We start from the raw sequence: 57,671 nt of genomic DNA, 5'->3' as shown, positions 1-57,671 counted from the left end.
TCTCGTTTTTGGCCAATGTATTTTTGATACCGTATACCAACCGCCTTAAAAACACCTTCGAAAATACCTATTTTAATGACGTTGACCCCACCCGCAGCGAAACCCATATTCAGTTAGATAAGCACACTTTTGTTTACCTGCAATCGTACGATGAAACTACCCACATGGGTTATAATTTTATTTTGGAACGTTTTGATGGGGATACCTTACGGCAAAAGCTAACAGCGCCGCAAATCAGGTACGATTCGATAAAACATATCTGGTCGATGCCTAATTATACGGTAAGATATGTAAACGGACTGAATGAGAAACTGATTAGTTTAACCAATAAAGATACCGTGTTAGATATGCGCCCAACCGATTTTGTGGTGCGCAATAATGTATACATGGCTATCTCCACTAAAGAACTGCATAAAGATATTATTAAAGAAAAATTACGCGGGACGGGCGTTTTAATTGATATGCAATTTGAGGAATACAAGCGTTTTGTATACCCGCTCTCTACCTACGTGCTTACGATGATAGGCGTGGCTATCTCATCCCGCAAGGTGCGCGGGGGGATAGGACTGCCCCTGGGTATCGGCATATTTTTGTGTTTCGCTTATATTGTGGTTGATAAATTTGCCTTTGTATTTTCTATAAAAGGGGGCATGCCGCCTATTATTACTGTACTTATCCCCAATGTATTATTTGGCATATTGGGCTACTATTTACTTGTAAAAGCGCCCAAATAATGCCTGCTGCCCCAAAACCGGACGGACTAAACAAGAACCTCATTATCCTGCATTTTACGGTTTTTATATGGGGATTTACCAGTATTTTAGGTCAGCTAATTTCTATTTCGGCGGTATCTTTGGTTTGGTACAGGGTACTTATCGCGGCCGTAAGCCTGTTCCTATACTTTAAATTCAGCCGCACTGATATTAAGATCAGCAAGGAAACTTTTTTTAAACTGATATTTACAGGTGCGCTTGTAGGCGGCCATTGGATCCTTTTTTTCCAGGCTATTAAATCTTCTACCATCGCGGTAACGCTGGTTTGCCTGTCATCCATCACTTTGTTCACCGCTATTTTTGAGCCTTTATTTAATAAAAAGAAGATCTCCAAACTGGAGATATTAGCCGGCAGCCTGATCATTATTGGCATCCTTATCATTTTTAAATTTGAAACAAGATACACTAAGGGTATCATATTAGGACTACTAAGCGCCGTTTTCGCCAGCCTTTTTGCTATCATTAATTCCAAACAGGTTAAAACTATAGCTGCTCCGGTTATCGCTTTTTACGAACTTTCGGGGGCACTGTTCTGGATCACTATTTTCCTTTTTATCACCAAAGGCTTTAACCAAAGCATGCTGCTGAAGAATAGCGACATTGCCTATTTGGTGATATTAGGCACTATATGCACATCGCTTGCTTACGTTGCAGGAGTATCCGTAATGAAAGCGATCTCGGCATTTAAGGTGGCCCTGATCACTAACCTCGAGCCGGTTTACGGCATACTCATGTCGTTCATGTTTTTTGGCGACAGCAACAAAATGAAGCTGGGATTTTGGATAGGCGCGCTCATTATCCTATCTACTATTTTCCTTTTCCCACTGGCCCAAAATCGTATCGCGCGGTACCGGTCACGTTAAACCGCTCCCGGTAGGGGAGTGTACCAGGCTTTTCTGCACCTTCTTTCCCAATACCTATTCGTATACATTTTAATGATCAATGGCAAAAAACAGGGCTTAAAAAGCGCGTTCTATTGCCTGTTTCAAAACCTTGTTAGTGTAATAAACATACGCTATAATATACTGATATAACGAATTTCGTTCAGGATATTGCATACACAACTATATACTTGATTTACAACACATTATAATATTCTATTTTTACAAGGTAAAGATGGTATATAATCACCTAAGCAATAAACTGATTATATAATAATATTTTATAAGTCAACTAATTATATAAATTTAATGAAGTAATATATCATATAAAAACCACCAAGCGAAAAGATAAAATCTAATTTTTTTAGCATATACCGAATACAAGACAATTATAAGAACATAATTAATTATAAATCAAATAAATAACTACTTTTAATTAATGCATTGAAATACATACAAGCTCATTTGAATCAAACTTCAAAATAGTGTATTGGATTTGCTTATCTGCAGGCACAAAAATCATCTCCAAATAAAGCAAGTAACATTTGGGGTGTTGTTAAAACTGCTTTACCTCAGGGCAAAAACAGAAGTATCAGGGGTCTCAAATTTCCGGCATATATACTTCCATGAAATTATGGCTCCCGGCGAGCGCCTTCCCGTCGATGCAGATCACGCAAACAGTTTTTACCAACCACCAGATATTTGTTTTTAATAAACATTTTAAAACCTGATATTAGATACAGCTTAAACAAAAAACAGGGCCATGAGAATAAAGACCATCTTCCTAATTGTTATCACCATTTTGCTCACCATTGTGATTATGCAAAACAGCGACCCGGTATATTTAAAAGTATTGTTCTTTACTACCCGCACATCCAAATTATGGATGATGCTATGGGTTGCCCTTATTGGCTTTGTGATCGGCTATTTGGTGGGCCGGCCTAAAACAAAAAAACTGGGTAACGATTACGGCCATGGTTATGACGAAGGAGATGACAAAACCCACGAGGGCCTGAATAAAAACAAACCCAATACACTAAGCGATGAAGACAGGGATTATATTAGTGGAGATTAAGGTTAGTGATTAGAGATTAGAGATTGGTTAATTAGTGATTAGGAAACTCAGAGCTTGAAACTAATCTCTGATCACCAATTAAGTAATCACTATCCTACACCCCATAAAAAACCTGGTCACCCTTTTCCATCGCCGACAGATCGGGCTGCTGTTTAAATATCCCGAAGACGGAAGCCCCGCTCCCGCTCATGCAGGCGTATAATGCACCAGCCTCATATAGGGTAGCTTTCACCCCTCTTATCACCGCGTGGTTCTTAAATATGCTTTCTTCAAAATCGTTTTTGATATAATGCTTCCATTCGTTCACCGGTAAACGGATAAGGTCCTTTAACGAAGCGTCGGCAGGCTTGGGTTTTACACCACGATAGGCCTCGGCGGTTGACACATGGGCAGGCGGCATGACCAGTACGATATGATAAGCCGACAAATCAAGATCGATACTTTCAAACTCATCCCCTTTACCAAAAGCATACACCGGTTTGCTGTCTATAAAAAAGGCGCAATCGGCACCTAATACCCTTACGTAATCGCGCATTTGTCCGGCATCCAACCCTAAAGAGAATTCTTGATTGAGCAGCTTGATAAAAAACGCCGCATCGGCCGATCCTCCGCCTAAACCCGCCCCTATCGGGATGTGCTTATGCAGGTGGATATTTACCGGCGGCAGGTCAAAATCTTTTTTCAGCAGATCGTATCCCTTCAGGCAAAGATTATCCTCTACCCTGCCGGGTATGCCCAAACCTGACGCATTAAAGCTCATTTGGCTGGCCGGGACAATTTCCAGCGCATCGTAAATTTTCACAGGATAAAAAACGGTTTCCAGATCGTGATAGCCATCCGGGCGCCGCCGGGTAATATTTAAGCCGATGTTGATTTTTGCGTTCGGGAATGCGATCATATAATTCTCTTAACAACGGCCTGTATTTTTAAACATCCGTAGGATACCAAAAATAGATTATTTTTCTTTGTAGATGCAAGTGCAAGCGAAGCTTGCGGTTCATAGATCATAGTTCATGGTTATTAGTCCTTACAAGACTAATACACATAGGCTATGAACCATGAACCATCACCCATGAACTAATAAACATGAAACAATATCTCGACCTGATGCGCCACGTACTGGAAAACGGCGCCCAAAAGCATGACCGTACCGGCACAGGCACCATCAGCGTGTTTGGCTACCAGATGCGTTTTAACCTGCAAGAAGGTTTCCCGCTGGTGACCACCAAGAAACTGCACCTGAAATCCATCATACACGAGTTGATCTGGTTTTTAAGCGGCGATACCAATATCAAATACCTGAAAGATAACGGCGTTAAAATATGGGACGAATGGGCCGATGCCGATGGCAACCTTGGCCCGGTTTATGGCTATCAGTGGCGGTCGTGGCCCACGCCTGATGGCCGGCATATCGATCAGATCAGCCAGGTGGTAAAAACATTGAAGAACAATCCCGATTCGCGCCGTATCATGGTATCAGCCTGGAACGTGGGCGATGTGGAGCACATGGCCTTGCCGCCATGCCATAGTCTGTTCCAGTTCTATGTAGAGCCCCCTAACCCCTTAAAAGGTGAAATGCGCGGCAAACTATCCTGCCAGTTATACCAGCGCAGCGCTGATATATTTTTAGGTGTGCCTTTCAACATCGCTTCATACGCACTCCTAACCATGATGATGGCGCAGGTATGCGACCTGGATTACGGCGACTTTATCCACACCTTCGGCGATGCGCACCTGTACAATAACCATATCGAACAGACCAACCTGCAACTCAGCCGCGAGCCAAGGCCGCTGCCAACCATGAAGATCAACCCGGATGTAAAGAACATCTTCAATTTTAAGTTTGAAGATTTTACGCTGGAGAATTATGATCCATGGCCGCATATTAAGGGGGCTGTGGCGGTGTAAATTGGGTCATTGGGTCATTGGGTCATTGGGTCATTGGGTCATTGGGTCATTGGGTCATTGGGTCATTGGGTCATTAAAATGAATTAGATAATAATTTCATTGTTTTAATTAAATGAGTAATAGAATAGAAGATTTAGAGATATACCAGTTATCAGAAGCATTAGCTGATGAAATATGGGATATCGTATCTTCGTGGGAGTACTTTGCGAAAGATACAGTAGGCAAACAAATTGTACGATCTTCGGATTCAATTAGCGCAAACATTGCCGAAGGCTTCGGACGCTTTCATTATAAGGAAAACAAGAACTTTTGTTATTTTAGTCGAGGATCGATAATAGAAACCAAAGGCTGGCTAAAAAGGTCTGTAAAACGAAACCTGATCTCTGATGAGCAATATTTAGATCTCATCAATAAACTGGAGACAATTCATCACAAGTTAAATATTTATATAAAATTCATTGGGAAACAGGAGTCAAAAGTAATGACTCAATGACTCAATGACCCAATGACCTATATATGATCATCTCCGCCGTAGTAGCCATAGCCGAAAATAATGCCATTGGTAAAAACAACCAGCTGTTATGGCGTTTGCCTAATGATCTGAAACATTTTAAGCAGATCACTACCGGGCATACCGTAATTATGGGCCGTAAGACTTACGATTCGGTCGGCAAACCATTGCCAAACCGCCGTAATATTGTCATCACCCGTAAAAAAATGGAGATAGCAGGTTGCGAAGTGGTGGGTTCTGTTGAAGAGGCTTTGGCCTTATGCGCAGGCGAACCGGAAGTATTTATTGTAGGCGGCGCCGAGATCTATAAACTGGCTATGCCGGTAACCAACCGCATTTATTTAACCATCGTTCATCAGGTATTTGATGCCGATGCCTATTTTCCGCCTGTTAATTATAATGAGTGGACCGAAACCGAACGGGAAGACCATGGTACCGACGAAAAGCACGCCATCCCCTACTCATTCATCACCCTGCAGCGCCGCTAACATTTTCTGTCATCAAATTGTTTTAATTTAAAATTTTTGGGTTGCGAAATTTTATTAGATTTGCCGTCTTATTTAAAAAGGCTATAAACTAAATATATACATACAAAATAACAATGCAAGGTAAAGGGGTTATTAAATTTTTCGCCATTCTGCTGGCTGTTTCATGCTTGTATCAGCTATCATTTACGTGGGTGACCAAGAAAGTTGAGAAGGATGCCGAAGTTTATTCAAAAGGGAACGAACAAAAAAGAAAGGCTTATCTGGATTCGATATCCGGCCAGCCGGTTTACCCGGTATTTAACCATACCTATCAATATTGTAAAAACAAAGAGCTTGCTCTTGGTTTGGACCTTAAAGGTGGTATGAACGTTACAATGCAGATCTCGTTAGCCGACCTGATCAAAGCATTAGCAAACAAGAATCCTGATCCTGATTTTAACAGGGCCCTTAGCGCTGCTAACCTGGATGCCAAAACCAGTCCTGACAATTTTATCAGCCTGTTTATGGCTGAGTATAAAAAGATCAGTCCTAACGGTAAACTGGCCCCTATCTTCGCTACAAAAGAAAACAGCGCGCACATTAAGTTTGACGCGTCAAACAGCGAGGTTGAATCATTTTTGAAAGACCAGGCAAACACTGCAGTTGGTCAATCTTTCAACATCCTGCGCACCCGTATCGATAAATTTGGTGTAACACAACCAAATATCCAGTTGCAACAGGGCACCAACCGTATTTTAGTTGAGCTACCGGGTGTAACCGATAAAGAGCGTGTACGTAATTTACTGCAAGGCTCGGCCAAGCTGGAGTTTTACGAAACTTACGAGAACCAGGAAGTTTACCAGTTACTGGTAAATATTAACGGAATACTGGCTGCAAAAAACAAAACTGCTGCTAAAGGCATCGATACTGCAAAAACTGCCGCCGTTGCTAAAACCGATACCGCTAAAAAAGCAGGATCGTTATTAAGCAAAGTAAAAACAGATGCCGCTAAAGATACTTCATCATTAAAAGGCAAACTGAAGGTAGAAGCTGAAAACCCATTGTTTGCTAAACTACAGCCTATCACCTACCAGGGCCAAAACGGTCAGCAGGCTTTACGCCCGGGCCCGGCTGTTGGTTATACTTCAGAAAAAGATACAGCAGCTGTCGACGCTTTCCTGGCTCTGCCTGAAGTAAAAGCAGTAATGCCACAAAACCTGAAACTGGTTTGGGGCATTAAACCGCTCGACAAAACCAAGATCTTTGAACTATACGCGCTGAAACTATCTGGCGCTACCAATGGCCCGGTATTATCTGGCGAAGCCATTACCGATGCCAACTCCGACATTAACCCGCAAACCGGTTTGTATGAAGTTACCATGGATATGAACTCCGAAGGTGCACAAGCCTGGGCAAGGGTAACCGCGGCAGCTGCCGGTAACGTAAAAGACGAGAACGACAACCGCTCGATAGCCATATCGCTTGATGATAACGTAGTATCGGCTCCTCGTGTAAGTAACGAGATCACCGGTGGACGTTCATCTATCAGCGGTAGCTTTACACAAGAAGAAACCAAGGATTTGGCCAATATCCTGAAAGCTGGCCGCTTACCCGCCCCTGCACGTATTGTACAGGAAGAAGTGGTTGGCCCATCTTTAGGCCAGGAATCTATCAACCATGGTTTAGCTGCAAGTTTGGCAGGTTTAGCTGTGGTGTTAATATTTATGGTTGCCTACTATAACCGCGCAGGTACTATCGCGGTAGTAGCGGTAATTATCAACGTATTCTTCCTGATGGGTGTATTAACCAGCTTAGGCGCTGTGTTAACGCTTGATGGTATTGCCGGTATTATCTTAATACTGGGTATAGCCGTGGATGCCAACGTACTGATATATGAGCGTGTGCGCGAAGAAATGAGCCATGGCAAATCTATCCGTATTGCGGTTGCCGATGGTTTTAAACACGCTTTACCCTCTATCTTAGACTCTAACATCAGTACCTTCCTTACCGGTTTAATATTAGCCACATTTGGTTCGGGCCCGATATTGGGTTTCGCAACTACGCTGATGATCGGTATCGTTACTTCCCTGTTCTGCTCGTTATTAATCTCAAGGTTAATATTTGAGTGGATGCTGGAAAAAGGCTGGGATATCAAATTCTCTAACCCATGGAGTTCGCACACTTTTAAAAACGCCAACTACGCGTTCGTTAAAAACCGTTTCAAGTTCTACGCCTTCTCGGGTATATTTATCACCATCGGTATTATATCTATGGTAACCCGCGGGTTTAACTATGGTGTAGATTTCCAGGGTGGACACACTTACGTAGTTAGCTTTAATAAAGCTGCAGACGTACAGGTAATCCGTGTTGCTGCCGACAAAACATTGGGTTTAGGTAAAACCGAGGTAAAAACCTTTGGTAAGGATAGCCAGGTAAGGTTAACCACTAACTACCTGATCGAAGATAACTCAAGCGATGCCGATGCTAAAGTTGAAGCAGCTGTACGTAAAGTGGTATCAGGCGTTAACCCAACCTACAAAATAGAAAGCCAGCAAAAAGTTGGGCCAACCATTGCAAACGATTTGAAAAAATCAGCTATATGGACCGTAATCTTCGCCATTTTTGTCATCTCGGGTTATATCCTGATCCGTTTCCGCAAATGGCAGTTTAGTTTAGGTGCGATGATCGCTACCGCGCATGATGCTTTACTGGTGCTTTCATTCTTCTCGATATTTAAGGATGTATTACCATTCTCGCTGGATATCGATCAGAAATTCATAGCGGCCATATTGACCGTTATTGGTTACTCCATCAACGATACCGTGGTAGTATTCGACCGTATCCGTGAGTTCCTTGACCTGCACCATTCAAAAACCGATGACCCTAAAACGGTTATCAACCAGGCTATCAACAGCACCTTAAGCCGTACCATTATAACTGCTTTAACCGTTATATTTGTACTGGTAGTGTTGTTCATATTTGGTGGCGATGTACTGCGCGGTTTCTCGTTCGCGTTATTGATCGGGGTTATCTTTGGTACCTATTCGTCGATATGCGTAGCCACGCCGGTTATTATTGACTTTGGTAAAAAAGATTTAAAATAATAGTGTAAATATTATTTATATCTAAGGCTCCAAAGAACATTTGGAGCCTTTTTTGTTATACAAAATCAGCTGAAAGCTAAATGCCAAAAGCACGTAGTGATCGGTAAAGTAATAAGTAATTTATAAAGTTTAACTATTTAGCTTTATGCTTTAGCATTCAGCTTTAAGCTAAAAAAATATGGAGATAGCAGCCCAAACCAAATTCCCTTTAGTTGTTATTGTAGGCGCAGGCTTTGGTGGCCTTGAAGTGGCCAAAAACCTGGCCGATAAGCCTGTTGAAATATTAATGCTGGATAAACATAACTACCACGTTTTCCAACCACTGTTATACCAGGTGGCCACCGGCAGTTTAGAGGCCGAGTCGATCGCCTTCTCTATCCGTAAAAACTTCGGCAGCCAAAAAAACTTTCGTTTCCGGATAGCCGAAGTAATGGGTGTTAACCCCGCAACCAATACACTGGATACCACTATTGGCGATATTAAATACGATTACCTGGTGATAGCCACCGGATCGACCACCAACTTTTTTGGCAATAAGGATATTGAGCATTATGCTATGCCCATGAAAAGTATCCCCGAAGCGCTTAACCTGCGCTACCTGATCCTGCAAAACCTGGAGGAATCTGTACTGCAAAAAACAAAAGAGGAACGCGAACCCTATCTTAACTTTGTGCTGGTAGGCGCCGGCCCTACCGGTGTAGAACTTGCCGGGGCATTGGCTGAATTGCGTAACCACGTTTTAACCAAAGACTATCCCGAACTGCGTAAGGAGCATATGAATGTGTACCTGGTTGATTTTATGCCCAAGGTATTAGGCCCCATGTCTGAAGAAGCATCAAAAGCGGCTAAGGATTTCCTGTTAAAAATGGGTGTGGAAGTGTTGCTGAATAAAAAGGTAGAGGGTTATGATGGTACCACTATTAAGTTTGAAGACGGCCAAACCATCCGCACCAAAAACGTCATCTGGTCGGCAGGTGTAATGGGTGTGGTGCCTAAAGGTGTCCCCGAAGCAAGTATCATCCGGGGTAACCGTATACAAACCGACGCCATTAACCGCATAGAAGGCACCACCAATATATTTGCCATTGGCGATGTAGCCGCCGTAATAACCGAGGATACGCCTAAAGGACACCCCGGCGTGGCGCAGGTAGCCATACAACAGGGCCAGCAGGTTGCTAAAAACTTAATCCGTATAATTAATGGCGAGCCTACCAGGCCGTTCAAGTATTTTGATAAAGGATCTTTAGCAACCATTGGTCGTAATAAAGCCGTGGCCGATTTAGGCAAGATCAAGTTCCAGGGTTTTTTTGCCTGGCTGATATGGATGTTTGTGCACCTGGTATCACTGTTGGGTTTCCGTAATAAGGTCATCGTGTTTATTAACTGGATAGGCAGCTATATCAACTATAATGGTGGTACAAGGCTTATCATTCGCAGGTTTGTGCGGGATAATGTGCCCGAAGACGCCAAACATCTGCCAAAAACCGAATCATGAACCCAATTAAGCTAACCGAGTGCCCGCGCGATGCCATGCAGGGCCTGCACAATTTTGTACCAACCGATATTAAAGCGGCTTATATTAACCTGCTATTAAAGTGCGGTTTTGATACCATTGATTTCGGCAGCTTTGTATCGCCCAAAGCCATCCCTCAAATGCAGGACACCGCAGCCGTGCTGGATTTGCTGGATATGGATAGCACCTCATCCAAACTATTAGCCATTATAGCCAATTACAGGGGCGCAGAGGAAGCCGCGCAGCACAGGCACATTACTTACCTCGGCTATCCTTTCTCTATCTCTGAGACGTTCCAGAAGCGCAATACCAACTCAGGCATCGATCAGTCGTTTGAATTGGTTAAGCAAATGCAGGATCTATGCCAGCAAAAAAATAAAACCTTGTTAGTTTACTTGTCTATGGGTTTTGGCAACCCTTACGGTGATGAATGGAATACCGACCTGGTTTTAAGCTGGGCCGCGAAGATGGTAGCTGCCGGAATTAAGAACATTGCATTAGCCGATACCATAGGCATGGCAACGCCGAAACAGATTAGCGAAATATACCCTCTGCTCACACAAACATTCAGTGATATAGATTTTGGAATCCACCTCCACTCCACACCTGATACCTGGCGCGAAAAGATCGACGCCGCCTACCAAAGCGGGTGCCGGCATTTTGACACCACCATAAAAGGCTACGGTGGCTGCCCCATGGCAAAAGATGACCTTACAGGCAATATCGCTACCGAAAACGTGTTGACTTACCTAAAGGAGCAAAGTATCGATACAGGCGTTGATATGGCGCGGTTTAATGAGGCGATGGTGTATTCGGGTAGGATATTTGGTTAGGCGTACATTAATTTGCCTTTAGGAGATGGGATCTCCCGTCCCAATGCTTTTGCTGTTTCAATCCATTGTCCTATAACAATATTTACATTGTTTAACGCTTCAGCATAATTTTCGCCATCCGCCATACAACCGGCAAGTTCAGGAACTTCTGCTATTATAGCATTGTCGTCTTTGCTCCAATATAATATGATTTCATATTTATTTTCCATCTCTCACCAATTTGAATTTTAAAACAATGTTTCGTACCTGCTTAACCTGATAAGGCTTAGCCTTATTATCTTTCGGCTGTATATTAATAATTTCTTCTATGCCGTCTTTATAAAATATTTTATGACTGCCGCCTGTGTTCCTTTCAGTAAAGCCTAAGTTCAAAAGAATACTTCGTAAATCATCAAAACTGAAATTATTATCCGCATTTCCAGATAATAGTTTCAATAACAGTTTATCAAATTTACTCATTTTTTCACCATTTTATAATGCCTTATCCCCGCTTCCTCAAATTCCGGCCCGGTTTTTTCAAAGCCAAACTTCTCGTATAGCGTTACGGCCTGTATCTGGGCATGCAGGTAAACATAACCGGCGCCGGGAGGCAAATCAGCTAATACAGCCTTTACCAGGGCCTGCCCTACGCCATAGCCACGGAACTTTTGCAGCACGGCAAAGCGTTCCAGTTTGTACCCCTTATCAGTTTTACGCCAGCGCGATGCCCCCGCGGGTTCGCCATCTACAGTGGCTAAAAAATGGTTCGATTCATCTTCAAACTCCCACTCCAGTTCGGGCGGGCAGTTTTGTTCACCTACAAAAACTTCTCGGCGTATGGCAAAAACCTTCTCTAGCTGGGCAGGATCAGTAACTTTATTTACTTGTATCTTTTTGCTTTCGGGCATTGATGTAATGTGGTTTGGTTCTAAAGTTGGCTAATTTGCTATTATGGTTTTCTTCGGCGGCATCAATAGAATGGCTACAGGTTAAATCATCTTCCTTAGCTGCCAGCGCATATAATTTAACATAGTACTTATGCAACTGGTCCAGGTCTTTTTCGGTTAGGTCCTCAATATCCACCATGCGGTTACTGGCCCCCTGGTGCGATGCCAATAGCTCATTCAGTTTCAAATGTATCGCTTTTGAGTCTTTATTTTGCGATTTCTGGATCAGGAAAACCATTAAAAAAGTCACAATAGTGGTACCGGTATTAATAATGAGTTGCCAGGTATCCGAATAATGAAAAACAGGCCCTGTAATAATCCATATAGCAATAACCGAAATTGCGGTAATAAATGCGGCCGAACTCCCCGTTGCCATAGTGGCCCAATTAGAGAAACGTTCGAAAAAATTCTTCTTGATTTTTTTTTTCATTGGGTATTAATAAATATCATTAAATGTAAACGAAAAACGCCAGTACAACAATGTACCGGCGTTTTTGTGACAGAAAAAAGCAAACTTATAATTTGCTGTTCACATCAATACAATTCAGATCCTCGAATGCTACGGTTAAGCGTTTCACAAAGTTTTCTTCGCCTTTACGCAGCCATACGCGCGGATCATAATATTTTTTGTTTGGAGAATCCTCGCCATCGGGGCTGCCGATCTGGCTTTGCAGGTATCCTTCTTTTGATTTATAATAATCTTTAATGCCTTCCCAGTAAGCCCATTGCATATCGGTATCGATATTCATTTTAATGGCGCCGTAAGAAATAGCCTCGCGGATCTCTTCCTGGCTGGAACCTGAACCACCATGGAATACAAAGTTGATCGGTTTTTCGGCATCAAGATTAAACTTCTTCTTCACATACTCCTGCGAGTTATGCAGAATAATCGGTTGCAACTTCACATTACCCGGTTTGTAAACACCATGCACGTTACCAAAAGCGGCCGCAACGGTAAAGCGCGGACTAACCTTCAATAAATGCTCATACGAATAGGAAACTTCTTCGGGCTGGGTATATAAGCGTGAGCTGTCAACATCGCTGTTATCAACACCGTCTTCTTCGCCGCCGGTTACCCCTAACTCTATTTCAAGGGTCATGCCCATTTTAGCCATACGCTCCAGGTATTTGGCAGATATTTCTATATTCTCTTCAATCGGCTCTTCCGACAGATCAAGCATGTGCGAGGAGAACAGAGGCTTTCCGGTTTCGGCAAAATGTTTTTCGCCATAATCTAACAAACCATCTATCCATGGCAATAGCTTCTTAGCCGCGTGGTCGGTATGCAGTATTACAGCTACACCGTAATGCTCGGCCAGTAAATGCACGTGTTTAGCGGCAGATACGCCACCCAAAATGCAAGCCTGCAGCTTTGAGTTATCTAATGATTTACCCGCGTAAAACTGGGCGCCACCATTTGATAGCTGGATAATAACCGGCGATTTTACCGCGGCGGCAGTTTCCAGCACAGCATTTACAGTATTGGTACCAATAACGTTTACAGCCGGCAACGCAAACTGGTGCTTTTTGGCTATTTCAAACAGTTCCTGCACCTGGTCGCCATGCAGTACCCCTTTATAATTTTTTAGATCCATTGACTTAAGTTTGAGCCCGAAGGTAAAAAATTTATCGGCTTTTTAACAAATTATACGCGTATAAATATAACAGCATCTGCAAAAAATGATCACTTAACCAATCAGATAAAGCCGGGTAACATTAACCAGCCTTATTAAAAAACCGGCTCATCTATATCACCACATTTTTGCTGGGTTCTATTTTATGAAAATCATGATTAAATGGCACAGGCCCGGTATACAAGTTCAGTCTGGATACTTCTTTATCCACTACACGCTGAAGACAAATATCGATAAGCGTTGTACTGTTTGGCTTAATAACCTGATCAAAAAACTCAGCATCAGCCTGTATGTTGAACGGGAGATATTTTATAAACCCTTTATCCCGGTGCGGTTCAACTGTTATCCCTAATTTTTTTATGCCATTAAGTTTGGGCCGCAACACTTTACCTTTATACTTAATAGCATCGCAGCCATGCATCACATCATAATTCATATAATAGGTTACCGTTTGCGGCGATAACCTGTTACATTGCCTGTCTACAAAAAAGCCTTCAGGCAAATGGTTGGCATCATTGTCATCACCTGCCGTAAATGTCAGGTCATAATTGATTACCGGATAATTCTCTGAATCATGGATCCTGAATATGACCATCGAAAAACGATCGTGGTAAAAATACCTGTCGTGGATAAAGATTGTACCGTCTACCTTTTCAACCCTTTCGTCTTTTTGAACCGCAGCTGTCCTTTCTTCAAATGTTTTAGACAATGCATCATAATCCGTTTTACTTTTTACTTTAATACAATCTAAAATAGCATCAACCAATTGCTTGCTTTGTGGGTTATCGCCAGTGGGATTACCCGTAGGGCTGGCCATGATACCCATTGTGGTATCGGAGTGCGATTTTTTGGGCACTATCAGGAAAGCCGTTGCCGGGGCTGTATAATATTCAACTGTTGGTACTTCGGCTACATAGTTATCCCCACTATAAGTGATCGCACCTTGCTTAACGCTTACATAACTGGCATTGAGATTAGCGGCCGCGCTGCGTACTACACCATCAGACCCAAGCTCGCCAGTATATGTATTAAGATTGTCATAAAGTTTCCTGTCAATTGATTGCCCTATTATGGCAAAAGGAAATATACCATTCGCGCTAATCTCTCCGCCTTCATTTTTGATCCACCTGGCATTAAGCTCCCATGCTTTATCACTGCCTAATTCAAGCCAGTTCAATACACCCTGGCCCGGTTCAACACCACTCAACCACGACTTTAACCTGCTTATTTTTGATTTGCCTAACTGGGCTAACGCCGAGCCAAAATTAGCGGGGGCCAGCATGATCAGATGGCTCATGGGGCACACACCACCTTTAAATTTAGGCCTGCCCGCGGGTTCCGGATTATAATAACTATCATACCAATCCCTAACTACCGGGCCGCCGGTTGAGTGTGTAATGCAGACAAAGCGATCGCCATTAGCTATTTCTGCACTTAACTGTTCCTTCACAGCAGTTTCAAACGCTCTTGAAATATCCTGCAACTGCACCTCATCATGAAAACTAATGTATTGCCCAAGATAAACATTTTTAACAACCGTTTCGTTGGTTCCGTTTGTTTCGTTTTGGAGGCGAAGTGGGAGTTCGCCATAGGTATCAAGGTTTGTGACACTCCAACCGTGTACAAAAACAAGTATTAGATTTTCGTCGTTCATGATTTAAAGATTCAGGGATGAGATCATAATATTACTACATTATCTTAATATTTCAATGAATCGCTCAAATTTTTAGCCTGGTACGGAGATTTCTCAAAACCCACATCTGATTTATAAACATAATACTATCCCATTTTTATCCTTTATGAACTTTTTTCGTTTCTTTGTAAGAAAATTGAAGGAAGAAGAATCAAATATGTCGTGGTTTAAAAGGGAACTTAAAGGAATAATTACGTCTACTGAAGACAAGAAGGAAGCTCCTGACGGGATATGGAACAAATGCCCGCAATGTAAAAAACCGTTACACTACTCCGAGCAGGTTGAAAACCAGTATGTTTGCCACTATTGCGGCTATCATATCCGTATAGGATCTAAAGAATACTTTTCTATTTTATTTGACAATAACGAGTTTACCGAGTTATTCCCGAACCTGACGTCGGGCGATCCGCTACACTTTACCGATACTAAAAAATACAGCGACCGGCTAAAAGATACCATCAAAAAAACCGGCCTAAATGATGCCATCCGCGCCGCGTATGGTAAAATTGAAGGACAGGATATTGTAATTGCCTGTATGGATTTCAATTTCATCGGCGGTTCTATGGGATCGGTAGTGGGTGAAAAAATTGCACGGTCTATTGACCATAGCATTGCCACAAAAGCCCCTTTCCTGATGATATCCAAATCGGGCGGAGCAAGGATGATGGAGGCAGCCTTCTCTTTAATGCAGATGGCAAAAACATCGGCCAAGCTGGCTTTACTGGCACAGGCCAAAATTCCGTACATATCTTTACTAACCGACCCTACCACAGGCGGTGTAACCGCATCCTATGCCATGCTGGGCGATATCAATATTGCCGAGCCGGGTTCACTGATTGGCTTTGCCGGCCCCCGGGTAATTAAAGAGACGATTAAGAAAGACCTGCCGAAAGGCTTCCAGACTGCCGAATTTGTGCAGGAACACGGTTTCCTTGATTTTATTGTCGACCGCCGCGAGATGAAGGATAAGCTGGCATCATTTTTAAAGATGATGAGTAATTAAGGTTAAAGCTGAAAGGCGAAAGCTAAAAGGTATACAAACAAAAGCGGCCCAAAATTCGGGCCGCTTTTGTTTTACTATTTATTTACCGGTGTTACACCATCATCCAGCACTAAATAGCTACTGGGTTTTAAGCCGTTGGTTTCTAACTTTTTATCTACCTCGCTGTAATGGTTGTTATGGATCAGCACGTTTGATGTATTGCTGCCATTGCCGCCTAAGTTAATAGCCGTTTTTGCCAGACTAAAGCTGTTATCCTCAAATATCACATCGGTTACCGCGTTGGCATTACCGCCGGGTGAAGTGCGCATGTAAGAATATTCGGTCATTTTATTCCGGCGTACTATGGTGCCAATGCTTAATCCGCTGCCGCCCGCGCCTATCAGGTTAATATTTTGAAAGCCCGAATGCCCGCGATCATCTACCCCCCACCAGTGGGTATAATTGCCTTCCTTAAACTCGCAATTTACAATATCAATATACCAGTTAGGCTGCTTGCCATGATATAGCAGCGAACCACGACCTACAATGCCATTACAGCGGTTCATTTTTAAGCCAGATATCACCGCGTTATCGGTTGAGCCATAGAATTGATAAGCGCCGGCATCCGTCACCTGGTTATTTACAAAGGCAAAGTTCTTCCTAACTGTAGTAACGCTGATAATGGAAGTAGCATCAGGCTGTACCAGGAAAGGATGATCAAGCTTAATAGTATCCTGCCCATGGCTCACAATCCGCCGAAACTGCCCTGCCCCTTTTCCCTCAATAATATACAAGCCACCCCCTATCCATTTATTATTTACCCACTGGTATTTGTTAGTTAGATCTGATGGGATCACCAGCGTATTTCCACTGGCGTTTACGATATTACCGGCATAACCGCCGCTGCCGCCATCAAAAGTCATACATTCGCGGTCGTTAGTGTAATTGTACGGGATAACGTTGCGGGCCTCGTAAAAATCGTGGCTTTCATCAACCGTTGCGCAATAGCCATAACCGTCGGCCTGTTTAAAGCAATCTTCAAAGATCAATCCTTTGGGATGTACCAGCATGTAAGGCTGGTTAACGCCGGTACCTTTACGTTCAAATTTACAGTTTTGGATAAAGCCGCTTGCCGCGAAAAAGGTGTACATCCCGCTCGAATTAAAATCGCAGTTCCGCACCTTCAGGTTCTCGCCCCGCAAAATGATCCCTGTTTTTTGCCAGCGACTGTTGATCTCAGCTTCTACCACGTCGCGGTTAGCCTTTACCTGGTAAACCTTTCCTGATAACTCGGCCGATTGCCTTACCAGTAAGTTTTCCAGCGTTACGTTGCCCTGCCCGGCCGGCGAACCGGTTTGCATAATAATTCCCCAGGCTCTTGAAGCCCATAAAACCATATTTTTTATGCCGAAATGATGTGTCCCGCTGATCAGGCTGTTTGGCAATTGGTTAGTATCCCAACCTAAGGGGTTCCAGAATAGCTGCACCAATTCGCGCGATTCGCCTTTCAGCATGGTATTGGGCGACAGGATCAGTTCGCTGGTTAGCTGATAGCGCCCGCGCGGCACATATACGGTACCGCCGCCATTTTTCCCGGCGGCATCCAACGCGGCGCGGAATGCATCGGTTTCGTTATTCACACCATCGCCCTTAGCGCCAAAGTCCTTCACGTTGAAGATCTTTTTATCCCAAAGCTCGGCCATTTTATCTTCTACAGCTATCTTTAATGGCTCGCTCCAGGCGGTTTTGCCACCCTGCCCATTGTGATAATATAAATGATAGCTACCCGCGGGTGTACCTGCCGGGATATTGACACTCACCGAGTAATCATCAAAGGCTTTAGTCACCTTTGCACGTACCGTTTTCCCATTTGTACCAATAAGTACAGCCTGCCCTGCCGAACCTTTCCTGAACAGGTTTTTACCCTGGATACGCAGATAATCGCCGGGGTTGGCTTTTAGAAAGCCCTGCTCGCTGATGGCCCACATCACCTTAGGGATATTGATATAAAAAGTAACCGCAGGGTTGCCTGCGCTGTTTAGTTTTACACTATAAACCCCTTCCTGCCAGGCAGCCGGAATAATGAATTTTAATGATTGCCCGGTTTGCATCAATTTATTAACGGTTACTACCTGGTTCTGCGTTAAAGCGTCGGCCCTTTGTTTGGTGCCGCCGTTATCCAGCAGGTCGTCCTCGCGCGGAAGCGGTACGTAGGTTGGCAGCGCTGTATCAACATTATCATTAGTTAAGCGGCATACCTGTATGGTGGTTACCTTGTCTAAATACTCGCCGCGCACCTGTACGGCATCACCGGGACGGGTTTCGGCTGTGCTAACCTGGAATAACTTTGGTGCGTTATCGTTGATTTGCGCAATAGTTGTGATAGTATTCAATGTGATCAAGGCGCCTATCAACAGCGCCGGAAGTATGCGGTTCTTCATCAATTTATTGTTCATCGGTTGGGTAGATTAATAGCCGTATTTTTTTAAATATTCGGGAATGGGGGTATCGTAATAGTTTTGCAAAAAGTTGTCGGTATCGCCGTTTACAGGGTCTTTTACCTGCAATACTTCCAGGTTATCCATATTGATGGCTACATCGGTAAACTTTAAACAGATATTGCCGTAGGTAACGGGTTTTTCGGTATCAATCCCCGACAGGATTAGCTTATTATCGTAATAAACCTCGTAATTGCGGTCGAGCATTTTGACCATTAACTGGTGCTTGGTGCCGTTAAAATAGTTGGGGAGGCTGACCGATTTAGAGAAAACTACAGCGCCCGCGTCATACTTCTCAAAAAACAGCTTATTACCTTCGCGCAGGGCAACGGCGTAATATTTTGGTGCGCCGTATACCGATATATTCTGATATCTCAGCTGCATTAAAAACTCGCTGGTGGGTTTGCTTGCGGCATCAAAAGTGAGGTCGATACTTACCTGATAATCGGCCCATTTCTTGTTTCCAAGATAGAAGGTGCCGTCGCCATTTTTACGCCATGAACGTCCGCCATCTGCATTCTTTGGTAGATTGCCATATTTAATGCCATTCCAAACCGGGTTGATGATGCTGACGGGTTTATTTGATAAGCTACCATCGTCAAAATTATCGCGCAATAGCGTGCCTTCCTTTACCGGCATTTTATCTTTAAAGTTTTCTTCGGCAGGCAGGTAATGTTCTTCGTATTGAATGTCCCAATCGCTGAAGGTAGCCTCGGCTTTTCGTCCTGATCCCTCCTGCTGTGAGTAGCCAATTTGCGATTCGCTGCCCGAACACCCGTAAAAGCCGATCAATGATTGTTCGCCCACGTTGGCGATAACCGAATTGCCTTTAGTCCAGTCGCCTTTCGCATTTTTATAATACCCGGTAAAAACTGAACCCTGCCTGATGAGCCTGATCTCCATAGGGAAAGTAAGTGTAGTAATGCGGGTATAAAGCGTTTGGTCGTTATCGTTTACACGATAAAACAGCAATAAATCGCCTGTGGCGCTGGTTTCTAAATGCACATTGGCCGCGCCTAAAGCTGCGCCCGATCGCATCATGATCCCCGCTGAACCAAAGTTCAGTTTTTCGATCTTCACGCTAATGGTTGAGCGCGAGCAATCATCGTAAGGGAAAGCTTGCGGCTGCGATGCAAAACTGTACGAGTCTGACTCGAAATAACAATGAACCGTATTTTGGGTAGTGATGGTCAGCTTGTTCTTTTCCTGCTTCATATCCCCTTTAGCGCCCGCGCCAAAATTGGCAAAGTCCCAATGATCATCGGCTAAAGCAGGCAAGGGTAAAATTGCAGCGAAACCTAAAATTAGCCGCACAAAAAATAAGGTTCGTTTATTCATTTCTTTTGTTCTTTGTTTTATTTGGATTTAGGGAAAACCGTCACCCTTAAACGTGTGCTACCATAAGGTACTAAGGTGATCATGGTGGTTTTCGTGCCCGCTTTTACCGATTTACTATCCGGTAATTCCTGTGTGTACCTGTCTTCCAACAAACCCCAACCGGCCACGGTATGTGCCGGTACTTTTATCTCTATGGGTGATTGCCCGGGATCAAGCGGGTAGGCTGATCTGCCGGTTTGGATTACTTTAGCTTTCCGGCTAAAATCCTTCGCGTTTACAGCCAGCGCATAATTCCAGGCACCTGTAGGTTGGATATCCAGCGCAGGGAAGTTTGGATCGTGTGATTTTTTGCCGCCCAGGTTTTTATAAGTAGCCGTATCTGTTTTCACTTTTTCGGGAACGGCATAGGCGTATAACAATGGGCCTCGCTCTACAAAGTTGCCGTATTGCTCGTCAGTCACCAGCTTTAAGGCCATAGGTAATTTTACGGTCACCTGATCGCCTTTTTTAAATTTACGGTTAATGGTGATAAAACTACCTGGCTGCAGTACCCCACGATACAGCGAACCGTTTATAGTTACCGAAGCATTTTTGCACCAGGCCGGGATACGTAAAGTAAACGGCATATCTACGGGTTTGGGTGTATCAAACGTGAAATTCACATCATTAGCAAAGGGGTAATTGGTGGTTTCTTTGATGTTAACTTCCTGTCCGCCACTTAATACTACCTTTTCGGTAGACGGGCCATACAAGGCAGCAACCGGACCACCGGCATGATTCCGCATCCACATACGTGCTACGTAATTAGGCATAAAACGGTGTACATTACCGGCACAGCATTCGGTTTCATGACAGGGCCAGTAAGCCATCCAGGTTGAGCCATGCGCGAACTTGTTGTGGTTGGAATTCCCGGTAGCGATCACCTGGTTCACGCTGGAAAAATATTGCAGATTTTTAAAGTCTTTTGAAACCGCGCCAGGCCCGGCATTAAATATGGCACGCTCCAGGTGGTCGGCCCAGGTGGCATCGCCGGTGGCCATCAGCAAATAACCTAAAGCCCAGGTATAATCGGTAATATCGCAGGTTTCGTGACTGTTTAAAGGGTTCTTTCCCGCCAAAAACTCGCTCGAACTGGGTACACCATCAGGCAACATATGGTCCCGGTCGAGTTTTTTCATGGCGTTGATAGCCGCATCTAAATATTCCTGCTTACCTGTAAACGTGTATAGTATGGCCGGGAGTTTTGACATTTCCATATAGGTTACGCCGTGCAGCACTACTTTATCATCCGATAAGGCAACTTTCAAATTCAACTCAAAACCTCCCAAAGCGTAAGCTTGTTCGGCCAGGTTGAGTAGTTTTTTATCGCCTGTTTTGCCGTAAGTCCATAAAGCGCCCTCGATATTTACAATGGCGCGTTTAAACTTGCCCAACTCTTCGGGCGTATAGCTTAGGTAATGCTTGTGCAGGGCGTCAACAATTTGCTGGTTGCCGGTAGCCATATATTCAGCCTGCAAAGCACGGAAGAACACCGCTATAGGCCACTGACTGGCAAATAATTCCGGCCCCAGCCGCCCATTTTTTTGCGGATGATCTAAGGTATAATAAATACCTTCCTGGCCTTTTTTAATCAGCGTGCTATCCTGCAATAAATAACCTAAGCGCAGCAAGCCATCGGTATAATAAGCCGTTTGCTCGTAACGCCACCAGTTATCGCCGTGGGTTTCGTTTTCGCGTGAGATTGTACCGGCCCATAAAACTGAATTGAAGGGGTATGATAAAACCTCCGGGTGCCCAGTCAAGCCGGATTTTTGCCGCACTAAAAACTCTTTTAGCCATCCTTTCGGCGCACAATTGGTAATGGCCGATTCCTGAAATTTATCGTAGCGTGGGACTGTATCTGCCACCATACCCACCACGCGTGTTTGCGGTTTTATCCAAAAAACACTGATCAATGCGGTTGCACTAATGGCTATAAGCGATGATAGTTTTTTCATATTGGTTTTTAGATGGCCTTAAATACCCAGGCAGGTTGTCCTGATAATTGCTTAATTACTTCTGCCGGGATGGTCACTTCTACCTGATCGCCAACCTTTTTCCATTTCAGAGGCTTTTTGATGCCTAACAGGGTAATCGCGGCGTTCTTCCTTATGGTTAAGGCCGGGAAACTCATAGCGGCATTCAGTTGCATTTCTTTTTCAGTCGGCAGGTAAGTAGCATATAATGCTTTACCCTTGCCGGTAAAAGCCCATTGCGCTTTGCGGTAAGGCGCTACAGGTTTTGTGCTGTAAATGGATTCGCCATTGGTTTTAATCCAGGCGCCTATCTCTTTCAATCGGTCATAGGCTTCCTGATGCCATTCGCCGTCCGGACCGGGGCCGATATCCAGCAGCAGGTTGCCGTTTTTAGCTACCACATCAACCAGCATTTGCACCAGTTTACGGGTTGGCTTGTAATCTTCCTTCTCGATGTACGACCATGATTTGCCCATCGTCATACAGGTTTCCCATGGATGCGGGATAAAATGATCGGGGATCTTTTGTTCGGGGGTCAGGTAGTTCACATTCTCGGGCTTGCCGTGGCGGTCAACAATAATCACTCCCGGCTGATCTTTACGGGCCATCGTTACAATGTTCTTCATATCCATATTGGCCCAGCTACCATCAAACCATAACAGGTCTACCTTGCCATAATTGGTCATCAGTTCTTCTATCTGGTTATAGGTAAACTCGGTAAAGCGCTTCCAGCGGTCGGCATATTTAACCCGGTCGTAACTCTCGTTCCTGTCCTTAGGCGGGAAGTACGACCACCAATAATCCTCGCTGTGCCAGTCGGGTTTAGAGAAGTAAGCGCCGATCATAAAATCCTTTTGGCGGAACGATTTAAAGATCTCCTGCGTGATATCCTTTTTAGGATTAGTTGAAAAAGGTGTTTTAGCGCTGGTCACTTTGTAATCGGTATATTTGGTATCGTACATACAAAACCCATCGTGATGTTTGGTGGTGAACACCACATATTTCATCCCGCCTTCCTTAGCAGCAGCAGCCCATTTATCGGGATCGAATTTGGTAGGATTAAACTGTGTCTGCAAATTTTCGTATGCCTGCTTATAGCCTTGCCAGGTAGCCGAGTACGGCCCTTTACGCTGGGTAAAACCCCTGTCTTCCGGGCATAGCGACCATGATTCCACAATCCCCCAAATGCTGTAAGTACCCCAGTGCATAAACAAGCCAAATTTCAAATCCTGCCAATCGGCTATTTTAGCGTTAACTTTTGGGTCGGTAGGTGCTTCGTACACTTTTTCCGGGTCGTAGGCTGTCGCGTCCTGCGCTTTAGCTGTAGGGATACTTAATGCACCGCCTAAGAGCAGTAATCCGCAGGCTAACTGCTTAATATTTTTAGATTGTTTCATTTCAAATATTATTTACCGGGTGCAAAATCTACCGTGATCACACTCATGCCCCATGGTTTTATTTTGACGCCCAGGCTACCGTTTCCAGTATTGGTTGCTGTTGTCAATTCCTCACCCTGCAAAATGCCGGTTTTAGTAACGCTGCCTTTTTGCCCGTTATTAATCTTGTTCAGATCGATAGTTACATCGCCTGTTTGCTCTTTGGATGATTGGTTAAGCACCATTACGTATAGCTTATGGTCTTTCTCGTTCAGGGCCGCTACATATTCCAGGTATGGGTTGCCGCTTTTCAGCAAACCTTCGGGCATAAATAGCTTGGCTGTAGCCGAATAAATACTCCCGGGAGCAAAACCATAGGATACATGCGGACCAACCTTAGGGGTCATAAATCCGCTTGGGAACGTGATCTTATTATTCGAGCGTAATTTCACTTCGGATAACAGGTAATCGGTGATCCAGCCTATCTGCCAAAAGGCATGGTGCGGAAACATTTTGGCCGATGTTTCTACCTTCTCCAACCCGTTCCAGTAATAAATACTCTGTCCGCTGGCCGGATCAACATATACGTCCCTGCCCCTTGCGGCACAACGCGCCATGGTTAAAAACAGATCGTTACGGGTTAATTCATACATTCGCACAAACAAACCTGCAAAGCTGGAGATCAATATCGGGCCGCCACTGGCTGTACCACGGATATGCTCCACACTTAAACCGGTTTGGCTCACTTCCCAATCGAAATGATCCTTTCCGTTTATCTTTTTAATTTTAGCTGTAGCGATAGGTTGCGTAAAGATGGAGGTAGCATAAATCTCGGCAGCATCGATAGCCGCTTTTTTATACCGCTCGTTTTTGGTGGTGGTATATAGTTCTAATAACGATTCGGAACATTGGGCCGTAGCAAAATCCCATATATTGCGCCCATCGCCGCATACGCCCAGGTAATGGCCCTTATCTACCCCGTTTTTAATCAGCCAATCGGCGCCTTTCTGCGCTGCCAATAAATATTTTTGGTCACCGGTTACACGGTACGCTATCAGTAAGCCATACCAGGTTGGACGCAGGTCTTTCAGATCGGGGAACGACAATTCATGGCTCTCGCGATCATACGCTACATCAAAACCACCATCAGTGTGTTGCCATAACATCAGCTTATCGCCGGCTTGTCTTACCCGGGCTTTCAGTTCTGGATCGTTGGGATTAAACAACAGCATATTGCCCATATCCATCAGCGTATAATAGGTGGTGAATAAGGGCTCTACCCAGTTACCGCGCTCGGCTTCGGTGCCATCCTCATCACTATACTCGCCCATCGATGCGCCTTTAAAAAAGCCGGGCAACATTTCCTGCATCACCAGTTTATAATTGCGTACGTAAGGCAAATGCTTTTGCATCATGGCATCCTGACCGGCATAGGCCAGCATACATAGCGCGCCTACATCGGCATTTTTGCTGCCGTTAGCGCCAATTTCAAGGCCTTTTACTTTTTGAATGGTCCAGTTTGATTTTTTTTCGTTTTGCAGATAACCCTGCATCAGGCGCACCCGTTCGGATAGTGAACGCTTTTGCTGCTGTATATCCAGCATCCCTGCAAACTGGTAGATATCATTCACCGCATGCTTAAACACCGGGAACCAATCCGTAGCCTGTACCGAATACCTGAATTTGAACGTAGTGGTTTCGCCAACCTGCAGCATAGAACCTGCCTGCCCCAACACCGGCGAGTAAGCTACCGGGGTTAACTGCGCGTGGCGGTTCATGGTAGACATGCCCACTTTATTGGGCCCACGTGTTACCGAATCTACATAAGGATCGTTAGCCGTGCCCGGATCAGGGATAACCGCCAGGGTTATCTTGTTTTTGGTGGTGAGCATCGGGCTCAAGGTCATGGTGTTCCTTTCCTTAGCCAGGAAGGCTACATTAGGCAAGCCCTGACTGTATTTGGTAGCCAGCTGAAAGTCGGACTGTAATTCGCGGCCGTACCAGTTACCCGGTATCATCCCCCAGGATAATTCCTTAGGGTCAATCACCGCCAATGTTGGACTGGCAACAGCAAACGATCCTTTCAATTTAGCCTTAACACTCATTTCAACCATAATATCGGTTGGATAATTAGGGTCGATCTTCCATTTGGATTCCATCACACCAAAACGCAATGTTTGGGTGAACGTAATGGTGCCATCGGCCGATTTTGTTGCTGTTGCGGGATAAAACGAAAAGTCTTTACCTTCCAGATCAAGGTCGACCAGGTTTGGCGCAGGCTTACGGTTTAAATAGATCAGCGTAAATAGTCCTGATGGATGCGGCAACACCTTCCCCCCTGCCACAATGCTTTTAATATGCCAGCCATCTTTTTCCTGTGCCCAGGATACTTTTAATTTAGGGGACGACAGGGAAATATCCTGGTTGCCGCCTTGCCCGTAAGCACTTAGCAAACCTGCGCAAAGCAACATGGAAAGGAAAAATGATCTTTTCATTAATGAAATTATAAATACGGTTTTCAATATGGTTTATACATAGCCGGGGATTAGGTAAGCCCTCTCAACTATCATTCAATATTAAGTTAAATCTGCATCATAGCATCCGGTACAAAGCCACCAATATGCTTGGGAACACTCCCAAACGATGGGAATGCTCCCATAAATCCCGGCTTATTTATTCAACGTGCCTAACACTTGCCTTTTACGCCTGGCTATGCGCCATATTAACAATGACGACCCTAAAATAAACGCCCCTACGCAGCATACTACCGTTGGGAATCTGGGCGCTATTGCTCCCAATGTAATAATACCGATACCCACTATGCCCATAGATATAGCGATGACACTGATACCAAATATATTCTGACTTTCGGCCTCGTGGTGATGGGATGCGGAAGGCATAGTTTCCTTTTCGGACGACATCGCCTCATCAAATGCGGCGGCTCCCGGCGCGACTTGCCCTTTCGAACGGTAATACATCTCAAACAAAGCCAGCAGTAAAATGGGCAGGCCTACACCAAAACAGGTTTCAACGGTGCGGTTCAGCTTTAACTCCATTGTTACCGGGCTGATGACCTTAAAGAATAGATTAACCAGCAAAGATGCCACCGTGGCAAACACCACGCTAAACGACGTTTGATATTTTGAGAACAACGACCACACAATAGGCGCGAACAGCGCCCCACCTGCTATAGAGGCGATACTTAACACTACTTCCACAATACCGCCCGCTCTCGGGATCATAATAGCGGCGATGATAGTCCCCGCGCCGAACAGCAGGGTGAACAACCGGGCGATCAGGATCACTTCCTTCTCTGCCGCTTTAGGCCGCATCAGGTTTTTATACAGATCGGTAGCGAAAACGGTGGCGGCCAGGTTAATGGTGGTATTAGCTTTGCTGGATGTGGCCGATATCATACCAGCTAATACCAAACCGATCAGTCCGGCAGGCATTACCTTTTGGCAAAGCATCATATAAGCGCCCTCCGGCTCCAGGCCTTGCAGGTTGGGATTGATGATCCGATAGATCATCGGCGGCAGCATCCATATCAGCGGACTAACTAAATACAAGCCGGTAAATAACCATGCTACCTTTTTTGCGCCGCGCTGGGTAGCCACGCTGGTATAGCGCTGCACGTACGACCAGTTGCCACCAATATATACCGTTTGATATAGGATAAAGGCCAGCATAAAGCCAAAAGTATAATCGGAGTTAAACGGCTTAAAAAAATCCACCGGGGCGTTATTAATCAGATTAGCAGGGCCGCCTATCTCGGCAAATGCTATCGGGATAACGATAACTACCGAGGCGCTTAATATTACAAACTGCACCACATCGGTAACCAACACGGCCCATAACCCGCCGGCGGCGGTATAAAGTACGATGATTAATCCGATACCAATAATGCAGGCGTTTAAAGTGAATGGCGTAGCCACATGCACCATTTTACCTACCGGGTATAGTACCGATGCAGTGGTGAACAAGCTAAGCGCCAGTATTAAATAAGTATAAAACTGCTTGGAGCGTGGGCCAAAGCGTTTGCCGATATACTCGGCAGCGGTTTTTACGCCGAGCTTTTTCCACCGGCCGGCAATGAATATCGCCACCAGGAAACCACTGATGGCCATAGTAAGCTGGATCATGTTAGATACCAGTCCGAATTTATAGGCGATAGATCCCCAAACCACAAAGGTACCGGCCGAAAAATAGCTGATAAATAAGGACAAGCCGTTGATCCACCAGGGGGTTTCGCCGCCGGCTTCAAAAAATGCCTGACCGTTTTTGCTGCCTGCCCTTGTGAACGTTAAACCGATGCCAAAAATAAGCAGGGCAAACACAGCCATGACGATAAAATCCAGTTGAACCATTTTGGGAATTTAAGATATAAAATACTATTGGTTTATAAAAAAGCCATGCGCAGGTAAACTAATTTAAACCCTGCGCAGGCTTCATAATTTAGCTAACGCAGTGCAATATAACAGATAATTTATCGATCCGGCCAGTGTTTAAATAATTTGCAAAATTGGGAACGCTCCCAATTTTTGGGAACGAAACCATTTGTTGAAATGAAACAAATTACATACATTTAACTACCAATTATTGCTTGCATGAAGAATCACCAGGTTACTATTATCGATATCGCTAAAGAGCTGAATATTTCTAAATCCACCGTATCCCGCGCGCTCACCGGGCACCCCAATGTTAAACCCGATACCCGAAAAGCGGTGCTTGACCTGGCCGAGAAAATGGATTACCAGCGCAATATGCTTTCCATTAGTTTAATTACTAATAAAAGCTATACCATTGGCATTATCGTCCCCGAATTTATGACCTCGTTTTTCCCGCAGGTGGTAGTTGGCGCGCAGGAAGAAGCGGCCAAAGCGGGCTATAACGTATTGGTCAATCAATCAAACGAGAACTATAAAACCGAAGTGGCTAATTCTAAGGTTATGCTGGCCGGGCAGGTGGATGGCGTGCTGGTTTCCATGAGTAAGGAGACGCGTAATTACGACCATCTGAAAAAATTCCAGCGTAAGGGTATCCCCATTGTGTTTTTTAACCGGGTTTGCGATGAGATGATGGTACCCAAAGTGGTGGTTAATGATCATGACGCTGCCTTTAAAGCTGTGGAACATTTGATACAAACCGGCCGCAAACGCATAGCCCACCTGGCTGGCCCCGATAGCCTGGCCATTAGCCGTAAAAGATTGAACGGCTACCTGGATGCTTTAAAGAAATATAATCTCCCGGTAGATGAGGACCTGATCATCCCCTATGATTTGACTTTAAGCAAGGTAAAGATCTACATTAAACACCTCATGAGCCTGGACTCGCCGCCCGATGCCTTATTCGCGGTTAACGACCCGACCGCGATCGAAGCCATACAAGTGATCAAGAAACTGGGGCTGCGGATCCCAGAAGACATTGCCATTGTTGGCTTTGGCGATAATTATGGGTCCAGCTTTATTGAGCCCAGTTTAACCACCGTTGCCCAGCCTGTGCAGGAAATTGGCCGTACGGCGATGAACCTGCTGCTGGGTATGATCAATAAGGATGTTTCGCAATGGAAAGCAGTTACCAAATCATTGGATGCCAAACTGGTGATCAGAAATTCCAGTAAAGCAAAAAAGGGTTCACTATAAACACGATGTCATTTCGAACGAACAGCGGTGGGTAAAAGGGTGAGGGTGAGGAGAAATCTTATACGCAATACAATCTAATACATATTTATAAGATTTTTTTCGCTCGTGATAGCCTGCCACAATCCGCTTTTAATTGAGTTGTAACGGGTATCTTCTCAAGCTTTGTAACATCGCACAGCAAACACCGCTGCCGGAACATCTCCCGAAGGACGCTCAACCACAAGTGTCAATTTCGCGGTATCAATCGGCTGATCAAACACAATAGTATTGCGCGATTGATAATTATCCTTTTTGCTATAGATCATCTTCCCTTTATCGTCCATCATCTGATAATTCCGCACACAAAAGGGCATCACCGTTTCCGGGTGGCTCATCAGTACCGATTCCATCGGGTGATCGTAATCCGTATCAAAAAACAGCTCTATTTTACCGATCTGCTGGGGTTGATCCCATTCTAATTGAAGTTGTGGCGCGGTATCTTCCCAATCGGCAACCCATGCATTGGGACTACTTACGGGCCGGTCTACCCCGTTGCGGATATTCGCGGCACGGAAAGTGTCTAAACCATTTGCTACTTTAATGGCTATATTTTGACCGTCAGGGCGGCGTTCGGGACACCAAAACTCAAAGGCATCTACGCCAATGTCTTCGGCCGGAGTTTGCTTACCATAGTTAGAAACCGCTTTATTGATCAGGTTAAATACCGATAATACACCGGTTACCCTTTTACGCGAAAAATAAAGCTTCACCTTCGGGTTTTTAGGAAAAGTTAAAAAGGCATATCCGGTGTTTTCCATATGCGCGGCAAATTCCGCATGGATACAGTTCCTTCCGGGATGGATTTGGAATACCTGTTTTGCGATAGTAACATCCGGCGTAAAATTCCCTTCCTTACCGCTGATACGTAATTCTACCAATAATTCTGTTTCCCCTTCTGCCTGCGCGTGAAATACTATATCGGGCACCTTACCTTTGGCTAAGGGCAGCATTTGCGCTACGGCAATATCTAAGGGGCGTAACAAATCGCTTTCGGGCAGTTCGTTCAATATTAACTCGCTTGAAGCCGATATTCTGGCCGATTGCACCAAATCCGCTTCATCATTTAAAACAAGTCCAGGTATATATTGCCCGCTCTTTAGCAATTCTTTTTGTAGCGTTGGGATATGCCCTTTATGATAGATCTCGGCTGGTTGGAACTGATTATCCAAACACATTTTAGCTGCTAAGGCTACAGCCTGCGCCGTATAAGCCCCGGTAGCCATTACCCTTGTCGAGCCAAAAGCCACATGCGACGCGCTGATGATCCTGCCGGCCAAAAACAGGTTGCTGATATCCTTACTGTATAAGCTGCGGTACGGCACCTGGTAAATGCCTTTGCTATGCCATTGGTTGCAGCCGGGTTTCTCGCTAAACACACCGTCGGCCGGGTGCAGATCGATAGACCAGCCCCCATAGGCCACCGCGTCATCATGCTTGCGCTGCTCTACCACATCCTGCTGGATCATGATGTAATCGCCCATAAAGCGACGGCTTTCCCGTTTACCGGGGATCATGCCTACCCACTCCAAAGCCAGGGTTTCCGCTTCGGGGAATTCGCCCGAGTTTTTGATATAGTTCCAGGCGGCATACACCACTTTCCACAGTTCCCATTTTATCTTTTCGGTATCGTGTACAGTATCCAGCCGGCCACCGTACTCCAGCCACCATAGCTTGCAACCGTAATCCTTAGCGTTAAACGACCGGAATTTAGGGATCTGGGTAATATCGCTTAAAGCGAAATTAGGGGGAATAAACTTTACCGGTTTGCCGGTATCCTTACTATAAAAATAAAGACTGTGCCCCAGCAATTCGCCATAGTTTTTTGACGGCGCGAATTTCTCGCCAAACTCTTCCATATTTTCGGCACCCATCCTAAAAGACGCGCCTGATAGAAACCCAAGGATCCCATCGCCTGATGCATCGCAAAATAATGGGGCGCTGATTTGATATTCGGTTGAATTCTGGCTGCAAAAGCCGTATATGGTTGATATCGTATGGTCGTCCTTTTTATCCAGGCTGTATACAGCGGTGTTGAGTAACAAAGTGATATTAGCTTCGCTCACCACCTTATCCAGCAATATCATATCAAAAACCATAGGGTTGCCTTCGGGATTACGATAGGTATTCTCTACCAGTATTTCATCAACCAAACCACCCTCGCGTGCCCAGCGATTATTGTTACCCATGTGCGATGTTGCACCCAAAATCCATAAACGCACCTCGCTGGATGAGTTGCCGCCCAGTACCGGCCTGTCCTGCACCAGCGTCACTTTAAGCCCGGCACGCGCCGCGGTAATGGCCGCGCATACACCCGCAAGCCCGCCGCCAACTATGGCCAGGTCTGCCTGCAGGTTTTCTGCCTTTAATGCTCTGGAAGGGGTAAAGTTTTCACTTATCATATTATAGCAACAAGGGGGCAAATTAAATAGTATTCATAACCTGGCTACCCGAACCACAGCAATTAGTTCCATGGGAACGTTTCCAATTTATGGGAACGTTTCCATGGAATAAACAGCCTTTATTTTGATATAAATCCATCGTCATTCTTCCCCCTTTCGTTTATGGTTTTGTTTGTTTAGCCCAATTTTCCACACGGAATGAATTGACCGGCAATCCTTCCTTATTATATAAATTCACATACCCCGGGTTATCTGCCCAGGCATAGCGCACAGCTACCGGGTTACTTACCTCATCGGCCCAAACTATTACCGTATGATCATCCTGCAATTTGCCTTTAGCCCAATAAAACTTCTTATCTGCACCCGCAATGGCAAAGCCTTTAATTAAGCTGTCCTGCCCTTTAATTTGCAGACCGTTACCAACCTTATCGAAAGTTATCCGCACCATTTGCCCTTCTATTTTCATGGACTTATATATGGGTGATGAGTAAATAAGATCCTGGTGATAGCCCACTTTAAGCGCGCTCAGTGCAGCGCGTTTACCCACATCCTGCTTATTGGTGGGGTGCAGGTTGCCGTCATCGTCCAAATCGATAGATACCGACATACCCGTATTGGGCACACTCAAAGCCGAAGCCTGGGCTTCGCGCAACTCGGCCCACGAGCTTTCTGATGGCACCGCCGGTGGCTTTTGAAAATTAGCCAGCGATACAAAAATGAAAGGGAAATTACCCTGCCCCCAATGGGTGCGCCAATCATTAATCAGCGCTGGAAAAATGCGACTGTATTGTTTAGCACGGCCGGTATTAGCTTCGCCCTGGTACCATAGTACGCCTTTAATGCCGTATGGCATCAGCGGGGCAATCATCCCGTTATATAATATGGTGGGGTAATCGTTTTTCTGATAACTCAATACCGATGGCGATACTTCCGACAGTTTAAACTTCCAGATCCCGGCAAGGCTGATCTTTTGCATGGCCGTTTGCACAAACATTTCATCGGCTTTACCGATCATACCGCCAATACCCCCGCGGTTGCGGATGCGGCAAACCAGCACGTTCCTCCCTTCCTTTAATAACGTGGGTTCAGCTTTGTAAAGGCGGTCACCTACATTTTGGGTAGCGCCTATCTCCTGCCCGTTGAGGTAGGTATTATCGTCATCATCTATACGGGAAAGGTGAATCTCTATCGCTTTTTTGGCTTCGTCAGCGGTCAGGTTAAACTCCTTACGGCACCAGCCAATACCGCCAAAAAGCGGTGTCCATGGTGCGGGGGCTTGCAGGTCTACCCACTTACTCAGGTCAAGATCGGCGGCAGCATAAAGGGCTTTGCCGTTCACTAATCCTTCGTCTTTTAAAAGGTATTCGCCGGTTAGGCGTTTAATTTTGGCTATCCTGTCCAGCGTGTCCTTATGCTGATCTATTGCCAGCAGTTTTTGTACCGGCGCTGCAAAGTCGCTGTCTCGTAGCAAGTAATCGCTGCTGATCCAATTTTCGATAAACGTACCTCCAACTGAGCTGTGGATCAATCCGATAGCTACATTCAGTTTTTTGTGCAGATCTTTCCCAAAGTAATACGCCACAGCTGAGAAACGTTTGATAGTTGCCGGTGTGCAGGCTACCCAACGCCCGCCATCCAGATCATCTTGCGGATGCTGGGCCAGTTCGTTGGGCACGTTAAATAAACGGATCATCGGGTAATTGGCCGAGGCGATCTCCTGGTCGGAGTTATTGGTACCATCCAGCGGCAGGCCCATGTTTGATTGGCCCGAACATACCCATACTTCGCCTATCATCACATTGGTTAGCTCTATCGTCTGACTGCCTTTTACCTGCAAAATATAAGGGCCGCCATAAGCCATAGCAGGCAATTTGGTTTTCCATCTGCCATCGGCGCCAGCTTTTACCTTAATGGTTTTACCCGCAAAGGTGATCACTATATTTTCACCGGCACCGGCTTTGCCCCAAACGGGGTTGGCCCTGCCCTGCTGCAATACCATGTTTGAGCTGAATAGTTTTGGCAGGATAAGCGGTGCGTTAGCCATTACCGGCTTTTTACCTGATAATAGAAATTGGTATAGTTTATCAGCTATCAAAGCCGCCCCCGCCGAATCAGGGTGTAGTTTATCGGGAAACATTTCGGGATGATTGGCCAGTACGGAATGCAGGTCTACCACTTCGCACTTTTCTTCAGCAGCTACCTGATCAATAACCGGGGCAATCAATTTAAGGATATCCGGACTATACGGCTCATCCGGCTTTTTATCCAGGAACTTAACCACCGGGTATAAAAGCACCACGCGGGGATGCGTGTCCAGTGTTTTAAAGGTATGCACCAGGGATTTGTAGTCGTTATAAAAGCTATCTATGTATTTGCGATAATATGGGCGGCTATCGTTAGTGCCTAATTTTATCAATACAATATTAGCCTTACTGGCTAAAGCTTCACGATATTGGCTTGTGTTGATATAGGCATTTCCACCCGCATGCAGCGCTGTTTTACCGCTTGCTCCAAAGTTTAGCACCTCGTAATCATCGCCCAGTTTTTTTTGCAATAGTGCCGGGTAGGCATTCACTTCGCGGTGCGGGATGAGGTAGCCATAGGTAATACTGTTACCGATACAGGCTATCCTGATCTTACTTTGCGCATAACTGCTATGAGTCAGCACAACCAGCAAAAAGATAAAAGACAATATAATGGGGTATTTATATTTCATGCTATTATTTCTTCACTATTTCTCCCCTGATCAATATTTTACCCAACCATATTACCCGCTGATCGTATTTCTCCGGATGTGCATTGATATCGGTCAGCTGGTTTGAACCTAACAACACTTTTTTATCGGGGATTTCCTGTGTAATGATAAACTGTACACTATGCGTTCCCTGCGGCACGTCCATAAACTCATATTGACCGCGGTAGCGATTATTGCACCAGTGGCTAAACCTGTTGAGTGGTTTTAGTTTTTTGCCGTCGACAATCACATCCATCTGACCAACTTCGGGGCCGCCGATATCAAACACGCCAATTTTGCTGCCGGTATAGGTAAAGGAGAATGATGCTCCCGCTTTATCTGCCCGCATTACATAGGGGAACCAGGGTTTAAACTGTTTCAGGCGTACATCAGTTGATGGATCAACTTTTACCCAATCGCCGTTAAAAGTGACATCATCGGCGGTGAGCATGCGGCCATCTTCCCAATTATCTTTGATCATGGGTGATGGCAGGATATGTTTTTTAGCCGATGCCATAGCCTGCATCTTATTCAGCGATTTAATAATCGTCCCGGCGTAGATCCAGCCGCCCATTTCTGTGGGATGGATCCCATCCGAGAATACGGGTTTATCGGTTATTTTAGGATCGGGTTTAAAGATCAGCTTCCCGGCGGCCTCCAACGCGGATGGCTCCCAGCCTAACTGGATGCCGGGCAGGTGATAGTATTCGGCCACGGTTTCCAGTTGTTTGATATTATCCGGTACCTGGCCTTTGGCATAAAGCTGACTTTGCCCCGTCATGATCGCATAAAGCAGGCAGATATCGGTTTGCGGATCGTTCTTGATGATTTGGCGGATGATGCCTTCCAGTCCCGGCAGATAAGAGCCGTTGACGGCGTATTCCACAAAGATCAGGTCGGGGTGATATTTCAGCACCTGTTCGCCGATACGGCAGGCGCCTAAATCGGTACCCGAGCCGGAAACCCCGGCATTTATAAATTTGATAGCGCTTTTAGGGTACAGGTTTTGCAGGTATTTAGCCGTTTGATTGCGGTATTTATTATCCATTTGGGTTACGCTGCCGCCTATAAAGGCAATGCTAAGCGGTTTACCGGACTTCACCTTACTGAAGAAATTGGGCAAACCATTACGAATGGCCAGTTCCTGATCGTGCTTAAAATCGGATGGTTGCTGACCGGCAGGCAATACACCCGGATCAAAAAATAATGGCGAAGCGCCCGACTGGCTGCCGGCTATGGCATCCTGCTTTAAAAATGAAGTAGACTTACTTTGATTTTTATAGGTAGAACACGACAGCATACCTGCAACCATGCAAATGCTTGCGGCATATTTTATCGCTATTGATTTAATTAGAGGCCGCATATCAATTCTTTATAATTTCAAAATGATGAGGTACCGGCTGATTATCCTTGTAGATCAAATCGTGCAGGGCTTTCATTTGTGACAGCGATTCGGCTTGCTTAGCTTTGGCGGGCAGATAGGTATTCCTGAAGCTGATCAGATCTTTATAAGCCGCCGTGGTGGTATCTTTGGTTGCTGCAACCGCCTGTTCAAAATACTGTCGCGCCTGTGGCAGCGTATAGATCTTTTTAGCTTGCAGGCGCCCCATTTCCATGCCACGGATATAGCGGGTAGTAGCCTCCAGTTTCCAGTAATCTTCAAAATAATGCAGTATTTTTTGGGCCTGGGCATATTGCGGCGTGTTTTTGTTTAAAGCCAGGTTAATGCCCGCGGCTAATTCCTTAGCGGTATAAGTGCCTGCCAATTGACCGTCAATTTTAAGCTGGTAATTGCCGGGATTTAGCCCTTTAACGCATACCATTTCTTTATTCAGATCATCGGTAAAAGGCACCAGCTTTAATGCCCAGTCGGCACCTTGTGGTATGGGGAAAGGGAGTGAATTTTCGAGACAGGTAAAGCTGATGCCCTGGTTGCTGCTTTTTATATTGCTGATCTTTGCATTTGATGACCCGGCGGTTGTTGTCTTACCCACTGTTAACGAGATAGTGGCAACTTCACTTTGTACCCCGGTAGTTTTTAAAAACTGGTAAGCCATAATAAAATGCCCGACAGGCCCCGGGTGTACCCTATCCGCGCCGATAATGGTAGCGGTGGAATCTGTGGCCTGCACTTTTTGGGTAATGTCGTTCATTATGGTCCAGTAATCAACCACCGGCAGGTTATATTTTTTGCCGAACTCTTTAATATAGCCCGCGTATTCCTTTAAGCCATCGTTACGGCCAATCAGTTTTTCGTTAGCGGGGATAAATGCGGTTTGATCGTATATCGTCGGTGTTTGCAGGATGATCTTACTGTTGTTCTTTAGCAGGGTTTTAATAATGATCTCGTAATCGCGACGGTAAACATCGGCGGCCTTTTTGCGTTCGTCGGCAATACCGGGTTTGGCCCATGCTTCTTTGGTATACAAATCCTTTTGCACATCATTCATCCCCAGCTTAATTACCGACCAGTTGGGGTGGTTATTCAGCACATCGCTATCCATACGGCTGATCACATTAATGGCCCGGTTGCCGCTGATGCCGCTATTGATCACATTAATATTTTGCGTAGGATAACGGGTTGCATAAAACAAAGCGATATCATGATGAAAACCACCATGATTGGTGATGCTGTTCCCTACAAAAACCACCTGATCGCCGTTTTTAAAAATGGGGGCTTGGGCTTTACATACCGGAGTAATAAACAACAGGGCAGCTATAAGTAATAATAAACCGATTCCTCTTTTCCTCACCATCATATTAGTCATCAACTTTAACTGTTTTTAAAATAAAATCGACAATGATTGCCGGGTTGGGCAAGCTGTGCGGATGATGCTTAAAGCCCGGTTTATGATACACAGTAATATCGCCGTTTAAGGCTTTTACCGCTTGCTCAAATGGGATAGTATTTTCTTCCGGCGGTACTACTTCATCAGCGTCAGCCAATAAGTGCAGCATCGGGTATTTGCCTTTTACAATCTGCTTTACCTTGTTGATAGGGCTTTGTGCAAAACCTGCAATATTGGTTGAGTCCAGTTGAAAATCAACTTTTACCTTTGCCCAGTCGCCTTTGCTGCCCGGGCCTTTGCCTAAGCCACCCGGCCAACTTTTCAAATCGAGCACCGGGTTATCGGCATAAACGCAGGCAACTTTTTTAGGGTTCTCTGCCGCCCAATTGTACAGGTATACCCCGCCTCGGCTCATCCCTTCTAACACTACCTTTTTGGCCAGGCCATTTTTGTGCATCAGTTTATAATAGTCGTTCCATAAGGATACCGATTCCTTGTTACCATACAGCTCTACCACATCGCAATACACAATATGGAAACCATGCTCCAACAAGGCAATATCAGCCTGTGGCTCGTGCCCCCAAAAGCGAGCGCGCCATACCCATGGGTGTCCTTTAGCAGCCCATTTAGGCGCTACAATTTTGCAATTACGACCGTTAAAAGTAAAATCGGCATAGCGGTAACCGTAAAATGAGGTGATCTTTTTAGGCAGATCGATCTTACTGATTAGATCGTACGTAGTATCTCTCGGCTGTTTGATGAGTTGCGCTAAGCGTTTAGCAATTAACACCGCACCTTCTGCATTAGGGTGGATCTTATCGGGCACCAAATCAGCGTGATCCATAAACAGCGAATGCAGATCGATCACCTCCAGGCTATCGGCGTAAGCCACTTGCTGTATCAGCGGAATGATCTTAGTTTTAATCACCGGATCGTAAATACTGTTACTATCTATACCAAATGCAGTTACAGGCAGCAGTAATATTACCCGCGGGCGTGTGCTTAACTGTGCAAAGGATTGTACTAAATCGTGCAGATCCTTTTTAAACTCACCTAAAAACCCACGGTTTATCTTTTTGCTGTCGTTTGTCCCCAGTTTGATCAGTACAATATCCGGCTGGCTTTGCAGCGCCTTTTGGTAGGTTGGCGTATTCCAATATGGGCTGTTCCCTTTTTTTAGCAGCGTTGTGCCACTCACGCCAAAATTACTGACCGCATACTTATCGCCAAGCAATGCCTGCAGTTGTGCCGGGTACGAGTTATGCGCGGCATCTTTAATACCGGCGCCGGCGGTGATGCTATTGCCAACACAGGCTACCTTGATAGGTGCCTGTGCCGAAACTATAGACGTATGAAGTAAGATAAATAAAGCTGTCGCCAGCCAAATGGTATGTTTTTTCATGAATATAATATAGATGCGATAGTTTTTTAAGGTGTAATAGTTACCTGAACCTGTTTAACAACTTCTTGACGGCCAAAAACGTTGGCATTGGTTGCTACAAAATTAACATTGAATGTCCCTGCACTTTTAAAAGTATAATTACTGGTGTTTATCCTCAGCGAGGATTCCTTTATGGCTGTACCCACATCGTTTGTTACCCGGTTTAAGGTGATGGGTCCGGTAAAGGTCCAGGTTTCAGAAGCTGAGGTAGCTGCGGCAGCGGTAGCCGCTCCTGTTATTACCAGCGATGAACCTGCCGTTACCACCCAATTGTATGGCCCTGTATACTTATATGGAACCCAACCCGGACTAAACAAGGTGGCTACCGAATAGTTTGTAATGGCCGCGGCTGATAAGTTGGCAATGGTATACACCGTTGCATCGGGCAGGGTATTGGTTACTGTTAACCCGGTGATGGTCCATTTATTTTGGATACTACCTGTTGTGGCATTGTATTTAAAGGCAATGTATATGGGTTTATCGCCTGCCAAAAACTCCGAAAGGTCAATAGCGCCTGAAGCTACCGCGGTAGCCGTTGTAGCTAAAGTTGCTTTAGCGGTAATATCCGTCCAGGTGGCGGCGTTGATGTTGGCAGCAGTGGTAGTCGAATCGGCGCCCAGCCCGGCAAAATTACTGGAAACCATTACTTTTAAAGAATTGGCCTGTGCACCAGCGTTCCGGGCCGAGGTAAATTGCAGTTTAGGGATCCCGGTGGCTGTGTAGCGATCTTTGTTTACATAGTTGGCCCCCTGCTCACCCGAATAAAAGGTAATATAATCGGGGTTACCGATAAAATTGAAGATGGTGCTTTCGCCCAGTTTATAGGATGCCTTTGTGGTGCTTACCTCAAACTCAGGCGTTTTAGGCTCTTCCTTTTGTTTTAAGCAACTGCTAAAAAGCACGGCAATTGCACTTAATATGATCAAATTTTTCATGTTGATATCTTTATTACCGTTTGTGAATTACCATCCGGGATTTTGTGTCATTAATTTATTTAAAGTGATCTCCGAAGCCGGTATAGGCAAATAATTATGCAATGTTGATACGTTATTACCCGGGATAATGGCAAAGGCCTTATAAGTAGTTTGGGTACTGGCGTTTGCCTCGGCCGTTACCTGTTGCAGGGTAGGCACCAAAATATTCCAGCGGATCAGATCCAGCCTGCGCCAGCCTTCAAAACAAAGCTCGCGTGCACGCTCATCCTGTATAGCCTTACGGAAACTTGCTTTATCGGCATACTGGGCCGGTTTCAGGTCGGCATCGGTTACCTGGGTAAGTATTGGTGTAAGCACCGCGCCAGTACCGCCGCCACCTGTTACAGTGATAGTTGGCGCCGATGTGTAGAATGTGCCATGACTGGTCATGGTAACTGCCGTAATCTTGCCGCCGGCAACTGTGGCGGTAGCGGTAGCGCCGGTGCCGCCACCGCCTGTTATAGTGATAGTTGGCGCAGTGGTATAACCTGTGCCCTGCGCGGTTATGGTCAACTGTTTAACACCTTCGCCATTTAGCAATTTGCCATAACCACGGCGCCTTACCAGGTTCACCGCGTCAATATCGGCCTGGCTTGGACCTGCGTTAGCTTCGTTATCAGCTTCGGCATACATCAGCAGCACATCCGCGTAGCGCAACATGGGGTAATTGGTATAAGTATTACTTTGATACCTATTGGTGAGCTGCTCGTACATTCTATCGAACTTGTTGCACTGCCTGTTGTAGATCTGCGCTGCGGTCCAATAAGTTTTATTAGGTGCCACATTACCGGTAAAAGCAAAAGGCGCTATATTCCAGTCACGGCGCAGATCCAGTGATTTATCAGGTATCAGCGGATCGGTTAAATTGAGATCTTTTTCATACAGATCGTACAAATGCTGCTGTATGCGGTATGAGGTATTAGTTAAAGGATAGGCCGGGTTTGTTTGCGTAACCCCCAGCAAAACGCCCAGCCCCGGGCCATACTCTAAATAAGTATCGCCCGTACCGGTGGTATAATACCCTATTTCCCACAAACTTTCCTTTGTATCGTACAGGTTTTGCACCATATTAATAAACACCTGGTTATAGTTAGGATTTAACTGGTTCAAGCCGGCATCAATTACTTTTTTAGCCCATTTAGCAGCTTCGGCATAACGGGGCGCGTCATTATTAGGGAAGCCTGCTTTAAATAAACAAACGCGGGCCAGTATACCTTCTGCCGTTTGTTTGGTGATCCTTTCGTTATAGGTGTAGGTGGTCATTGGCGGCAGCAGGGCTTCAGCCTCGGTCATTTCACTGATGATAAACTCATATACCTCATTAGCCGGTGTACGGGCTATGTTTACATCAACTACCGACGGGGTTGGCACCTTACGCAGGGGCACAGCGCCATAATTCTGCACTAAAACAAAGTAAAAAAATGCCCGCAAAAATTTGGCTTCGCCTTTAACATAATTGCGCTTTGTCGCGTCCATATCGGGCTTATCAATATTGGCTATTACCATATTTGCCCGCTGGATACCTGTATAGCACGCATCCCAAACGCCTTTCACAAATGTATCGCTTGAAGTATAATTGTATATGCGTGGAAAGTTTGAACTGGCTGCCGCGTAAAAAAACTCGTCGGTTATGTTAAACTGCGATGGCAGGCCATCCACGCCCGAATACATACCGCCTTTTTGTAACTGATCGTAAACACCCGTAAGGGCAGATTGGATCTGTGATTCGGTGTTATAATAGGTTTCAGGTGCTAAAAAATCGGTTGGTTTGGTTTCCAGGATCTTTTTGCACGAACAAAAACTGGTCAGAACTATGATGGTTAATATGATCTTCTTCATAATGTGATGATATTAAAATGAAACGTTAAGCCCTGCTACAAATATCCTTGATGAAGGATAAGAGGAATAATCAAAGCCGGGGGTTAATGGGGTATCCCTTGTAGAAACATCGGGGCTGCTGCCCGGATATTTGGTGATCATAAATATGTTTTGTGCCGACACGTAAACCCTTAATGATTTTACCTTTACCTTACTTAACAAACTTTTAGGGATAGTATAACCCAATGATGCCGTTTTTAATGCCAGGTACGAGCCATCCTTAATACTGCGACTGTAGTTAAAGTTAGTGACCGAACCGCCAGCGCGTGGTATATCGGTATTTTGGTTAGTTGGCGTCCAGCGGTTGGCAAACTCGGCAAACTGATTGATGTTAGCAGTCGAGCCATCTTCAAACCGCAGGATGTTGTAATCATTAACCTGGTTACCGTAGCTGAACTGGAAAAACACGTTCAGATCAAAACCTTTATACTGAAAATTATTGCTGATACCGCCTGTAAAATCGGGGTTAGGGTCGCCAATGATGGTATAATCGTTAGTGTTGATGATGCCATCGCCGTTGATATCTACAAACTTGATATCGCCCGGTTTAATGTTATTTCGCAACGCCGCGGTTGTGTTTGACGGCACATTATCCTTTAAAGTATAAACCCCGGCGGTCGACCGGTTAAAATCGGAATATTGATATACACCATCATACTGTAGCCCGTAAAACATTGCTATAGGCCGGCCTATTTTGGCTATATAAAATGGCTGCGCGGTAGATACGGTAGTGGTGATAGCCTCCTGGTTTTCGGTAAGGGCCAGTACTTTGTTTTTATTAAACGATATATTAAAGTTTGTAGACCACATGAACTTGTTGTTACTCACGTTAACGGTGTTTAATGTAAACTCCAAACCGCTGTTTGAAACCTTCCCTACGTTTTTAGTAGCGGTAGTATAACCTGTTGTAATGGGTAACGCGGCGGTTAAAAGCAAATCGGATGTAACCTTGTTATAGTAATCGGTTGTTAAGGTGATCCGGCCGTTAAACAGGTCCAGGTCAAAACCTACATCGGCCTGCCTGGTGGTTTCCCACTTCAAATCGGGGTTACCCAGGGTATTGGCAACCGCGCCCTGCGATGGCACCGCGTTACCAAACGAATAACCGTTGCCCACAAAGTTCAGGCTTGAATAGTAAGGGTATTCGCTCCGCACACCGTTATTACCCGTAGCGCCATAGCTTGCCCTGAATTTAGCGTTAGAGACAAACTTTAATTGTTTAATAAAATCCTCTTCACTGATACGGTAGGCAACAGCGGCCGATGGGAAATAACCCCAACGATTTTTAGGCGGGAATTTTGACGATCCATCCGCACGTATAGAAGCGGTGATGTTGTATTTAGATTTGTAATTGTAATAACCACGCGCTAAAAACGACTCCAACCCCCAGTTGCCCGAGGTAGACGTGATACTGGAAGGCGTACCCTCGTCCAGGCCACTGATTCCTAACGACTCGTTAGGGACGTATATGGATGTAGCACCAAACGAATTACGCTTAAAGGTTTGCATGGTAAAACCACCCAATAAATTAAAGGTATGATTACCTACTTTTTTATTGTAGGTTAAGGTATTATCGTTATTCAACGTTGTTGTTCTTGATACAACTTCGCTGCCGTTAACCCCCTGTACGCTTCCTGTAAAATTAGCGCCATGATAGGTAAGCGAGTTGTTAAACAGATCGGATATGGTAGTGGCCTGGGTAACGCTACCGCCTATACGCAGGCGCAAATCTTTGGTAATATTGTAATCAAGGTAGGCATTTGATGAGAAGGGCCTGCCGTTGCTTACATTGTATTTATTCTGCGCCTCAATAAAAGGGTTGGTTGTAGGCGCTACGCCAACATTATCCGGGTCTAATAATTCGGTGGTGATATCAAGGTCCGGGTCAACCTGTATAGGCCTGCGTGTCCATAATTTAGGCATAAACGCGGTAACACCGCCATCGGCATTCACCTGCTCGCCGTAAGTATTAGTAGCGCTTGAATTTACCGTGATACCTACTTTAAATTTATTGCTCAGGGTTTGATCTAAGGTGATCCTTCCCTGGAACCTTTTATAGCCGGTATTAATAATAATACCATTTTGGACGTATATCGAACCTGTAACCGAATACTTGGTTTTATCGGTGCCGCCTGTGATGGATACATTGTGGTTTTGCTGCGCACCGGTGCGGAAAACCAGGCCATACCAATCAATCGGCTTTACATCTTTATAATAATCTAAGGTACGGCCCAGCGCAGTGGTGTATTCGGCGCCATATAATGATGGTGAGATCTCCAGTTGAAGTTTCACAAACTCGTATGGACTTAAAACCTCTACGCGTTTTGAATCGTGTTGCACGCCATAGTAACCATTGTAGGTTACTACCGGTTCGCCCGATTTACCCCGTTTGGTGGTAAGGATAATTACACCGTTGGCACCACGCGCGCCATAGATGGCTGTCGCCGATGCATCTTTCAGTACGTCGATAGATTCAACATCCGTTGGGGCTATAGAGTTCAGATCGAAATCCTCCATCGCAAAGCCATCCACCACATATAATGGCGAATTGCTGCCGGTTATAGAGTTAGCGCCACGGATCTTAATAGAATTACCTCCGCCCGGCTGACCATCTATAGCCACCACCTGCACACCGGCTATACGGCCGGCCAGTGCATCATCGATTGATTTAACCGGCGCCCTGAGCAAATCGGTCATATTTACCGATGCGATAGAGCCGGTAACGTCCTTACGGGCGATAGACCCATAGCCTATTACCACTACCTCGTTCAGGCCGGCATCCTGGCTTTTCAGATTAACAGTGATATTGGTCTGGGTACCTACTGTTACTTCCTGAGTAACATAGCCGATAAAAGAAAAAACAAGCGTACCATTGGCAGGCGCCCGGAGCGCAAACTTACCGTTAGCATCGGTAACAATGCCCCTGCTGCTGTTGCTTTTCAGCTTGACGGTTACGCCGGGGAGTGAATTGCCGTCGGGGCCGTTAACAGTGCCCGAGATCAGCTTATCTGTGGTGGCTTGTGCTTGCGAAGGGGTAGCGGCAAAAAACACCATTATCAAAACCAGCATAACACACAGGCATGACTTTAGTAAGTAAAAAGTTCTCATCATACATTAGGATTTAATATTTTAATTGGTAACCAAATATAGCTGAGCCAATTGCCCTTATGATTTATTGGCGTCCATATATTTATTGGGAATGTTCCCATTTATTGGGAACGCTCTCAATTTATGTATTGTTAAGCTATTTATTATAATAGGTAAAACATCGGCAATAATATCGTCAGTTTTTCAGTTTACCGATCAGTAGAAGCCAGCCGGGGTAACAGGCATTTTCATCATATTTAGCCAAATCGCCAATTACGCCGTTCCCTTTTTTCAGGATAGTCATTTTATCAGGCTTTTCGGCAGCTACAGTGAAGGTGATTTCGTGCACGCCCTGCTCCATCATAGGCAGGCAGAAATAATTAAAATGATAATAAGTACAGTATTTATCAAACCTGCAATATAATTTAGGCGCGGCGCTATCAATGCTCACACTAAATTGACCAACAGTTGGCCCTATTAAATCGTAAATACCGGCCATACGGCCTTTAAATTTAACTTTAATAGCAGCGCCGGGCTGGTTAGATTTATATAGACCAGGGATACTTTTCAGAAAACCGCTTACAGCAGTATCCTGTTGGGTTATCTGCCGCCAGCCGCCGGTCTTTTGCAGGTCTTTAACAGCTATCATGGTAGCATCTTCCCAATTGGCATCGGAATAGGGTTTTCCCAATTTATGTTTGAAACCATCCGTATTGTTTTTGATCTGTTCCATCGATCGTACCAGTGCTTCGTAGTATAGTTTATGCCCGGTTTGCGCCAGGGGATGCACATTATCTTCAGAAAAAACAATTTGGTTGGGATACTCTGCAGGTTTACCCTGGAAAATGAGTTTATTTTCAGCTATCAGCGATATCACTTTCACGCCAAACTGGATGGACGGGATCTGGTAATACTGCGCAATTTGCTCCATTGCCAATTGCGAGGGCCATAATTCGCCTTTTTGCAAAGTGGGCACCATTGGCCCCGAAAGGGTGTATACAAAGCAGATATCCGTACGCTCATTAGCATGCCAAATCTGGCGTACTATCCCTTCCATAGCCTGGTAGATCCTTTCGGCGGCGGCACCGCCATCGTTTACGGCAAACTCCACAAATACCAGGTCGGGCTGGTGGCTCAGTACATCACGCCCGGTACGAAAAGCGCCCAGATCTGACCCTGTACCGCCTACACCAGCATTTACCTGTGTAACCTTTGCCTGCGGATATAGCTGCTGAAACCAGGCGTATGATTGATCGCGCCAGCCATTTTGCGCCGCCGTAATACTGCCGCCTAAATAAGCTATAGTAACTGCTTTACCCTCTTTTAGTTTATGAAAAAAGTTGGGCAAACCCTTACGCATACGAAATTCCTGCAGACTATTCAGCGTATCTTTTTGGGCATAGGCTGCATGATTAAACAACAAACCAACGATTATAAAACAGCCTGCAAACAGGCGTTTCTTAACAAACCACTTTGTATTAAATAATATCATAAGTTTATAATTTACCAATAATTAAACCGGTATGGATCAAAATATTTAAACAGCGGTGTATAAAAACTCACCTCGCTGATCCTCGCCGAACCATTATTCGCGGGCTGCTCCTGGTGGTAATTCAAATTAGCCCAAAAACCAAAGCCTCCCCTGCCCGATATCACTTTCATAGTGATGATATTCTCACCTTTCTTCAGGGGAATATTCAACACATATTCATTCGCCCGCTTCTGGTGACTTTTTTCTAATTGAAATACTTGTTTGCCGTTAACCCAAACCTGCATCCAATAATCAACCCCCAGGCGCAGGGTAGCATTCTGATTAAACTCGCTGCTGATTGTTTTACTGACATAGGCCACCGCGTTATCATCAATCCCATTAAATGCTTTGCCTAAATTAACAAAACCATTATCGTCGGCGTTGACAACCTTACGCCAATCCAGCATCACACCATCGCTGCGTTTGTAGGTAATATTGGGGTTTTCGGCCCCATCAATAGCATCCTGCTCGCCGGGGTATTTGGTTTCCAGCACTTTCAGCACATCGGTGGTATTGACCAAATAAGGCCCCATCACCTTCCATGCTCCCAGTGTTTGATAAGCCGGTGGCGGTATAACCCTATTTAATCGCGCAGCCATATCCGGGTTGGCATTAGCACCCAAATTAGTGAGCAACTGAGCCATCAATTGATTAAGGCGCACAACACTTAGCTGGATTGCTTCGGCTTTTTCCGGAGCATCCGTATATTTTGAGTCCAGCATATCCGGGCCGGCCTGCAGGTAAACAGCCCTGCCTTTTCCTATCTTTCTTTCTAAGACGAGGCCTCCGGCTAAAACTTTACAACCTGCCGGTTGGCTATTTGTGCTAAATAACGATACATTCAAGGCATCGCGCCAGCGCAAAAGGCCGGGGCCTATGCCGCGCAATAAATCCGAATCATCACCTTTAACCTGGTAAATATCTTTTCGAACCGTTTTAAATCCAGCCATGCTTAAATCACTACCACTTTGCGGCAAATACAAAATAGTACCGCCCTGTGCTGCAAACTTACTTGTTGCAGATACTGATAACTTGCTACCTTCACCTATCACCCACAAAGCGTTGCCAGCAGGCATATCCCTTTTAAAAGCAATACCCAGCTTACTTAATAAAGCCGCACCTTCTTCAGCGCCCGCATAATATACTTTACTTTCAGAGGGCAATGGCGCCTGTTGGCTTTGCAGCAGGTTCTGCGCCATACGGGTAGCGGCGGGTTCATTACCTACACGCCCCGTCAAATCAAGCGTACAATAGGTTATTTTACCTTTGCCATAACGCCATTCTAACAAAGGCGAGTAGGCCATATCAAACTCTGTTTGCAGTATCGGCGTAAAGCCAGCGGTTTCGGGCGTTTTTATTACTACCGATGCCACAGCATGGGTGTTAGTCCATTTTGGCGCGTGCTGGGTATCATATTCCTTAGCCGGTTTGCCTTCGGGCAGCAGATCAGGTGTGCCGCGCCAGTTGATCAAATCTTGTGGTTCTATCCCATTCAACAACGGACTATGCTTGTCTCTGATAAACACATGCCTCGGCATAGTTTCGGTAGTTTGGAAACCCATGCCCGACCATACCTCGGGCTTTTGCTCCAGCACAATTACATGCAGGCCATTGGCAATATCCTGTTCGGTATAAGGCATAGTATCGCCGGGTTTCAGGGCTTCACGCCCAATAATCAGTATCTTAACAGATGAACCTTTTTTCCATGTAACAGTCTGTGCTCCTAACGATTTTATCCACGGCGTGGATTTCCCAGCCGGATCATAGACAGCTATCGTTAATTGCGCTGATAGTTTGCTTGGTTTCGGGAATACGGCTAACGCGAAAGTGTCTTTTTTGGCGACTGTACTATTATCCTGCTTTACAGATAATATCAACTGATAATCAGTACGCTGCTGTACTGTCGGGGCAGTTAATTGAAATGGTTGCAGTTTTATTTCTCCCGCTTTTAATTGCAGCGTTTGTCTGCCCTGCTGAATAATCTGTTCACCCTTTTTCAGTTGCCATTCGGCGTTCAGGTTGGTGGCTACGCTGCCATCCCATACAGCCGCAATTTGCTTTTGGAACTTCTCGCCCGAATAAAAGGTATGTGTTTTATCGGTATGCACCGGCGCGCCGGCTATGTAGGTTAACAGGGATGTATTGTTTTCTCGCCAGATCCAAAACCGGGGGCTAACCCATTTAGGGATCTCTGTTAACGGGGCGGCCAATTTATACCTGTCGGTAAAGCGGTGGGACTTGCCATCCTGCGGGTCGCCGTAACCTTCCAACACCCAGGGCAGTACCCCGGCGTTAACACCCCATGTGCGCCATGACCGATCAGTATTTCGGGAAAACATTTTTTGAAAATCCCAAAAAGCCGGGAACTGGTTCATATTCATTTTGCCCCATTTATCCTTATCGGTACTAATGCTGATGGGTATCGTATTTTTCAAACCGGCTTCGCTTTCGCGGATATAGGCATCATCACCCAGGTACATAGATAGATATTCGGTCAGCAAAAGCTGGCTCCCCTTCCAAAAGTTATTCCAATAGGGCGTACCAAACTCAACCGCCGAATAGGGCATATTGCCATTCTTCGCCCATTCCATCGGCCATTCTTCGCGCTCCTGCAAGGGTACAAAGTTGAGGTAAACATTAGCTGTGGATACATCGCCCACGCTGCCATCAGCATGCGAAAAGGCCAGACGGGTCGGATCAATTTGTTTTACGTAAGTACAGGCCAGGTTAATTACTTTTTGTTGGGTGGTGTAACTGGCAGTATCACGCTTGCCCATGCCCTGCGCCCATATATTAAGCTTGGGGTTAGCACTGTTCATAGATACCACCCAGGCCAAAATACAGGGATGATTACGGTAATGCCTGATATAATATTCGGCCTCGCGCTGATAATCCTGCTGCATTTGCTTATTGGCTAATAGCGATTGCCGCAAAACAACGACCGATGGTGCGGGCAATGTTAAGCCCATGCCTATGCGGTCCATTTCGTTCAGCAGGTCTTCATCCGGTTTAGGGGTTTCGGACTGATCGGCCCACCATAAATTACTGGCGGGTTGTATCTGGCCCACATTATACCCTATCATCCGCTGAAACGACAGGCCATTTTTATTAGTACCGTACAAATCGGTGATCCGCCAGCGCGAAAGGTGGCCGTTCATATACAATTGCCTGCCTTCGGTCCAGATTTCCCTGAAGCCAAAAGTTTGATCGTTAGCCTTACTGATGACACTTCCCTGCTGTTTTAAGCTAACCCTTGCTTTGTACAGGTACGATTTTTCCAGTTCCCAGCAAATTGGGTTATCCCATGGGGCACTGATGCGGTACACCGCTTTGCCTGCTGTTAGTTTAAGATTTTCACTTTGTAGTTTGAGTACAACCTTACCGGTTTCATCAACAATATCTGCTTCAAGAGTAGTGCCTGTTATTACTTGCTTAGCATCAACTTCCACTTCCAGTGTTAATGTTTTTTTGCGGAACGACGGGATACAAAACACATCGGTAATAGCCTGATCTGCCCGTGAAATGATATTTACCTGCGCCGTAATTCCCATACCCCATTGCCATACCGATGCCTGGTTTGACCCTGCTTTCCGTGTTTGATACCGCAGCGCGTCCTGCTCAAACCCACGGGAAATACCGGTATAATTACGGGTTACAAATATGTTCAGGATATTCTCTTTACCGGGTTCAATGGCATTGGTTAAATCCACTTCGCCGCCGGGGCGTAACAGCTCGCTTACCTTTTTATAGTTAATGAAGATGATCGCATCGCCTTCCAGCCGCCTGAAATCGGCTATCACCCGGCGCTTTTGCCAGTTTTGCGGGATGTTGATTTTCTTTTCGTACCAAAGGCTGTTTACACTATCATGCGCCATCTTTTCCCACGATGTACCTTTCCCGCTTAACAAATCCCAGCGCCAGTTACTGGCCTGGTCGGTACCGTTGGTTTCGCCCCAGTTTGAGATATCAGGCCATATCATTGGCGATTGCGCGGGCTGGATCTTCCAGTTACCCTTTAGCGGGATGGTATCCTGGGCGAAACCCTTCAGGGATAAAAGTATCAGTAAAAAAAGCGAGTACCCGGTACAGTTCAGATATTTCATTAAGTAAGCGTTGTTATTATTGAAGTTTTAAACCAGGTCGCTAAACCTGGCTAACTGATGCTGCACCAAAAAACCGTTAATGGTGTCCCGGGCTTTTTTGCCAATACCCACGGCCTTTTGCAGATCGCGCCTGCACAGGCGGGCCAGTTCGTGCACTTTGGTTACCCCGATATAATGCAGCGCGTTAACGATCTTGATGTTAAAATCACTAACGTCGGCTATATCCATATAAAACAATTCGGTTGGAATGGCAGTTGGTCCCGAATCGTTGCCCGCATCGGGATAATTGGCCCATTGCATAGCAGGCGGCAAAAAGTCTAATTGCCCCGTAGCACTCTCTTGTATTAAAAATGTTTTCATAAAGCTTATAATTGGTTTTAAATAATCAGCTGATAATTAAACACTAAACTAAACAGGTTAATCCCTCATCACCACTCGCTTTCGCGGAAATGAGTATTGGGAACGAGCCCATTTTTTGGGAACGAGCCCAATAATCCTGTTTCATCATGGCACGCCGATAGCTATTTCTACGCCCGGCCGCGCTTTTTTAAAGTTTGCTACGCCCTGGGGTGTCACCTTTGTCGCCCAACAATAAATGCTTTTGATACGCGGCAGGGTGTAAAGCATTTTTAGGCCATCATCACTCACCTGGGTACCCGTTAAATTCAAATATTGGAGGCAGGGCAAATTGCTAATTGCGCCGATGCCTTTATTGCTTACTTGTGTATAAGCGAGGTTTAGCCTGGTGAGGTTGGTCATCTTCCCCAGTTCCTTCAACCCCGCATCGGTAATTTTAGTGTAACTGAGCTGTAGCCAGGTTACCTGCATACCCAGTTTAGCCAACAGTTTCATTTGCGTATCATTAAAACCCGGCGCGTTAACATAACTAACTGATAAGTAATTTTGCCCCTGTGCTACGGGTGCAACCAATACTGATAATTTCTCTAAAGCCTTAACATCCGTAGCACCTGCAGCAGCAACCTTTTTATTGAACGGCGCAGCTAATGCCGCGGGGGTAAAGCCATCATCCTTTGTATCGCTCTTTATACCCGTCAGTTTTGCAAGCGACTGGTTAATGGCCGCATCGGGCTTTAGGTCAATCACCTTTTTGGTGAAATCCGCACCTTTATCTATCCACCATTTCAGCAAAATTATTTCTTCCCCGGTTAATGGCTTTTTTCCTTTGGGTGGCATCCGGTGTTCGTCACCTTCGGGCAATAACAGACGTTTAACCAATTCGCTTTGCGCGGAATGGTAGTTGACAATCACTGCCCCGTCCTTACCGCCTTTCATTAAATAGTTTTCTGTATCCATCCGTAAACCACCTTTCTTTTTGTTTTCGCCGTGGCAGTTCCAGCACTTGGTTTGCAGCATGGGTGAAACTAAATCGCGGTAAACCATAGCCTGCGGTATACTGATGATCTTTTTACGGCTAAGTACCTTACTATCTGTTATCAATCCTGATGTTAAATAGCCATCACCATGCGTAAGCGTGCCGCCCAAATGCCCGGTGATAGTTAAAAGCAACAACATCGCGCCTAAGCTTATCCGGTAGATGGTTTCATTCCTTTTTGAATAGGCCGATCTGATCTTCAAATACCAGCAAACGATTGATAAAAGCGCCAAAGCAATGCCCGCCAATTGGTGCAGGGATAGTGTGTCTTCATTATATCCACCGGCTAAAGAAAGCAGCCACCCCAATACGGCCGATATCATAGCGCTGATGCTTCCGCAGAAAAGTGTAATGGCAATCACTTTATCCCAATCATTATTGCGCGACCGGACAGCAATCACCTCCATTATCCCAGCCATGACCAGTATCCCGATGGGTAAATGCACCAGCACCGGGTGAAAGTGCCCAAAAAAACTATTCCAGTCTGCCGCTGCCGGGATAATGCTGATCAACATTGCGTACCAGTTAAACTCGTTCTAATTTAATGGGATAGGTTTTATTGGCATTCCACTGGCATACGTACAGGTTTTTGTCATCATCGATACAGATATCGTGACAATGTTTAAACACCGGCGTTTCCTGGATCATCTTTTGTAATTCACCATTCTGGTACCGGGGTTTGGTACCACCGGGGTTAGAGACCACCTGGTTATTTTTATCCAAAATGGTAACAAAGCCCGAATTAAATGATGGCACCGGGTGCTTTAAAGCCGAATAACAAACGCCTGAGTACAACATATCGCCATCAAAAACCGCACGGCTCATATATGCCCCCGGCAAATAAACCGATGACAGATAGGCACCATCCAGCGTATAGCGTTTAAAGCAGTTCTTCATTCGCTCGGTACACATCAGTATAGGGTTATTGGGGTCGCGGTTATCAATAGTTACACCATGCGCCTGCTTAAACTTCTTATCGTCCAGCCAGCCATCGCCGCCAAACTTGCGGATAAACTCGCCTTTGGACGTGTACTGCAAAATGTATTGCGAGCCATAACCATCGGCAATATAAATATCTCCATTGGGGCCAACGCAGGTTTCAGTAGGGCGAAATTGATCGCAATCGCCATACTGACCAATCAGTTTAGGGTGCTTAATCGTAAACAGTACCCGGCCATCCAGCGTGGTTTTGTAAACCTCGCCTAAGGTATAATCCGTAATGTAAAGAAACTCAGTACCATTCTCATCGTGCAAAGTCAGCCCATGCCCGCCGGGGAACTGATGCCCCCAGGTATCCAGCAACTTGCCCGATCGATCGTAAATAATGATATTATTCTTCGGCTCATCGGTGATCATGATCAGGCGTTTTTTGCTGTCCATCACCATTTCGTGGCAGTTATTTACCGGGTATTGCGCACTGTTTAAAACGCCCCAGTCCCGGTTAACGCGGTACTTAAAATCACCGTGACCGATAATATCCCCGGCGAGTTTACTTTTGGCCATGATATGGATAGGCCCACTGATGGCCGCCACTGCCCCGGCTGATACGCTTGTTTTAATAAAGTCCCTTCTTTGCATCACCATCAGGCTAACAGGCTGTGCATTACTTTACCGGCAACATCGGTTAACCGGTACCGCCGGCCCTGGCTTTTGTAGATGAATTTTTCGTGGTCGATACCTAAAGTATACAGCATGGTCGCCTGGAAATCGTGCACATGCACCGGGTCTTTCACAATATTGTACGAGAAATCGTCTGTCTCTCCATAAACCAGGCCGCTTTTTACACCGCCGCCGGCCATCCACATGCTGTAGCAGGTGGCATGATGGTCGCGCCCAAAATCATCAGGGGTTAGTTTGCCCTGGCAAAAGCTGGTACGGCCAAACTCGCCGCCCCAAACTACTAAGGTATCATCCAGTAATCCACGTTGCTTTAAATCCTTCACCAATGCGGCCGATGCCTGGTCGGTTTGCTGGGTAGCCTTTTTAATACCCGATGCCAGTTTGCCGTGGTGATCCCAGCCTAAATGATAGAGTTGCACAAAGCGCACATCCTTTTCGGCCAGGCGTCGCGCCATCAGGCAATTGTAGGCAAAGGTGCCGGGTGTTTTTACATCAGGGCCATACATATCCAGTACGTGTTGCGGTTCATCGCTCAGGTCGGTTACTTCGGGCACGGCCATTTGCATACGATAAGCCATTTCGTATTGATTAATGCGGCTGTCTATCTCCGGATCGTGCCATTTTTCGTTTTGCAGCAGGTTTAATTGCTTGATATGATCCAGCGCCTGCCGCCTGTCCATTTTATCCACCCCTTCGGGCGATGAAAGGTACAGCACCGGGTCCTTACCCGACATAAACTGCACCCCCTGGTGGTGCGATGGCAAAAAGCCGTTACTCCAGGCCGCGCTACTAATGGGCTGATCGCCGCCGCCTTTGGATATCATGACGATAAAGTTGGGCAGGTTTTGGTTTAAGCTACCCAGGCCATAGCTTAGCCACGAGCCGATGCTTGGCCGCCCGCTTAACTGGTTACCGGTTTGCGTAAATATGACGGCAGGCTCGTGATTGATCTGCTCGGTATACATGGACTTCACCAGGCAGATATCATCGATGATACCGGCTGTATGCGGGATTAGCTCGCTCAGGTAAGTGCCGTTAGCACCATGCCTTGCAAACGTAGCCGCCGCGCCTGCCAATGGGAAACTGGACTGGTTGCTCACCATTCCCGAAAGGCGGTTTAGGCCCAAAACCGATGCCGGGATCTCCTGCCCGTGCATTTGGTTTAGCCTGGGCTTATAGTCAAACAATTCCATTTGCGATGGCCCGCCGCTTTGGAACAGGTAAATGACCCTTTTAGCCGTTGGTATAAAGTTAGGCTTGCCCAATGGCTGGTTTTCATCGGGCATCGCAGCTAATTTCCCTATTAACTTACTGGCAGGGCTATTGCAGCCCATTAGCGAGCCCAGCGCCAAACCACCCAGCCCCAGCACCGACCCTTTCAGGAACTCCCTCCTTTTTTGGGCAAATAATATTTGTTGCAACTCGTTCATCGTCACATTTTATTTACGGGTAATAAATTCGTCGGTATTCATCAGCGCCAGGCTGATATCGGTCAGCGCGGCAGTTTCACACCATTTTTTAGCATCATACAACCTGCTTGCCCCTACTGATAACAGTTTGGTAGCCTTACCGGGATTGCTTTGATACTTGCGGATGCTCTCCAAATAAATTTGGTTCAATAAGGCCAGCTCCTTTGCCACCGGCTCCCGTCCTGTTATCAGGCGAAAGCCATAGGTCAGTTCAGCATTAATGTTACTGACACCTTCTTTTAACATGCGCACCGCTACCTGCCGTGCCGCTTCAATAAACTGCGGATCGTTCAGTAATACCAGTGCCTGCAAGGGTGAACTTGACCGTTGCTGCCTCACCGTACAAACGCTTCTGTCCGACGCGTCAAATATTTGCATGGATGGCGGCGGGCTGGTGCGTTTCCTGACGGTATAGATACTTCGGCGATACAGTCCCTCATCAGTATCCTCTTTATAAATAGCCCGCCAGCTTTTATCGCTCAACGCTTCCCATAAACCCGGCGGCTGATAAGGATATACACTTGGGCCTCCAATCTTTCCAGCTAATAATCCACTAATGGCTAAAGCGTTATCCCTGATCATCTCTGCCGGCATACGGTAGCGCGGGCTGCGGGCCAATAAAACGTTTTGCGGGTCGGCAGCCAGTTTTTCCGGACTTATCTCCGAGCTTTGCCTGTAAGTGGCGCTCATCAGTATCAATTTTTGCAGCGCTTTGGTGTTCCATCCGCTTTCGCGGAATTTCATAGATAAATAATCCAGCAGTTCCGGATGCGATGGCATTTCGCCCTGGTTGCCAAAGTCGTCGGTTGTTTTTACCAGTCCGCGCCCGAATATCAGTCCCCATAAACGGTTAACTGCCACACGGGCCGTAAGCGGGTTTTCGGGCAGGAATAGCCATTTTGCCAGGCCCAAGCGGTTACGCGGGAAATCAGCCGGGAATTTCAGGATGGAGTTTGGTGTCCCCGGCATTACCTGCGGACCGTAACTATCGTAAACCCCACGCTTTAATACATGAGTAATACGGGGTTTAGGGAGATCCCCCATCACCATAACTTCTTTGGCCGAATCCAGCAATGCAGCCAGTTTTTCGCGCTCCCGCGCTAATTCAATTGAAAGGGCATCAGGTTTGGTCGCCTTTTTTGCCGTGAGCTTTAAAGACTTATTCTTTTGCAGATAGGCTACTTCAGCATCAGTCAATTCCTGGCTAAACAGCATAAACTCATCCAATTCGGCACCGGGCAATGCATGGTCAAGCACACGGTAACCAAAGGTTAATCCCGTAAAGGGGAATATTTTTTGGATATCGGGATGCGAGCGGACGTTCTTTTCTAAATGGTCGTACTCTACGCCGGCTTTAATATCCTGCCCATCAAGATACATTTTCACCCCTTTGGCTTTGCTTGATCCATCATAGCTGACAGCGATATGATACCATTGCCCGGGCTTTAAAGCAGACGGACTTATTACGCTGATACAATCGTGCGGGTAGGCATGGCTGAGGCGAAAATTAAGTTTGTTATCCTTTACTACTAAATCGTAACCCTGAGTACCATAACGTACCGGGTCGGTTTGGCAGAGCACTACGCCGTTTTGTTTAGTGGCAGGCAGTTTCAACCACAAGCTAAAGCCAAATGGCTGGTACCTTTCAAAATAGCCGATCTTGTATGGCGGGAAATGCACATTAGTTTCGGCAGTTAGTTTTAGCGATTTGCCGGAGATACCCTTACCAAAATCAATAGCTGTTGCTTCCGCGGATAATGCTTTGTTAGTTAGATTGGGGAAAAGCCGGATTGGTTGTGGTTTTGTACCTTTTTTCGCCTCCGACAAACCGTTTATCTGCGTATCAAAAGTAAGGTGGGCGATGTTTTTTTCGGCTAATGATTCGGATACGTTTTGGTTGACAGGCTTTATACTTTTCTTTTTAGCTTCTAACTGACTGATAAATCCCTTTATATCGGCTATTTTTTTGTCCGTCAACTGGTCAGTCAGCATTAGGGTTGGGCCGGCAACTACATTTTTATCGCCAAAGTTGGGGCTACCCAGTTCAAATGTGCTGTTAAAAAAAGCGAACAATGAGTAGTAATCCTTCTGACTGATAGGGTCGTATTTATGATCGTGGCATTTGGCACAGCCTACCGTTAAACCCAATAATGCTGTGCCTAAGGTGTTGGTGCGGTCAACCACATATTCTACCCTAAATTCCTCGTCGATAATACCTGCTTCGGTGTTTTGCTTGTGGTTACGGTTAAAGCCGGTGGCCAGTATTTGTTCCTGAGTGGCGTGGGGCAGCAGATCGCCGGCTAATTGCCAGGTAATAAACTGATTGAACGGCAGGTTTTTGTTATAAGCCCTGATCACCCAATCCCGCCAGGGCGAAGTATCACGATGGCGATCATCTAAATATCCGTAGCTATCCGCAAAGCGGGCTGCATCCAGCCAATAAGCCGCCATGCGCTCGCCGTAATGGGGCGAAGCCAGGAAATGGTCGACCATTTTTTCATAAGCATTGGCAGATCTATCTTTTACAAAATCATCTATCTCTTTTATCGTCGGCGGCAGGCCCGTCGCATCAAAACTCACCCGCCTGATGAGCGTAGCCTTATCAGCTTCGCCGGAAGGTTGTAACCGCTCCTTTTCCAGCTTACGCAGGATGAAACGATCGATATCGTTTTTCACCCAGGCTTCGTTTTTTACTTTGGGTAAATCTGGTTCGGCCAAACCTACAAACGCCCAGTGCGGTTTGTATTTAGCGCCCTGATCTATCCATTTATACAGGATAGCTTTTTCGGTAGTGGTTAGGGTAAGATGTGAAGCCGGCGTTGGCATCCTTTCATCCTCATCGGCAGATAGGATGCGGCGTACCAATTCACTTTTGCCGGGATGGCCAGGCACTATAGCTTTCAGGCCGCTCTCTTTTGCTTGATGATGATAGGCCGAAGTGTCTATATCCAGTCTCAACCCGGCCTTTTGTTTTTTGGCATCGGGGCCATGGCAGGCAAAGCATTTGTCGGATAGAATGGGTTTTACATCTACGTTGTAATCAAT

At 45.6% G+C, this 57,671-nt stretch carries 39 protein-coding genes (2 of these 39 cut by a window edge); 11 read left to right on the top strand and 28 right to left on the bottom strand.

All coding sequences use genetic code 11. The features are described from left to right. The 3 genes from AC07M6_RS01985 to AC07M6_RS01975 form a co-directional block, all read left to right on the top strand. Positions 1-734: the 3' portion of an LptF/LptG family permease gene (locus AC07M6_RS01985; RefSeq protein ID WP_494887135.1), read on the top strand. The gene continues 364 nt to the left of window position 1, outside the view; only the last 734 of its 1,098 coding nucleotides appear in the window; its start codon lies off the left edge, out of view; its stop codon occupies positions 732-734. Beyond that, complete coding sequence (locus AC07M6_RS01980; protein WP_494887134.1) at positions 734-1,636, top strand: DMT family transporter; 903 nt, start codon at positions 734-736, stop codon at positions 1,634-1,636. The genes AC07M6_RS01985 and AC07M6_RS01980 overlap by 1 nt, the downstream gene beginning before the upstream one ends. 781 nt (positions 1,637-2,417) lie before the next feature. Next, entirely contained in the window at positions 2,418-2,729 is a 312-nt protein-coding gene (locus AC07M6_RS01975; protein WP_494887132.1) for a LapA family protein, read from the top strand. Between the two features lie 94 nt (positions 2,730-2,823). On the opposite strand, the gene ispE is transcribed toward AC07M6_RS01975, so the two are convergent. Next, positions 2,824-3,627 carry a 4-(cytidine 5'-diphospho)-2-C-methyl-D-erythritol kinase gene (gene ispE, locus AC07M6_RS01970; RefSeq protein WP_494887130.1) on the bottom strand — a complete coding sequence of 268 codons (804 nt, stop codon included), beginning with the start codon at positions 3,625-3,627 and terminating at the stop codon, positions 2,824-2,826. A gap of 188 nt (positions 3,628-3,815) precedes the next feature. Here ispE and AC07M6_RS01965 point away from each other — a divergent pair, with 188 nt between their 5' ends. The 6 genes from AC07M6_RS01965 (at position 3,816) to AC07M6_RS01940 (ending at position 11,065) form a co-directional block, all read left to right on the top strand. Then, positions 3,816-4,637: a thymidylate synthase gene (locus AC07M6_RS01965; protein ID WP_494887128.1), complete on the top strand. Its 822-nt coding sequence runs from the start codon at positions 3,816-3,818 to the stop codon at positions 4,635-4,637. Positions 4,638-4,749: 112 nt separating this feature from the next. Beyond that, positions 4,750-5,130 (top strand): four helix bundle protein, encoded by a 381-nt coding sequence (locus tag AC07M6_RS01960; protein ID WP_494887126.1) that lies wholly within the window; start codon positions 4,750-4,752, stop codon positions 5,128-5,130. 23 nt (positions 5,131-5,153) lie between these two features. Next, positions 5,154-5,636: a dihydrofolate reductase gene (locus AC07M6_RS01955; protein ID WP_494887125.1), complete on the top strand. Its 483-nt coding sequence runs from the start codon at positions 5,154-5,156 to the stop codon at positions 5,634-5,636. Between the two features lie 113 nt (positions 5,637-5,749). Beyond that, entirely contained in the window at positions 5,750-8,719 is a 2,970-nt protein-coding gene (gene secDF, locus AC07M6_RS01950; protein ID WP_494887124.1) for a protein translocase subunit SecDF, read from the top strand. A 178-nt stretch (positions 8,720-8,897) separates the two neighbouring features. Continuing rightward, positions 8,898-10,214 carry an NAD(P)/FAD-dependent oxidoreductase gene (locus AC07M6_RS01945; RefSeq protein WP_494887122.1) on the top strand — a complete coding sequence of 439 codons (1,317 nt, stop codon included), beginning with the start codon at positions 8,898-8,900 and terminating at the stop codon, positions 10,212-10,214. Further along, positions 10,211-11,065 carry a hydroxymethylglutaryl-CoA lyase gene (locus AC07M6_RS01940; RefSeq protein WP_494887120.1) on the top strand — a complete coding sequence of 285 codons (855 nt, stop codon included), beginning with the start codon at positions 10,211-10,213 and terminating at the stop codon, positions 11,063-11,065. Before AC07M6_RS01945 ends, AC07M6_RS01940 begins: the two co-directional genes overlap by 4 nt. On the opposite strand, the gene AC07M6_RS01935 is transcribed toward AC07M6_RS01940, so the two are convergent. From AC07M6_RS01935 to AC07M6_RS01910, 6 genes are all read right to left on the bottom strand, one after another. After that, positions 11,062-11,274 carry a type II toxin-antitoxin system HicB family antitoxin gene (locus AC07M6_RS01935; RefSeq protein WP_494887118.1) on the bottom strand — a complete coding sequence of 71 codons (213 nt, stop codon included), beginning with the start codon at positions 11,272-11,274 and terminating at the stop codon, positions 11,062-11,064. The two genes, AC07M6_RS01940 and AC07M6_RS01935, sit on opposite strands and share 4 nt — an antisense overlap. After that, complete coding sequence (locus AC07M6_RS01930) at positions 11,264-11,524, bottom strand: type II toxin-antitoxin system HicA family toxin (protein ID WP_494887116.1); 261 nt, start codon at positions 11,522-11,524, stop codon at positions 11,264-11,266. The genes AC07M6_RS01935 and AC07M6_RS01930 overlap by 11 nt, the downstream gene beginning before the upstream one ends. Further along, positions 11,521-11,952: a GNAT family N-acetyltransferase gene (locus AC07M6_RS01925; RefSeq protein ID WP_494887114.1), complete on the bottom strand. Its 432-nt coding sequence runs from the start codon at positions 11,950-11,952 to the stop codon at positions 11,521-11,523. Before AC07M6_RS01925 ends, AC07M6_RS01930 begins: the two co-directional genes overlap by 4 nt. Further along, entirely contained in the window at positions 11,921-12,421 is a 501-nt protein-coding gene (locus AC07M6_RS01920; protein ID WP_494887112.1) for a low affinity iron permease family protein, read from the bottom strand. Before AC07M6_RS01920 ends, AC07M6_RS01925 begins: the two co-directional genes overlap by 32 nt. Before the next feature lie 85 nt (positions 12,422-12,506). After that, on the bottom strand, positions 12,507-13,586 hold the full coding sequence (gene fbaA, locus AC07M6_RS01915; RefSeq protein ID WP_494887110.1) for a class II fructose-bisphosphate aldolase: 1,080 nt from the start codon (positions 13,584-13,586) through the stop codon (positions 12,507-12,509). A gap of 151 nt (positions 13,587-13,737) precedes the next feature. Further along, positions 13,738-15,279: a lipase family protein gene (locus AC07M6_RS01910; RefSeq protein ID WP_494887109.1), complete on the bottom strand. Its 1,542-nt coding sequence runs from the start codon at positions 15,277-15,279 to the stop codon at positions 13,738-13,740. Between the two features lie 196 nt (positions 15,280-15,475). Here AC07M6_RS01910 and accD point away from each other — a divergent pair, with 196 nt between their 5' ends. Then, the gene (accD, locus tag AC07M6_RS01905; RefSeq protein WP_494887628.1) at positions 15,476-16,321 is read left to right on the top strand and encodes an acetyl-CoA carboxylase, carboxyltransferase subunit beta; all 846 of its coding nucleotides are present in this window, start codon (positions 15,476-15,478) and stop codon (positions 16,319-16,321) included. 74 nt (positions 16,322-16,395) lie between these two features. Here the strand turns inward: accD and AC07M6_RS01900 are convergent, their stop codons facing one another. The 6 genes from AC07M6_RS01900 to AC07M6_RS01875 all read right to left on the bottom strand — a co-directional run bounded on the left by AC07M6_RS01900 (position 16,396) and on the right by AC07M6_RS01875 (position 27,894). After that, positions 16,396-18,756, bottom strand: coding sequence for a glycosyl hydrolase family 28-related protein (locus AC07M6_RS01900; protein WP_494887107.1), 2,361 nt, complete (start codon positions 18,754-18,756; stop codon positions 16,396-16,398). Positions 18,757-18,768: 12 nt separating this feature from the next. Beyond that, a complete protein-coding gene (locus AC07M6_RS01895) occupies positions 18,769-20,136 on the bottom strand; it encodes a hypothetical protein (RefSeq protein WP_494887105.1) in 1,368 nt (455 codons plus the stop codon). Between the two features lie 17 nt (positions 20,137-20,153). After that, the gene (locus AC07M6_RS01890; protein ID WP_494887104.1) at positions 20,154-22,133 is read right to left on the bottom strand and encodes a beta-L-arabinofuranosidase domain-containing protein; all 1,980 of its coding nucleotides are present in this window, start codon (positions 22,131-22,133) and stop codon (positions 20,154-20,156) included. Between the two features lie 8 nt (positions 22,134-22,141). After that, the gene (locus AC07M6_RS01885; protein ID WP_494887103.1) at positions 22,142-23,548 is read right to left on the bottom strand and encodes an alpha-L-fucosidase; all 1,407 of its coding nucleotides are present in this window, start codon (positions 23,546-23,548) and stop codon (positions 22,142-22,144) included. A gap of 8 nt (positions 23,549-23,556) precedes the next feature. Further along, a complete protein-coding gene (locus AC07M6_RS01880) occupies positions 23,557-26,022 on the bottom strand; it encodes a beta-L-arabinofuranosidase domain-containing protein (RefSeq protein ID WP_494887102.1) in 2,466 nt (821 codons plus the stop codon). A gap of 174 nt (positions 26,023-26,196) precedes the next feature. Beyond that, positions 26,197-27,894, bottom strand: a complete 1,698-nt coding sequence (locus tag AC07M6_RS01875) for a sodium:solute symporter family transporter (RefSeq protein WP_494887101.1) — start codon at positions 27,892-27,894, stop codon at positions 26,197-26,199. Positions 27,895-28,134: 240 nt separating this feature from the next. Here AC07M6_RS01875 and AC07M6_RS01870 point away from each other — a divergent pair, with 240 nt between their 5' ends. Then, positions 28,135-29,169, top strand: coding sequence for a LacI family DNA-binding transcriptional regulator (locus tag AC07M6_RS01870; RefSeq protein ID WP_494887100.1), 1,035 nt, complete (start codon positions 28,135-28,137; stop codon positions 29,167-29,169). 155 nt (positions 29,170-29,324) lie between these two features. Here the strand turns inward: AC07M6_RS01870 and AC07M6_RS01865 are convergent, their stop codons facing one another. The 15 genes from AC07M6_RS01865 to AC07M6_RS01795 all read right to left on the bottom strand — a co-directional run. Continuing rightward, complete coding sequence (locus tag AC07M6_RS01865; RefSeq protein ID WP_494887098.1) at positions 29,325-31,607, bottom strand: FAD-dependent oxidoreductase; 2,283 nt, start codon at positions 31,605-31,607, stop codon at positions 29,325-29,327. Positions 31,608-31,767: 160 nt separating this feature from the next. Then, entirely contained in the window at positions 31,768-34,323 is a 2,556-nt protein-coding gene (locus tag AC07M6_RS01860) for a GDSL-type esterase/lipase family protein (protein ID WP_494887097.1), read from the bottom strand. A gap of 4 nt (positions 34,324-34,327) precedes the next feature. Continuing rightward, positions 34,328-35,704, bottom strand: a complete 1,377-nt coding sequence (locus AC07M6_RS01855; protein WP_494887096.1) for an SGNH/GDSL hydrolase family protein — start codon at positions 35,702-35,704, stop codon at positions 34,328-34,330. A 1-nt stretch (position 35,705) separates the two neighbouring features. Next, positions 35,706-37,109: an SGNH/GDSL hydrolase family protein gene (locus AC07M6_RS01850; RefSeq protein WP_494887095.1), complete on the bottom strand. Its 1,404-nt coding sequence runs from the start codon at positions 37,107-37,109 to the stop codon at positions 35,706-35,708. Continuing rightward, on the bottom strand, positions 37,102-38,532 hold the full coding sequence (locus tag AC07M6_RS01845; RefSeq protein ID WP_494887093.1) for a GDSL-type esterase/lipase family protein: 1,431 nt from the start codon (positions 38,530-38,532) through the stop codon (positions 37,102-37,104). The genes AC07M6_RS01850 and AC07M6_RS01845 overlap by 8 nt, the downstream gene beginning before the upstream one ends. Before the next feature lie 26 nt (positions 38,533-38,558). Further along, positions 38,559-39,506 carry a DUF5017 domain-containing protein gene (locus AC07M6_RS01840; RefSeq protein WP_494887092.1) on the bottom strand — a complete coding sequence of 316 codons (948 nt, stop codon included), beginning with the start codon at positions 39,504-39,506 and terminating at the stop codon, positions 38,559-38,561. A 27-nt stretch (positions 39,507-39,533) separates the two neighbouring features. Next, a complete protein-coding gene (locus AC07M6_RS01835; protein ID WP_494887090.1) occupies positions 39,534-41,384 on the bottom strand; it encodes a RagB/SusD family nutrient uptake outer membrane protein in 1,851 nt (616 codons plus the stop codon). 12 nt (positions 41,385-41,396) lie between these two features. After that, on the bottom strand, positions 41,397-44,492 hold the full coding sequence (locus AC07M6_RS01830; protein ID WP_494887088.1) for a SusC/RagA family TonB-linked outer membrane protein: 3,096 nt from the start codon (positions 44,490-44,492) through the stop codon (positions 41,397-41,399). A gap of 214 nt (positions 44,493-44,706) precedes the next feature. After that, entirely contained in the window at positions 44,707-46,002 is a 1,296-nt protein-coding gene (locus AC07M6_RS01825) for an SGNH/GDSL hydrolase family protein (protein WP_494887086.1), read from the bottom strand. An 11-nt stretch (positions 46,003-46,013) separates the two neighbouring features. Next, positions 46,014-50,144: a glycoside hydrolase family 2 protein gene (locus tag AC07M6_RS01820; protein ID WP_494887084.1), complete on the bottom strand. Its 4,131-nt coding sequence runs from the start codon at positions 50,142-50,144 to the stop codon at positions 46,014-46,016. A gap of 27 nt (positions 50,145-50,171) precedes the next feature. Continuing rightward, on the bottom strand, positions 50,172-50,504 hold the full coding sequence (locus AC07M6_RS01815; RefSeq protein WP_494887082.1) for a hypothetical protein: 333 nt from the start codon (positions 50,502-50,504) through the stop codon (positions 50,172-50,174). 144 nt (positions 50,505-50,648) lie between these two features. Beyond that, positions 50,649-52,052, bottom strand: coding sequence for a DUF2231 domain-containing protein (locus AC07M6_RS01810; RefSeq protein WP_494887080.1), 1,404 nt, complete (start codon positions 52,050-52,052; stop codon positions 50,649-50,651). A 10-nt stretch (positions 52,053-52,062) separates the two neighbouring features. Further along, positions 52,063-53,121, bottom strand: a complete 1,059-nt coding sequence (locus tag AC07M6_RS01805; protein WP_494887079.1) for a hypothetical protein — start codon at positions 53,119-53,121, stop codon at positions 52,063-52,065. Further along, positions 53,121-54,587 (bottom strand): DUF1501 domain-containing protein, encoded by a 1,467-nt coding sequence (locus tag AC07M6_RS01800; protein ID WP_494887077.1) that lies wholly within the window; start codon positions 54,585-54,587, stop codon positions 53,121-53,123. Before AC07M6_RS01800 ends, AC07M6_RS01805 begins: the two co-directional genes overlap by 1 nt. A gap of 9 nt (positions 54,588-54,596) precedes the next feature. Next, on the bottom strand, positions 54,597-57,671 hold the 3' portion of the coding sequence (locus tag AC07M6_RS01795) for a DUF1553 domain-containing protein (protein ID WP_494887076.1). Its footprint extends 87 nt past the window's final position; only the last 3,075 of its 3,162 coding nucleotides appear in the window; its start codon lies off the right edge, out of view; the stop codon is at positions 54,597-54,599.

This window comes from Mucilaginibacter sp. GW821-FHT07H05, from assembly GCF_059418485.1.
The sequence above is the reverse complement of the archived record's forward strand: the minus strand, read 5'-3'. Positions and strand labels throughout refer to the sequence as shown.

What these genes read in the sequence shown, in the direction of transcription:
- AC07M6_RS01960 (WP_494887126.1), top strand. Translation starts at nt 4,750, where the DNA reads ATGAGTAATAGAATAGAAGATTTAGAGATATACCAGTTATCAGAAGCA.
- AC07M6_RS01910 (WP_494887109.1), bottom strand. Translation starts at nt 15,279, where the DNA reads ATGAACGACGAAAATCTAATACTTGTTTTTGTACACGGTTGGAGTGTC.
- AC07M6_RS01820 (WP_494887084.1), bottom strand. Translation starts at nt 50,144, where the DNA reads ATGAAATATCTGAACTGTACCGGGTACTCGCTTTTTTTACTGATACTT.
- AC07M6_RS01840 (WP_494887092.1), bottom strand. Translation starts at nt 39,506, where the DNA reads ATGAAAAATTTGATCATATTAAGTGCAATTGCCGTGCTTTTTAGCAGT.
- AC07M6_RS01875 (WP_494887101.1), bottom strand. Translation starts at nt 27,894, where the DNA reads ATGGTTCAACTGGATTTTATCGTCATGGCTGTGTTTGCCCTGCTTATT.
- AC07M6_RS01870 (WP_494887100.1), top strand. Translation starts at nt 28,135, where the DNA reads ATGAAGAATCACCAGGTTACTATTATCGATATCGCTAAAGAGCTGAAT.
- AC07M6_RS01800 (WP_494887077.1), bottom strand. Translation starts at nt 54,587, where the DNA reads ATGAACGAGTTGCAACAAATATTATTTGCCCAAAAAAGGAGGGAGTTC.
- AC07M6_RS01815 (WP_494887082.1), bottom strand. Translation starts at nt 50,504, where the DNA reads ATGAAAACATTTTTAATACAAGAGAGTGCTACGGGGCAATTAGACTTT.
- AC07M6_RS01965 (WP_494887128.1), top strand. Translation starts at nt 3,816, where the DNA reads ATGAAACAATATCTCGACCTGATGCGCCACGTACTGGAAAACGGCGCC.
- AC07M6_RS01845 (WP_494887093.1), bottom strand. Translation starts at nt 38,532, where the DNA reads ATGAAAAAACATACCATTTGGCTGGCGACAGCTTTATTTATCTTACTT.
- ispE (WP_494887130.1), bottom strand. Translation starts at nt 3,627, where the DNA reads ATGATCGCATTCCCGAACGCAAAAATCAACATCGGCTTAAATATTACC.
- AC07M6_RS01900 (WP_494887107.1), bottom strand. Translation starts at nt 18,756, where the DNA reads ATGAACAATAAATTGATGAAGAACCGCATACTTCCGGCGCTGTTGATA.
- AC07M6_RS01825 (WP_494887086.1), bottom strand. Translation starts at nt 46,002, where the DNA reads ATGATATTATTTAATACAAAGTGGTTTGTTAAGAAACGCCTGTTTGCA.
- AC07M6_RS01890 (WP_494887104.1), bottom strand. Translation starts at nt 22,133, where the DNA reads ATGAAAAAACTATCATCGCTTATAGCCATTAGTGCAACCGCATTGATC.
- accD (WP_494887628.1), top strand. Translation starts at nt 15,476, where the DNA reads ATGTCGTGGTTTAAAAGGGAACTTAAAGGAATAATTACGTCTACTGAA.
- AC07M6_RS01865 (WP_494887098.1), bottom strand. Translation starts at nt 31,607, where the DNA reads ATGATAAGTGAAAACTTTACCCCTTCCAGAGCATTAAAGGCAGAAAAC.
- secDF (WP_494887124.1), top strand. Translation starts at nt 5,750, where the DNA reads ATGCAAGGTAAAGGGGTTATTAAATTTTTCGCCATTCTGCTGGCTGTT.
- AC07M6_RS01925 (WP_494887114.1), bottom strand. Translation starts at nt 11,952, where the DNA reads ATGCCCGAAAGCAAAAAGATACAAGTAAATAAAGTTACTGATCCTGCC.
- AC07M6_RS01855 (WP_494887096.1), bottom strand. Translation starts at nt 35,704, where the DNA reads ATGCGGCCTCTAATTAAATCAATAGCGATAAAATATGCCGCAAGCATT.
- AC07M6_RS01955 (WP_494887125.1), top strand. Translation starts at nt 5,154, where the DNA reads ATGATCATCTCCGCCGTAGTAGCCATAGCCGAAAATAATGCCATTGGT.
- AC07M6_RS01895 (WP_494887105.1), bottom strand. Translation starts at nt 20,136, where the DNA reads ATGAATAAACGAACCTTATTTTTTGTGCGGCTAATTTTAGGTTTCGCT.
- AC07M6_RS01930 (WP_494887116.1), bottom strand. Translation starts at nt 11,524, where the DNA reads ATGAGTAAATTTGATAAACTGTTATTGAAACTATTATCTGGAAATGCG.
- AC07M6_RS01805 (WP_494887079.1), bottom strand. Translation starts at nt 53,121, where the DNA reads ATGGTGATGCAAAGAAGGGACTTTATTAAAACAAGCGTATCAGCCGGG.
- AC07M6_RS01935 (WP_494887118.1), bottom strand. Translation starts at nt 11,274, where the DNA reads ATGGAAAATAAATATGAAATCATATTATATTGGAGCAAAGACGACAAT.
- AC07M6_RS01830 (WP_494887088.1), bottom strand. Translation starts at nt 44,492, where the DNA reads ATGCTGGTTTTGATAATGGTGTTTTTTGCCGCTACCCCTTCGCAAGCA.
- fbaA (WP_494887110.1), bottom strand. Translation starts at nt 13,586, where the DNA reads ATGGATCTAAAAAATTATAAAGGGGTACTGCATGGCGACCAGGTGCAG.
- AC07M6_RS01880 (WP_494887102.1), bottom strand. Translation starts at nt 26,022, where the DNA reads ATGAAAAGATCATTTTTCCTTTCCATGTTGCTTTGCGCAGGTTTGCTA.
- AC07M6_RS01945 (WP_494887122.1), top strand. Translation starts at nt 8,898, where the DNA reads ATGGAGATAGCAGCCCAAACCAAATTCCCTTTAGTTGTTATTGTAGGC.
- AC07M6_RS01975 (WP_494887132.1), top strand. Translation starts at nt 2,418, where the DNA reads ATGAGAATAAAGACCATCTTCCTAATTGTTATCACCATTTTGCTCACC.
- AC07M6_RS01885 (WP_494887103.1), bottom strand. Translation starts at nt 23,548, where the DNA reads ATGAAACAATCTAAAAATATTAAGCAGTTAGCCTGCGGATTACTGCTC.
- AC07M6_RS01860 (WP_494887097.1), bottom strand. Translation starts at nt 34,323, where the DNA reads ATGAAATATAAATACCCCATTATATTGTCTTTTATCTTTTTGCTGGTT.
- AC07M6_RS01810 (WP_494887080.1), bottom strand. Translation starts at nt 52,052, where the DNA reads ATGTTGATCAGCATTATCCCGGCAGCGGCAGACTGGAATAGTTTTTTT.
- AC07M6_RS01980 (WP_494887134.1), top strand. Translation starts at nt 734, where the DNA reads ATGCCTGCTGCCCCAAAACCGGACGGACTAAACAAGAACCTCATTATC.
- AC07M6_RS01920 (WP_494887112.1), bottom strand. Translation starts at nt 12,421, where the DNA reads ATGAAAAAAAAAATCAAGAAGAATTTTTTCGAACGTTTCTCTAATTGG.
- AC07M6_RS01850 (WP_494887095.1), bottom strand. Translation starts at nt 37,109, where the DNA reads ATGACTAATATGATGGTGAGGAAAAGAGGAATCGGTTTATTATTACTT.
- AC07M6_RS01835 (WP_494887090.1), bottom strand. Translation starts at nt 41,384, where the DNA reads ATGAAGAAGATCATATTAACCATCATAGTTCTGACCAGTTTTTGTTCG.
- AC07M6_RS01940 (WP_494887120.1), top strand. Translation starts at nt 10,211, where the DNA reads ATGAACCCAATTAAGCTAACCGAGTGCCCGCGCGATGCCATGCAGGGC.